Source organism: Kitasatospora sp. NPDC056184, assembly GCF_042268405.1.
Classification (GTDB): Bacteria; Actinomycetota; Actinomycetes; order Streptomycetales; family Streptomycetaceae; genus Kitasatospora.
The window spans coordinates 1,847-55,741 of the sequence record NZ_JBHJUI010000040.1 but is presented as its reverse complement, the minus strand read 5'-3'; the positions used below and the strand labels follow the sequence as shown (position 1 = coordinate 55,741).

The window sequence follows — 53,895 nt, the reverse complement described above, 5'->3', positions numbered from 1 at the left end:
CGCCGGGGGGGGGGCCCCCCCGGGGGCCCCCCCGGGGGGGGGGGGGGGGGGCGCCCGGCCCCCCCCCCCGCGCTCCGCCGAACGGGTGAAAGGAGTGGCCCGAGGGCCGTTCACTCCACGACGAAGTCCGCCATCATCGCCATGTCCTCGTGCTCCAGGTTGTGGCAGTGCAGCATGTACGCCCCCGGGTGGTCGGTGAACCGCACCAGCACCTCCACCGCCTCCGCCGGCCGCAGGTCCACGGTGTCCTTCCAGCCCGCGTCGTACGGTCCCGGGTCGCCGCCGTTGCGCGACAGCACCTGGAAGGCGTTCAGGTGCACGTGGACGGGGTGGTGGACGTCGCTGAAGAACCGCCAGATCTCGGTGCTGCCGAGCGCCGGGCTGGCGAGCGAGCGACCGGGCTGGTAGAGCCGGTTGTTGATGGTCCAGTCGCCGTCGCGGCTGCGGCGGAAGCCGAAGACCCGGGTGGCCGCGGCGTCCTCGGGGTCGAGCCGTTCGAGGGTGCAGAGCCGCTCGGGCACGGCCGAGTCGTCGCGCACCGGGCGCGAGCCGACCTCGAAGAGCATCACCTCCTCCGTCCGCCCGTCGCCGAAGCGGTTCATCAGCCGCACGGCGGTGCCGGCCGGGTAGCGGGAGAAGTCCACCACCAGGTCGAAGCGCTCGGCGGGGGCGATCTCGACCGCGTCGTGCGCGACCGGCGCCTCCAGCAGGCCGCCGTCGCCGCCGATCTGGACGAGCGCGTCGCCGCCGGACGGCTGCGGGTCGAGCTCCAGCCGGTAGAGGCGGGCGTTGGAGGCGTTGAGCAGGCGCAGCCGGTAGCGGGCCCGGTCCACCGCGGCGCGCGGCCACGGGGCGCCGTTGACCAGGACGACGTCCCCGAGGACGCCGTTCATGTACGCGTCGGTGACGCCCGGGACGGCGAGTTCCGGGTCGGTGGCCGGGTAGGCGAGGGAGCCGTCCTCGGCGAAGGCGCGGTCGGCGAGCATCAGCGGGAGGTCGCGCTCGCCGCGCGGCAGCGGCAGGGCGTCCTCCTCGTCGTCGTGGACGAGGTGGAAGCCGCTCAGGCCGCGCCAGACGGCCGGGCCGGTGAAGCCCATCCGGTGGTCGTGGTACCAGAGGGTGGCGGCGCGCTGGTGGCCCGGGTAGGCGTACTCGCGGGTGCCGGTGACCGTCCGGGCGGGGTCGGCGGCGGCCATCCCGGCCATCCCGGCCATCGGGTGGCCGGCGGCGTGGCCGGCGAGGTGGTCGGCGGACGAGCCGACCGGGAGCACCAGGTCCACCGGGTAGCCGTCGCTGTCGGCCGGGGTGTGGCCGCCGTGCAGGTGGACCACGGTGGGCACCGGCAGCTCGTTGCGGTGGGTCACCACCGTGCGGCGGCCCGAGCGGACGGACAGCGTCGGCCCGGGGTAGCTGCCCCCGTACGTCCAGGCCTCGGTCCGCAGTCCCGGCAGGATCTCCAGCCGGGCGACCTTCTGGGTGAGCTCGTAGTAGTCCGCGGTGGCGTCGGAGCGGACCGGGGCCAGCACGGCGGGCACCGGCAGCGGGACCTGGAACGGCTCCGGCAGCGGGACGTCGCTGCTCAGCAGCCGGCCCGGCCGGCCCTCGGCCAGCAGCCGGGCGGCCGCGGGGACGGTGAAGGCCCCGAGGGCGCCCGCGCCGAGCACGGCCGCGCCGGCGCCGAGGAACCGGCGGCGGTTCACGGCGCCACCTCCACCGGTCCGGTGCCGCTGCCGGCCCCCGTGCCGGACGGCCTGGGCAGCCGCCCGGTGCCGTCCTCCGCCGCCCGCGGGACCGCCGACGGCGACCTCAGCGGCAGCCGCCACGCGCCGACCAGGGCGAACAGGTGCGCGCTGACCAGCAGCACGCCCAGCGTGACGTGCACGCCGACCGCCCGCTCGTAGCCCGCCCCGGTCTGCGCCCCGTCGGCGGCCAGCAGCAGCACCGCGGCCGCGAGCGGCCACCGCGGCCCGCGCTCCCCCGCCGGTCCGCCGGCCCGGACGACCAGCGCGGCCGCCAGCAGCTGGACGACCAGCACGCCGCCCAGCGCCATCGCGGCCACCTCGTGCGCCCGCAGCGCCTCGTAGTGGCCGTTCAGGAAGCCCGCGGCCAGCACCGTTCCGGCCAGTACCAGCACGGCCGAGGCGGTCGCGGTGCCGCGCAGCAGGAGCCGCGGCAGGCGGACCGCCGGGGGCGCCGGCGGACCGTCCGACGAACGCGCCGGGGGGAACAGCGGCAGGCGGGGCGTGCGGATCACCGGGGGACTGCTCAACGGTCGGCCTTCTCTCTGCCGGGCGCGCCGCGGCGGCGTGGGCACGCCGGGGTGACGGGCATGCCGGACGCGCTCGGCGCGGGAGGTGTGGGCGGGACAGCCGCCGCGGGCACGCGGCACCGGAACGGGCGCGGCCGCGAGCGCGGCTGATCACCCCTCACTATCGGTGCGGCGGGCGCGCTTTCCGGCGGACGACCCCGATCGCCCGCCTGTTCAGCGCGCCTTTGTCACCCGAACGGGCGGTGCGCCGACCCCGCGCGCACCGCCCGTCCACGCCCCCGGTGTGCTCCGGGAGCCCCGCCTCTGCTGCGCTGCCGCTACTGCTTCCCGCCGCTCGCGGCGACCGGGCCGGACCTCAGCAGGGCCCGGGCCGGCAGGGCCGTCGCGCCCAGGCAGAGCGCCACCGCCGCGGCGACCAGCGGCAGCGCCGTCCCGGCCGGGACGTGCGGCGCGGCGCCGGTGATGCCCCGGGTGATCGGCACCAGGGTGAGCCAGGCGATCACCGAGCCGACGCCCAGGCCGGCCGCGGCCACCAGCAGCGCCTCCCAGCGCATCATGTGGCGCACCTGGCGCCGGGTGGTGCCGGCCAGCCGGAGCAGCGCCACCTCGCGGCGCCGGTCCAGCACCGTCATGGCCAGGGTGTTGGCGGCCGTGACGGCGGCGAACCCGCCCAGCACGCCGGCCATCACCGCGTTCGCCCAGGAGCCCATCTCCTGCGACTTGTCGGCCTGCGCCGCGAAGCCCGCCCGGTCGGTCACCGTCAGCCCGGGGACCCCGAGGCCGGACAGGCCCCGGGCCACCGCGGCCCGGTCGGCGCCGGGCGCGTCCGCGACCAGCACCTGGCTGTCGAACCCAGCGGTGACGTGCTCCGCGACCGCCGCCCGGGGCAGCAGCACCTGGCCGAAGCCGAGCCCGCGCTCGTAGGTGGCGACCACCAGCGCCTTCGCCGCCGTGCCGTCGCCGAGCCAGAAGGGGACGTGCCCGCCGACCTCGACGCCCAGCGTCGAGGCCAGCTCGGTGGAGAGCGCGACGGTGTCCGCGGCGCGGCCCAGTTCGGCCAGCGAACCGCCGCGCACCCCCAGGTCGAGCACCTCGGGCAGCCGGGAGGGGTCGCCGGTGACGCCCAGCGCGGTGGCGGAGAGCAGCTGGTCGCCGTCCCGGTAGACGACGCCGGTGCGCAGCACCCCGACGGCCGCGTCCACGCCGGGCACCTCGGCCGCCTGCTCGACGACGCCGGTCGTACCGGGGGCGGTGACGGGCAGGCCGGGGCCGGTGGAGCCGAGCACGTGGTCGGCGGTGATGCCGGCGCGCACCTGCTCGCCGGTCTCGTGGCGGATGGTGCTCTGCATGAACAGCAGGGTGCCGCAGAAGGCGGTGACCATCGCGATCGGCGTGATCGCGGAGGCCAGCCGGCGGGCGTTGGCGCGGGTGTTGTCGGCGGCCAGCGAGCCGGGCGCACCTCCCGCCCGCAGCGGCAGGCCGAGCAGGGCGGCCGCGCCGCGCGCCACCCACGGGCCGAGCAGGGCGACCGCGACCAGGAAGGACATCACCACGCCGAGCGCGGTGTTGGCGGCGTCGGCGCCGTCCAGCTTCGCGGCGACCCCGGCGAGCACCACGCCGCCGGCCGCGGCGACCACACCCAGCACGGTGCGGACGATGCCGAGCCGGGCCGGTTCGACGGCGGCCGCGCCGAGGGCCTGGACGGCCCGCAGCTTCGAGGGGCGGCGGGCGGCGAAGAAGCCGGCCGTGAGGGCGGCGAGCGTGCACAGCACGACGGCGGCGAGCATCGGCAGCGGGCCGACGGACAGCTCGACGTCCGCCGGGACGGCGCCGCGCTCGACCATCCCGTCGAACCACCAGCGGGCCAGGGCCACGCCGGGCAGGATGCCGAGCGCGGCGGCGAGCGGCGCGACCAGCATCGCCTCGGTGGCGATGGTGCGGCGGATCTGCCGCGGGGTGGCGCCGACGGCGCGCAGCAGGGCGAACTCGCGGGCGCGCTGGCCGGTGGCCAGGGCGACGGTGGAGACGACCACGAACACGGCGGTCATGGTGGCGGTGCCGCCGAAGGAGCCGCCGATCGCGGTCAGCATCACCTTGGCCTCGTTGAGCAGGGGCTGCTCGACGGCACCGCGCCCCTTGCCGCTCAGCACCTCGGCGGCTCCGCCGACGGCCTGCTCCACCTGCGCGGTCAGGGCCTTGCGGTCCACGCCCTCGCGGGGCTGGACGGCGATCGCGTCGACCCGGCCGGGGTGGCCGGAGAGGCGGTCGGCCTGCTGGTCGGCGAACCAGGCGGTGGGGCCGTCCTGCTGGGTGGCGGCGAGGCCGGAGATCCGGTAGCCGCCGCTGCCGCCGGGGGCGGTGAGCGCCACGGTGGCGCCCGGCGCGAGGTGGGCGGCGCGCGCCGTGTCGGCGTCCAGCACGACCTCGCCCGTGCCGGGGGCGCGGCCCTCGACCAGCTTGTCCTGCGGGCCGGCGATGCCGAGCGCCGCGAAGCCGCGGCCGGTGAGCGGGCCCAGCGGGGCCTGCGCCGTGCGGGAGGTGTCCTGCACCGGGAAAGCGGTGTCGGGGCGGGCCGCGGCCACGCCGGGCTGTCCGGCGATCCGGGCCACCAGCGCCGCGTCCACCCGGGCGCGTTCGGAGATCGGCTGCTCGTGGGTCTTCGTGCCGTCGTCGCTCTCCTTGTACTCGATGGTGACGTTCGGGTCGGCGGCCACCACGACCGGCGCCCCGGCGTACCGGACGGACGGCACCGAGGCGGTGATCCCGGTCTGCAGCAGCGTGCCGCAGGCCATGATCACGGCGGCGCCGAACAGCAGGGCCACGAAGGTGCCGACGAAGGACGCGGGCCGGAACCGCACCGAGGCGCGGGCGAGTCCGTTGCTCATGCCGCCGCCCCCATCGGGCGCGCGGTCAGGCGGACCATCCGGTCGGCGACCGCCTGCGGGTCCGGGTGGTACAGCTCGTCGGCGAGCGCGCCGTCGGCCAGGAAGACCACCCGGTCGGCGAACGAGGCGGCCACCGGGTCGTGGGTCACCATGACGACGGTGGCGCCCATGGTGTCCACCGCGCGCCGCAGCAGGCCGAGCACCTCGTGCGCGGTCGTGGTGTCCAGCGCGCCGGTCGGCTCGTCCGCGAACAGCACGTCAGGCGCCGTGACCAGCGCACGGGCGATCGCCACGCGCTGCTGCTGACCGCCCGACAGCTCCCCGGGGCGGCGGCGGTCGTGGTCGCCGAGACCGACCTGGGCGAGCAGTTCCTTCGCCCGGGCGCGGTCCTGGCGCTCCCCGGCGAGGCGCTGCGGGAGCAGCACGTTCTGCAGCACGGTCAGCGAGGGCAGCAGGTTGAAGGACTGGAAGACGAAGCCGATCCGGTGGCGGCGCAGCTTGGTGAGCCGGTCCTCGCTCAGCCGGGTGATCTCCTCGCCGCCCAGGTAGACCTGGCCCTCGGTCGGGCGGTCCAGGCCGGCCGCGCACTGCAGGAAGGTGCTCTTGCCGGAGCCGGACGGCCCCATCACGGCGGTGAAGGTGCCGTGGCCGAGCGCCAGGTCGATGCCGCGCAGGGCGTGCACGGTCTCGCCGCCGCGACCGTAGCTGCGCCGGACGCCGCGCAGCTCGATCGCGGCGTGGGCGGCGGGGCGCCCGGTCGGCTCGGGCTGGGGACGGGAACGGCGGGGTGCCATGGTGGGGCCTTCCTTGATGGATCGTCGCTGGTCGTCGACGTGTTCCAGGCTAGGAAGCCGGGGTGCGGCGGACCATGCAGGCCGCTGGCGGACCCGGGGTGGGGTTATCCCCCGGTCCGGTCTCCGGGTGGCGTCAGGGCGTGCGCGACCGGGCCGCCCGCGCGGCGATCAGACGGGCTCCGGCTCGACGCCTTCGTAGGCGGCGCGCAGGTCGGCGACCACCGGGTGGGCCGGGTCGAGGACGGTGCCGTCGATCGCGGCGAGCGGGCGGACGCCCACGCCCGCGTTGACGGCGACGGCGGCCGTGAAGCGGCCGAGGCCGTCCGCCGCGGTGACGGGCTCGCGCCGCTGCGGGCCGGTGTGGGCGCGGGCGAGCAGGGCGGCGGTGACGCCGGGCAGCGCGGCGGCGTCCGGCCAGACCAGCTCGCGGCCGTCGTACAGCGCGAGGTTCCAGGTGGCGCCCTCGGCGATCCGGCCCGCGTCGTCGAGCAGCAGCGCGTCGTCGTAGCCGTCGAGTTGGGCGAGGCGGCGCTGGTGCAGCAGGCCGAACAGGCCGACGTGCTTCACCTCCGGCAGCTCGCGCCGGTACACGGCGGTGCGCACCCGCAGCGGTCCGGGCGCGGCGGCCGGCGCCGGGCGGGTGGTGACCAGCAGGTGCGGCACGGCGGGGGCGGCGGGGCGCTCCAGGCCGAGCGCCGGGTCGAACACGGTGACCCGGACGATCACCGGCGCGCCGTCGGCCGGCAGCGCCCGGCGGATCCGGGCGCGGACCTCGGCCCGGTCCAGCTCGGCGCCGAACACCGTGCGGCAGTCGCGGACCAGCCGGTCCAGGTGCAGCGCGAGGCCCCGGGTGCGGCCGGACTCGGCGCGCAGGGTGGTGAAGTGCCCGTAGTTGAGCAGGCCCAGGGCCGCCAGCCGGGCCGGGTCGGCGGGGGCGCCGTCGATCTCGATCTCTGCCATGGCGTCGAGTCTCCCAGGCGCCCCCGCCGGTCCTGCGCGGTGAGCACCGGCTCTGCGCGGTGAGCACCGGTCCTGCGCGGTGAGCACCGGTCCTGCACGGTGAGCACCGGTCCTGCACGGTGAGCACCGGTTCTACGCGGTGAGCACCGGCCGGGGCAGCACCCCCGCGGCCCGGCCGTCCACCAGCACCAGCACGCCCGGGTGCGCCGCCCCGAGCGCCGCACGGGCCTCCGCCACCGACTGCCCGACGCCCACCGCGGGCAGCGACGGCCCGAGCAGGGCGCCCAGCGGCGCGTCCGGCCCGGCGGCGCCCACCGCGAGCGCCGCCGCCAGCACCTCGCGGGACACCGAGCCGACCACCTCCGCCGCGCTCACCCCGTACGGGCGCGCCGTCCGCGCCAGGACGGCCGGGGCGACGCCGCTCGGTACGCCGTGCAGCACCCGCACCGCCTCGGCCACCGTCGCTCCGGCGTCCACCGTGACCAGCGGGCCGGCGCCGTCCAGCAGCGGCCGCAGGCCGGCGCGCGGGGCCGGGACGCCGGTGCCCGGCAGGCCGTCGTCCGCGGGGCCGACGTAAGGGAGGCCGTCGTGCGGGAAGCCGTCCTCCAGGAAGCCCCACTGCCGCATCCACACGTCGCTGTGCACCTTGGAGAGGTAGGAGCGGCCCGAGTCCGGCAGCAGCACCACGACCAGGTCCTCCGGTCCCAGCCGGCGTGCCACCCGCAGCGCCGCCGCCACCGCCGTGCCGGACGACGGCCCGGCCAGGATGCCCTCCTCCCGGGCGAGCCGGCGTGCCGTCAGCAGCGACTCGCGGTCCGGGATGCGCTCGAAGGCGTCCGCGACGTCCTTCCGGTAGGCCTGCGGCCAGCGGTCCTCGACGGTGTCGGGGTGGATGAAGTGGCCGATGCTCTCGACGTAGTAGGGGCTGCCGTCCCCGCCCCCGTAGACCGAGCTCTCGGGATCGGCGCCGACCACGGTGACCGCGCCGCCGGAGACCGCCTTCAGGTGGCTGCCGGTGCCGGTGATGGTGCCGCCGGTGCCGACGCCCGCGACGAAGTGGGTCACCCGGCCGCCGGTCTGCTCCCAGATCTCCGGGCCGGTGGTGCGGACGTGGGCGTCGGGATTGGCCTGGTTGTCGTACTGGTCGGCGAGCCAGGCGCCGGGCGTCTCCTCGGCGAGCCGCCGGACGACGTTGAACAGGTGCGCCGGATCCTCCAGCGGCACGGCGGTCGGCGCGAGCACCACCTCGGCGCCGTACGCCCGCAGGATGTCCGACTTCTCCGTCGACGCCCGGTCCGCGACGCCCGCGATCACCCGGTACCCGCGCTGGCGGCCGACGATGGCCAGGCCGATGCCGGTGTTGCCCGAGGTCGCCTCCACGATCGTCCCGCCGGGCGCCAGCAGCCCCTCTCGCTCGGCGGCCAGCACCATCGACAGCGCGGCGCGGTCCTTCACGCTGCCGCCGATGCTGAGGAACTCGGCCTTGGCGTAGACGGGCGCGGCGAGACCGGCGCCGAGCCGGGCGAGGCGGAACAGCGGCGTGCCGCCGATCGCGTCGAGTACGGATTCGTGCACTGCGGGCATGGTGGGCTCCTCAACTCGATGTCCTGCGAACGGTGTCGGCGTGGGCGGTGTCGGCGGGGCGGAGTCGACGCTGGTGTTGCCGACGCGGGTGTTGCCGACGCGTGCGTCCGGCGGAGCCTGCCCAGGGCGGCGGGCCGGTAGGCCGTGTCCTGCGACTCATCCCGGCACCGGGTCGGGGGCGGGCCGGGGCCGGGTCGGGGGCGGGCCGGGGCGGTCTCAGGGCGTCGGCGCGCCGTCCGACGGCCGGGGCACCGCGGTGTCGGGCCCGGTCGGCTCCTCCGAGGGCAGCGCCTCCGCCGACGGCCGGGGCACGGCCGGGACCGCCGGGGGCCGGTAGGGCGTGGCCACCGTCCGGCCCTCGGCGCGGGCCGACCGCTCGAACTCCTCGATCCGGTAGGCCAGGCCCTCCGGTTCGCCGATGTCCGCCCAGCGCCAGGCCTCCGCCCACCACTGCGGGCCGCGCACCAACGGGCGGCCGGCGAGCGCGAGGTGCAGGGCGAGCGTCGAGCGGGCGTAGCCGTGCACCCAGCCGTCGGCCTGCCGGTAGGCGGCGGTCTCGTCCAGCCGCAGCCGGCGGCCCTCGCTCCCGGCGGCGAGCAGCGGCGTCCAGACGAGGCCGGCGGGGTCGGGCGACGGGCGGTCGGCGACCGACAGCACCAGCCGGTCGCCTTCCTCCCGGACGCGGTAGGGCGGGAGTTGGGGCATCCGGGCGAGGCCGATGGCGTGCTTCCAGGAGACCACCCACAGGCCGCGGCGCAGGTAGTAGCGGGGGGCGTGCTGCCAGGTCCAGTGCGCCTCCAGCCGGTAGCCCGGCAGGCCCTCGGCGGTGGCGGCCCGGTAGACCTGGTCGAGGGCGGCGGCCGCCAGACCGCGACCGCGCGCCGAGGGGCGGAGGTAGAGCGAGGAGACGGCCAACTGGCCGGGCCCCCTGGTCCAGTTGTCGACGGCGACGGTCCCGACCGGCTCGGCGGGAGCCGGGCCGCCGGGGACGCCGGTGCTGCCGGCGCCGTCGTCCAGGAGCCAGTAGCGGCGGCGGTACAGCTCGCCGCCCGGCCACTCGCGGCCGCTCTCGCCGAGCCGCTCGCGCAGCCGGCGCTCCTCGGCCGGGCCGATCGACGCCGGGTCGACGCACTCGCCCAACTCCCCCTCGGCACAGGAGGCGAGGTCCCAGAGCGCGAACCCGCGCCCCTCGCCCTCCCCCACCGCCCGCACCCCGGGCGCCGCCGCCAACCGCTCCTGCGCCCGCCCGACCGCCTCATCCCAGGACCTCGCCACGGGGTCCACGATAGCGAGCGATCCACACCGAACGTAATTCAATGGACACCAAACGTGAGATCGGATACGAATTCCCTTGTTCGGAACGCCCGCTGACGAGGAGGAGCCCACGCCCGTGCACACCCACCGTCCCGACGACGCCGCGCTCCGGTCGCGCGGGCCGCCCCGGGTGCCCGCCCGGTGGTAGGGGAAACCCGACCGGAGGACTCGACCTGACCGTCATGACCTCGCCGACCTGCGCCGCTGCAATGAAGTGGTGCCGATTCACCGCATCCGTACCCCGCTTCCCTCCGTTCCCGGCCCCGCCTCCCGGTCCGGCCGTCCGCCTCGCCCCGGCCGTGTCCACCGCGTCCCCCGTCCACCGGGTTCCTCCGGTCCGCCCCGCCCACCCGGCGGGCGGAGGGCGCTGTGGTGCGGCGGGTGGCTGGTCGCGGCCGGGTGGGCGGGGGCGTTCCCGCTCACCTCCGGGCTGGGACCGCACCGGAGTTGGGGGCTGCTCGCGGCCGCCGGGTACCTGGCGGCAGCGGTTGCCGTGCTCGCCCTGCCGCCGCGGTGGGCGCGTGCCGGATCGGTGGCGGTCGCGCTGGTCGGCGCGGTGCTCGCGCCGCTGCTCGTCCTGGTCCTGGCCGGGCAGGGGCAGAGTGAGGTCGCCGTCATCGAACGGTCGGGCGAGCTGTTGCTCCGGCACGGGACGCCGTACCTGGCCGAGCCGCAGACGGTCGCCGAGTACACCCCCTACCTGCCCGGGATGGCACTGTTCGGACTGCCGCGCGCCCTGTTCGGCGCGGACGGGTGGCCGGCCCGGCTGCTCGGCGACGCGCGCCTCTGGTGCACCGCCGTGTTCCTCGGCTGCCTGGCCGCCGCCGTCCGGGCGCACGGACGCGGCGCCGTGACGCTCACCGCTGCGCGCGCGTCCGCGTCCGCGCCGGGCAGGCTCTCGTCCGCGTCCGGCGGGCTCGCGCCCGGCGGCGGTCCGACCGTGCCCGTACGCCCGGTGGCCGGACCCGCGGTGCCCGCACTCACCGCGCCCGTACTCACCGGGCCCGTACTCACCGTGGCCGCGCTCGTCGCCTCGCCGCTGGTCGCGCTGCCGCTCTGCGTCAGCGGGGTCGACCTGCCGCTGACCGGCCTCTGCGTGCTCGCGCTCGCCCTGGCCGGGCGGGCCCGCCCGGTCGCGGCCGGGTCGGCCCTCGCGCTGGCCTGCGCGCTCAAGTGGACGGCCTGGCCCGCGGTCGCGGTCGCCGCCGCCCTGCTCGCCGCCACCGCCGGGCGCCGGGCGGCCCTGCGGGCGGCCGGCACCGCCGCCGTCGGCACGGCCGCGCTCGTCCTGCCGAGCGCGCTGCGCGCACCGGGGCCCTTGGTGGAGCAGGTGTTCGCCTTCCCCACCGGCCGCGGCGGCCTGCCCACCCCGGCGAGCAGCCCGCTGCCCGGCCGGCTACTCGCCGACCTCGCCCCCGGCGGCTGGTACGCGGCACTCGCCCTGCTGCTCCTCGCCGGGCTCGCCGTCGCCCGGTCGCTGGTCCGGCACCCGCCCCGGGACGCCGTCGCCGCCGCCGACCGGCTCGCCGTCGGGCTCGCCCTGGCGTTCCTGCTCGCTCCGGCCGGCCGCTACGGCTACCTCGCCCTGCCCGCCGTCCTGGCCCTCCTCCCGCGCCTGTCCGGCAGCCCCCGGATCCCCCGCGCCTCCCTCGCCCCCCGCCGATCCCGGCGCCCGCGGCCATGGTCCGCCCCGACCGCCGCCCCGCGCCCCCGCACCCCCCAGGTGGTCTCCGCCCCATGACCGGCACGCTCATCGTCACCAACGACTTCCCGCCCCGGCAGGGCGGCATCGAGACCTTCGTCCACGCCATGGCCACCCGGCTGCCCGCCGACGAGGTCGTCGTCTACACCTCGGCCGAACCGGGCGCCGACCGCCATGACGCCGCGCTCCCGTTCCCGGTGGTCCGCGACCGCTCCCGGATGCTGCTCCCCACCCCCCGGACGACCCGACGGGCCGCCGAACTCGCCCGGGCGTACGGCTGCGACCGGGTCTGGTTCGGCGCCGCCGCCCCGCTCGCCGCGATGACCCCCGGACTGCGACGGCTGGCCCCCGGCATCCGGCGGACCGTCGCCACCACGCACGGCCACGAGATCTGGTGGGCCCGCGCCCCCGTCGCCCGGCGCCTGCTGCGGCGGATCGGCGACAGCGTCGACGTCGTCACCTACCTCGGCGCCTACACCCGCGACCGGATCGCCCCCGCGCTCGGCCCCTCCGCCCGACTGGAGCGGCTGGTCCCGGGCGTTGACACCGAACTGTTCCGCCCGCGTCCCCGGGAGAGCACCCTCCGGGCGCCGGTGATCCTCTGCGTGGCGCGACTCGTCCCCCGCAAGGGCCAGGACACCTTGATACGGGCGCTCCCGCTGATCCGTCGCACCGTGCCGGACGCCGTCCTCGTCCTGGTCGGCCAGGGCCCCGACGAACGCCGCCTGCGCGACCTCGCCCGCCGCCTCACCGCCCCCGGCGCGGTCGTCTTCGCCGGCGGCCGCCGCCACGCCGACACCCCGGCCGCCTACGCCGCGGCCGACGTCTTCGCGATGCCCTGCCGCACCCGCCGGGCCGGACTGGAGGCGGAGGGCCTCGGCATCGTCTTCCTGGAAGCCGCCGCCGCAGGCCTGCCGGTCGTCGCCGGCCGCTCCGGCGGCGCCCCGGACGCCGTCCTCGACGGCGTCAACGGCACCGTCGTCGGCGGCCGCGACCCGTCCGCCGTCGCCACCGCGATCACCCGCATCCTCCGGGCCCCCGCCCCGGAGCGCGCCCGCATGGCCACCGCCGGCCGCGACTGGGTGCACACCCGGTGGTCCTGGGACACCACCGCCGACCGCCTGGCCACCCTCCTCGCGGAGAACCCCACCGACAGCCCCACCGAGGGACCCGCCGAGAGCCCCACCCGGCCCCGCAACCGGATCGACCACGCCGACCCGCCGCGCCTCCGCGCCCCCGACCCAGGTCACCGGTGATCCCTCGGTACTTCTCCACCCTCCACCGGCCAGTCGCCCACGACGCGGGTCGCGGGCGGGCGGGTGGTGCGGTCAGCCCCGGCCGGAACCGCCCCGCTCCGGAGGCTCCTCGGCCGAGTCCTCGGGGTCCGGGACCGGGTCCGGGACCGGGTCCGGGACCGGGTCCGGCTTGGGCGGACGGCCGCGCCGGGGGATCCGGGCCGCCCCTCCGGGCATCCGGCCCGCGTCGGCCAGGGCCCGACGGAGCAGGAACTCGATCTGCGCGTTGGTGCTGCGCAGGTCGTCCGCGGCCCACCGGGCGAGCGCGTCGTGAACTGAAGGGTCCAGTCGCAACAGGAGCTTCTTCCGTTCCGTCGCCAAGGCTTCGCCTTACTGGTAGAGGGAGCCCGTGTTCACGACGGGCTGGGTGCCGCGGTCGCCGCAGAGCACCACCAGGAGGTTGCTCACCATGGCGGCCTTGCGCTCCTCGTCCAGGTCCACGACATCGCGTTCGGCGAGCCGGTCCAACGCCTCCTCGACCATGCCGACGGCGCCCTCGACGATCAGCCGGCGTGCCGCGACCACGGCTCCGGCCTGCTGGCGCTGGAGCATCACCTGCGCGACTTCGGGAGCATACGCGAGCCTGGTGATCCGGGACTCCACGACCCGCACCCCGGCCGAGGCGACCCGTGCGGCGATCTCCGCGGAGAGCTGGCGGGCGACCTCCTCCGCGCCGTCACGCAGCGACAGTTGGCCCTCCTGGTGGGCGTCGTACGGGTAGCTGGTGGCGATGTGCCGCACGGCCGTCTCGGTCTGGATGGCGACGAAGTCGGCGTAGTCGTCCACCTCGAACACCGCCATCGCGGTGTCCTCGACCTGCCAGACCACCACGGCGGCCATCTCGATCGGATTGCCGTCCGCGTCGTTGACCTTGGTGGTCTCGGTCTCGTGGTTGCGGATCCGGGTGGATATCCGGTGCCGGTTGGTGAAGGGGTTCAGCCAGGTCAGGCCCGCGGCGCGGACGGTGCCCCGGTAGCGGCCGAGCAGCTGGACCACCCGGGCCTCCCCGGGCGAGACCACCGTCAGACCGAACGTCAGCAGCAGCGAGCCGAGCGCCAGCAGCGACCCGGCGACCAGCAGAGCGACCCCCACCCCCTTGCCGCCACCGGACAGTTGGGTGGCGCCGGCGATGACGGACCCGATTCCGGCGGCCAGGCCGAGCAGGATCCCGCCGAGCATCGGCAGACCGGCCCGCCCGGTGATCGTCCGCTCGGCGATGCCGGGGGTCGGAAGGTCCAGAACGAGGCCGTCCTCGACGGGGAAACGCGATGTGGTCATGGGAGCGACTCCTTCGGCGAGCATCGACTTCCGATGGCAAAGTGATATCACTTTTTCGCTCCGTCCTGCCATTCCCGAAGCGGCGGGCCCATCGAGCCGACCGGTGCGGGGCCTCCGTACTCGCCGATCGGCATCCGCACACCGAGGTCACGGGTGGGGCGATCACCTCCGTGAGGCGCTCGGGCGGAACGGGTCCGGTCCCGGATGCCGGACGGCGGCGGCACGGCGGCACCGGGCGGCCCGCCGCGGGGGCTCCGCCCCGCAACCGGGGCGGGCGCTCTCGACGGCACGGCGGGCCGGACCGGTGGTCAGTTCTCGCCGGAGCGGGCCGAACCGCTCGGCGCGTCACAGCGGTCGGCAGGCGGACGGCGAGGACGGGGCGAGCCGACGGACGGCTCGCTCAGCGGCTCGCGTCAGCGGCTCGCGGCGGTCAGGAGGACGGCGGCGAGGGCGGCGGGCTGGGAGAACATCGGCCAGTGGCCGGTGTCGAGGGTGGTGTGGTGCCAGCCGGCCTCGCGGAGGAGGGCGGCGACGGCGGGCGGGGGTTCGGGGCTGTCGAGGAGGCAGCTGAGGTAGGTCGCGGGGAGGGCGGCGAGGGGGCCGGCCAGGGCGGCGGGTTCGGTGAGGGCGCCGCCCGGGTGCGGGGTGGAACCGGTGACGATCCGGTCGATCTGCTCGCCGGTGAGGCCCTGGCCCGCGTAGTCGGCGGCGGTGAGCGGCGGCCAGAAGCCGCCGTTGGCACCGATCGCCTCCGCGACGGCGCCGCCCCAGGGACCGGCGCCGACGAACGCCTGCCCGTCGACGGGAAGGTTGGCGTCGACCAGGACGAGGTGGGCGAGCCGGTCGCCGATCCGCTCCGCGGCCTGCCCGACCGGGATGCCGGAGTAGCTGTGCCCGACCAGGACCACCTCACGCAGGTCGCGCTCCTCGACGAGGTCGACGACGTCCTGGACATGGGCCTGCTGTCCGGCGGGTTCACCGCGCCGCTCGGCGAGGCCGGAGAGGGTCAGCGGGTGAACGCCGTGCCCGGCGGCGCGCAGGTCGGGAACCACGTCGTCCCAGGCCCACGCACCGAGCCAGGCACCCGCCACGAGTACGAATTCCGTCATGGCGGCACCGTAGCGCCGGGCACCGACACTCCCCCGGGGGAAGTCGCTACTCGCCGCGCAGGTCGGCGAGGTGGGCCAGGACGGCGAGCACCCGGCGGTTGCCCTCGACCGGGTCCAGGTCGAGCTTCATGAAGATGTTCCCGCAGTGCTTCACCACGGACGCCTCGGTGATGCTCAGCCGGGCGCCGACCGTCTGGTTGTTGAGCCCCTCCGCCATCAGCCCCAGCACCTCGCGCTCGCGCGGGGTGAGCCGGGCGATCGGGCGGTCCGCGGACTGCTGCCGGAGCAGCACCCGGACCACGTCCGGGTCGATCACGGTCTCCCCGGCCGCCACCCGCCGCAGCGCGTCCAGGAACTCGGACACCTCGCCGACCCGGTCCTTGAGCAGGTAGCCGAGCCCGGCCCGCTGCGCACCGGCCGCGCCGAGCAGCCGGGTGGCGTACGGGGTGGCCACGTACTGGGACAGGACGAGCACGGGCAGGCCGGGGTGGCGGTCGCGCAGCTGGAGGGCGGCGCGCAGCCCCTCGTCCTGGAAGCCGGGCGGCATCCGGACGTCGGTGACGACGAGGTCCGGCCGGTCGGCGTCCACCGCGGCGGCGAGGGCGTCCGCGTCGCCGACGGCGGCGACCACCTCGTGGCCGCCCAGGGCGAGCAGCTCGACCAGTCCGGCCCGGAGCAGGACGGCGTCCTCGGCGATGACTAGCCGGAGCACGGCACCTCCAGCCGGAGCCTGGTCGGCCCGCCGGTCGGACTCGTCACCATCAGTCGTCCTCTCAGGATCGCCACCCGGTCGGCCAGTCCCTGCAGTCCGGCCCCGGCGGCCGGGTCGGCCCCGCCGCGGCCGTCGTCGGTCACCTCCAGCACCAGCCGGCCGTCCGCGATCCGCCCGTGGACGGTGATCGCGGCGGCGCCGCTGTGCTTGGCGGCGTTGGTGAGCGCCTCGGTGACGGTGAAGTAGGCGGTGGACTCGACCGGGCCGGGCAGCCGGCCGGGCAGGTCGAGGTCGACCTCGACGGGGATCGGGTGGCGCAGCGCGACCTCGGAGACGGCGGCGGCCAGCCCGTGGTCGGTGAGCACCTGGGGGTGGATGCCGCGGACCAGGCCGCGCAGCTGCTCCAGCGCCCGCCGGGCCTCCCCGCGCGCCCGGTCGACCAGGGCGAGCGCCGGGTCGTCGGCGCCCGCGGCACCCGGGTCACCCGCGCCGCCGGCCCCGCGTTCGCGCAGTTCGTGGGCGGCCAGTCCGAGGGTCATGGCGAGGGCGACGAGCTGCTGCTGCGCGCCGTCGTGCAGGTCGCGTTCGATGCGGCGGCGCTCGGCCTCGAAGGCGTCCACCAGCCGGGCCCGGGAGCGGGTCAGCTCGACGACCCGCTCCCTGCCGAGGTCCTCCTCGCGGGGCCCGAGCAGCAGCCGGGCCAGCCGGACGTGGGCGGTGGTGAGCAGCGCCCCGGCGTAGCTGCCGAGCAGGAGCCCGGCCAGGCCGACGGCGGTGGCGGGCAGGGCGTACAGCGGTCCGGGGACGGCGTGGCCGGGGATCAGCATGACCGTCTCGGGGGCCAGCGCCCAGACCACGAGGGGGCTGACGACCAGCGCCGCGGAGAACAGCAGCAGGGCGGTGAGGCCGAGTCCGGCGGCGGTGAGCGGCGGGCCGACCAGCAGGGTGTGGGCGAGTTCGCGCCAGGTCGCGCGTTCGCGCAGCCGGGTCCGAAGCCGGGCGCGGCGGCCGGCCCCGGGCAGGGCGCGGTGCGGATCGGGCACCGGGGACGGTTCGACGAGCCGTAGCCGGCGGCGTTCCAGGGCGCCGACCGGCCGGCCGGAGAGGGCGACGGCCAGGAGCAGCGGCAGGCCGACGCCGACCACCGAGAGCCCGAGGCCGATCAGGGCGAGGGCGGCCAGCAGGACGGCCACCACCAGGCCGAGCAGGGAGCCGCCGGCCAGGTAGGCCCAGCAGCGCAGCGAGTCGCGGGTGAACGGGAAGCGCAGCGGCCGGGCGCGCAACGCGGCCTGGACGGCGACGGCGGGCGCGGCCCGCGGCGCGTCGGCCGCACCGTCGGGGCGAACGTCAGCGGTGCGGACGTCAGCGGTGCCGGCGTCGTCGAGGCGGCCGTCGTCAGTGCGAACGTCGCTGATCCGCACGTCCACGCCCCCGCCCGCTGCCCGCCCCGTGCCCATCGGTCCACCCTAACCGACCGACTGACGCGCCCTCCGGCCCCGGCGGAGGGCGCGCTCCCCGCCGTCGGGGGCGGCGGGCGGCTGCCGGATGAGCGCCACGGCGGCGATCACGGCGAGGCCGCCCGCCAGGGTGTTCCAGCCGACCGGTTCGGCGAGCAGCAGTGCGCCCAGCGCCGTCGACCAGAGCGGGGTCGCATAGGTGACGGCGGCGGCCACGGCCGTCCCGGCGCTGCGGACCAGGTCGAGGTTGAGGACGTAGGCGACGCCGGTACCCACCGCGCCGAGCGCCAGCAGGGCGGCCGCGGCACCGGCCCCGGGCCAGTGCGGGGCACCGGCGGCGAGCGGGGCGGCGACGGCGAGTTCGACGGCGGCGCAGGTGATCTGGGCGGCGGACAGGGCGGCGGCCGAGTGCGGTCGGGTGGAAAGGTGACGGCGCAGGTAGGCGAAGCCGGCGCCGTAGCAGCAGGTCGCGGCCAGGCAGGCGAGACCGCCGCCCACCGATCCGGAGCCGAGCCCGTGCCGGACGCCGAGCACGGTGAGCACCCCGGCGAGGCCGAGGACGAGCCCGCCGATCCGGCGCGGCCCCGGGCGCGGTTCGCCGGGCACCGCGGCCAGCGCGAAGAGCAGCGCGAACAGCGGGGTGGTCGCGTTCATCACCCCGGCGAGCACCGAGCTGACCCGGGTCTCGCCGTAGGAGAAGAGCACGAACGGCACCGCGTTCAGCAGCACCGCGACCACGGCGCAGTGGCCCCAGGTGGCGAGGTCGCGCACGGCCGCCTCCCGCCGGGCGGCGAGGATCGCCCAGAGCGCGGCCGCACCGAGCAGGCAGCGCCAGGCCGCCACCCACACCGGGGGAACGCCCGCGTCGACCGCCACCTTGATCAGGGCGAAGCTCGCGCCCCAGATCGCCGAGAGCACCACGAACCCCGGCCACCACCGCCGTCCCGTACCGGCCATCCGTCCGCCCTCTCGCCCGTGCCACCGCTTCCCGATGGACAGAGGGTGGCGGTTCGGCCGAGCATGAGTCCAACAAGTGGCAGTGCGGAAGGAATGAGGAAGTCTCATGGCCCCCGAGGTGAACCTCGCCCAGCTCAGGGCGCTGGTCGCGGTGGCGGACGCGGGCGGCTTCGGGGCGGCGGCGGTCGACCTGGAGGTGAGCCAGTCGGCGGTCTCGCACGCGGTGGCGGCGCTGGAGCGGGTGCTCGGCGCGCCCGTCCTGCACCGGGGCACCCCGGTCCGGCCGACCCCGCTCGGCGAGCGGATCCTGCCGCACGCCCGGACGGCGGTCGCCTCCGCCGCCGCCGTCCGGACGATCGCCGCCCGCCACTCGGGCGGGCTGACCGGCACCGTCCGGCTGGCCGCGCCGACCACCGTCTGCCAGGGACTGCTGCCGGACCTGCTGCACGGCTGGCGGACCGAACACCCCCGGCTGACGGTCCGGGTGTTCGAGGGCGAGGACGACGAGCTGGGCGTCTGGCTGGAGGCCGGCACGGTGGACGCGGCGGTCCTGGTGGACGCGGACCCGGTGCCGCCGGGGGCGGTCCCGCTCGGCGCGGACTCGATGCACGCGCTGCTCCGGCGCGACCATCCGCTCGCCAGCGAGGAGGCCGTCGACGTGGCCGACCTGGAGGACGACGACTTCCTGCTCTCCGAGGGCGGCTGCGAGCGGCACATCCGGGACGCCTACCGCCGGGCGGGCGTCCGCTTCGCACCGCGGCACCGGATCCGGGACCTCAACACGCTGATCGGCATGGTGCACGCGGGGGTGGGGGTGTCGGTGATGCCCGCGCTGGCCCGGCCGATGCTGCCGCCGGACTGCGTGCTCGTCCCGATCCGCCCGGCCGTCCACCGGACGCTGACCCTCACCGGTCCGGCGGGCCGGCCGTGGACCCCGGCGGTGGCGGGCCTGCTGGCGGGCGTACGGGCTGCCCCCGGGGCGGCCGCCCCACCTGCCGCCCGACCTGCCCGAATGCCGCGCGCACGGCTCCCGTAGATTCGGATCCGACTGACGGAACGTCCGATCGACGGGGGCCTGGGTGGAGTGGCGGCGGAGCCGGGTGGGGATCTGCGCGGTCCGGCCCGCGTCGGCGGTCCGCCGGTTACCATCGCCCCTATGCCCGCGCCCGCACCGCACCGCCCCGAGCCACCCGAGCAGCCGCTCGGCACGGCTCGCCGGGGGTCGCTGAGCTGTGGTAGGCGCGAGGATCAGCCAGCAGCCAGCAGCCAGCAGCCAGCAGCCAGCAGCCAGCAGCCAGCCGGTGGCCGGTGGCCGACGGCGCCGTCCGCCCGGTGGATCCGGTGACGGCGCCCGACGCCCCGCTCGGCGTCCTGTTCGCCGTCCGCTCGGCGGCGGCGCTGCACCGGCTGCTGGACCTGCTGCCCGTCTTCGACGGTGACGCCCGGGTCCGGTGCCGGTTCACCCTCGTCCCCGGCTCCGCCTTCGACGCCGACGCGCTGGCCGCCGTGGCGTCGTCCGGCGCGCGCTGCCTGTCCTGGCCCGAGGCGCTGGCCGGCCGCCACGACCTGATCCTCACCGCCAGTCCCAAGGGCGAGCTGGCCGCGCTGCGCGGGCCCAAGGTCCTGCTGCCGCACGGCGCCGGGTTCAACAAGGCACTCGCCGAGGAGGGCTCGCCGCACCTCCCGTCCGGCCTGGACCCGGCGTTCCTGCTCACCCCCGACCGGCGCCCGCTCGCCGACCTGCACGCCCTCGCCCACCCCGACCAGGTCCACCGGCTCGCGGAGCAGTGCCCGCCCGCCGGGGCGGCGGCCCTGGTGGCGGGCGATCCGACGCTCGACCGCATCCTCGCCTCGCGGAACCGGCGCGAGGCCTTCCGGTCGGCGCTCGGCACCGGGCCGCGCCGGCTGGTCGTGCTCTCCTCCACCTGGGGGCCGGAGTCGCTGCTCGCCCGGCACCCCGGCCTGCCCTCCCGACTCGCCGACCGACTCCCGCACGACGCCTACCAGTTGGCGCTGGTCGTGCACCCCAACGAGTACAGCCGGACCGGGTCCTTCGACCTCGCCCGGCAGCTGCGGCCGGCCCTGGACGCGGGCTTGGTGCTGGCCGGGCCGTACGAGCAGTGGGCGGCGCTGCTGGTGGCCGGTGACACGGTGGTCACCGACCACGGCTCGACCGCCCTCTACGCGGCGGCACTCGACCGTCCCGTGGTGGCGGTCTGCGACGGCGGCACCGAGCTGGTCCCGGGCAGCCCGATGGCCCGCCTGCTCGCCGCCGCACCCCGGCTGGACCCGTCCGGCGACGACGCGGCGGCCGTCCTCGCCGCGCAGCCGTCCGCCCCGGGAACCCGCCGCTTCGCCGAGGCGGCGTTCGCCCTGCCAGGGGAGGCACTGGCGACGCTCGGCCCGGAGCTGTACAAGCTGCTCGGCCTGGTCCCGCTGCCGCGCCCCGCCCAGCCGCGCCCGCTCGCCGCCCCGCCGTCCGCGCCACGGACCCCGGCCGCCTTCGCCGTCCGGGCCCGGACCGAGCCGGCCGAGCCGACCGGGCGGACCGGCGACGGCTCCGTCGTCGTCGACATCGACCGGCTCCCGCCGTGGACGGACCTGCCCTACCACCACCTGGCCGCCGAGTTCGGCCGCGCCGGAATCCGCGAGGCGCAGAGCGCGGCGCTGCTCTACCGCCGGGCGAACAGCGCGCCCACACCGGACACCGCCCACCACCACGAGTACCGGACGGCTGCGGACTGGACCGCCGAGGCACTCGCCGACCACCCCGGCTGCCGAACCGCCGCCGTCGTCCTCTCCCCCACCCGCTGCCTGGTCCGCCGCCCGAACAGCGCGCCGTTCACCGTCCGGATCGACCCCCACCGGACCACCGGCCGCGTGCGCTACACCGACCCCGCTGCCGCCCTCTCCGCCGTCCACACCCTCCTCGGCACCCAGCAGGCGCCTGCCACCACCCTGACCTGCCGGATCGACGGCACGCCCTACCGCCTCCACCTCGACACGGCGACCGAGGCCGACCTCCAGCACCTCCTCTGACGGCAACGGCGCCTCCCGCGGCACCGACCCACAACCGCCCCGGTCCGACGCCCACCATCGCGGCGGCGCGGCAGGCCGGCCCCGCAACGCCTCGGCCGCCGGCCGGCGGCAGCCCGCGCCTCCCCACCGAACCACGCGATCGGTGCGCGACCACTCCCGCCCGGCCCCCGCAGCGTCCCGCCGGCCGACGCCGGGCTGCCGTCACGCGATCGGTGCGCCGCCGCTTCCCTCCGGCCCCCGCAGGGTCTCGGCGGCCGAGCGGTAGGCTTCCGCGGACTCGGCGTCGCCGGTCTCCTCGCCGAGGGCCACCAGTGCCTCCAGCACCCGCAGTTCATCGCCCGCCGAGCGTCGCTCGCGTGCTGCCGCGAGGGCCGCCTCGTAGAGGCGGGCGGCCTCGGCGTGCCGGCCGGCCGCGCGGAGGGCGCTGCCCAGCTCGAAGCCGGTGCGGGCGGTCATCCGGTCCCGGCCGAGGGCGGCGGCCGAGGCGTGGGCCTCGCCCAACAGCTCCACCGCGCGCGGCAGTTCACCCGTCGCGACGGCGGCGCGGCCGAGCAGGTAGGTCTGCAGCATCACGCCGTACGCGTTGCCGATGGCCCGGTGCTCCTCGCGGGCGGCCTCGAAGTCCGGGACGGCCGCCGCCCAGTCGCCGCGTACGGAGGCGAGCTTGCCGCGGAACTCGACGGCGGAGGCGCGGAGTTTGCGCTCCTCGGGCGAGTCGCCGAGCAGCCGGGCGCCGTGCACGGCGAGTCGCAGTTCTTCGGCGGCTTCCTCGTAGCGGCGCTGTTCCCAGAGCGGGCGGGCCAGTTGGCAGCGCATGCGGACGGTGGCGGCGAGGCGTTCGGAGCGGACGGCGGCGGCCACGCCGCGGCCGAAGGCGTCGATGACGTCGGCGTAGTGCCGGTGGTCGAGGAAGTGCGTCCACAGGGCCTCGCAGAGCGCCACCGCCTCCTCGTCGAGCCCGTCCTCGGCGGCGATCCGGACGCAGCCGTAGAGGGCGAGCCGTTCGTCCTCCAGCCAGCGCAGGGCGGTGGCGGTGTCGGGGAACGGGAGGTCCGGCACTTCGGCGGGGGCGGGGGCCCCGGCGGCGGGGGCGGAAACCGTCAGCCGGGGGCCGGCGGCGACCAGGTCGGCCCGGCCGGCCTGGCGCCGGTACCAGCGCACCAGGCGCTGCCGCGCGGAGACGGCGTCCAGGTCCACGTCCACCGAGTCCCGCGCGTCCACCGCCCGTGCCCGGCGCAGGGCGTGGCCGCGCAGCAGGGCGTGCATGCCCAGGCCGTCCGGGCGCCGCTCCAGCAGCCCGGCGGTGTCGAGTTCGTCCAGCGCGTCGGCGGCCTCGTCGGGGTCGGTGCCGAGCAGGGCGGCGGCCGCGTGGTCGCCCACGACGGGGGCGGGGTGGTGCGGCAGCAACCGGTAGAGCCGGGCCGCGACCGGGCCGAGGCTCGCGTACGCCGCGTCCCAGACGGCTTCCACCACGGGCAGCCCCTCCCGGTCGAGTTCGGTGGCCAGGTCCTCGACCAGCCGCCGCAGTTCGCGGCGCCGGTGGCGGCGGACCCAGCGGCCGGCGACGTAGAGCGCGGCGGGCAGGCCGGCGCAGCGGCGGGCGAGTTCGGCGGCGGCGTCGGGGTCGGCGGCGAACCGGGGGTCCGCGACGATCCGGCGCAGCAGGTTGACGGCGTCCTCGGGGGCGAGCGGGCCGAGCGGCAGGTCGACCAGGCGGACGCCGTCGAGGTCGTGGAGCGGGCCGTGGCTGGCGACGATGACGATGCTCGCGCCGGAGGAGGGCAGCAGCGGGCGCAGTTCGGCGCCGCTGCGGGCGTTGTCGACCACGAGGACCAGGCGCCGCCCCTGGGTGGCGGTCCAGTACTGGCGGGCGCGGCCGCGCAGTTCCTGCTCGGGCCGGGTCTGCGGGTCGAGGGCGCGCAGCAGGTCGCCGAGGGCGTCGGCGGTCTCCACGGCGCCGTCGCGGCGCAGGTCGTCGAGGTCGACGTGGAGGGCGCCGTCCGGGCAGTGGTCGAGCAGTGCGCGGGCGAGTTCGAAGCCGAGCGCGGTCTTGCCGATCCCGCCCATCCCGCTGAGCGCGACGACCAGTGGCCCGCCGCCGTCCCCCGTCCCCTCGGCGACGGCGGCCAGCACTCTGGCGCGTTCGTCGGCGCGGTCCTCGAAGTGCGAGAGCGCCGGCGGCAGCTGGTACGGGACGGCGGCAGCCCGCAGGGCCGCCTCGTGCACGTGCAGTTCCCCGACGGACCCGGCCTGCACGATGGCGCCGGCCCGCACCTGCCCGTCCACCCTGTTCCACGTCTCTTCGGCCACCCGCCAACTCTAAGGCGTGTCCACCGGGCGCCGGTGGATTCCCACACGGAGCACCGGCCGGGGCGGTTGACGACCCCTCATGACAGGTCTATACCAGTGAGGGCCCTGCGCGGTCCGACCCGTCGCGGGGTGCCCCCGGCCCGGCGCGCCGCCCCCACAACCGGCGCGGGTGGGCCGTACTCCGCCGTTTCCTGGAGAGGTCGATCCCGATGGAACGCGCACGTCTCCCCCACGCACAACCGCCGACACCGCCGCAATCGCCGCCGTCCCGGCAGATGCCCCGCCGGCGGGCCGCCGCCGCGGTGGCCGCGGCGCTCGGGCTGGTCGCCGGCGGGCTCGTCGCGGTCGCCGCCGCGAACGCGACGACCACCACGGCCGCCACGAGCGCCCTCACCGACGGCATCGGCAGCAACTGGTACGCCTCCGCGCCGTACCTGATGCCCGAGGACAACAGCCCGCCGGACGTCTCCACGGTGATGGACGCCACCGGCCAGAAGGCCTTCCAGCTCGCGTTCATCCTGGACAAGGGCGGCTGCGTCCCGGCCTGGGGCGGGACGTCCCCGATCGACACCGACACCACCATGCCGGCCGTCATCCAGACCGTCCGCGCCAAGGGCGGCGACGTCTCGGTCTCCATCGGCGGCTACGGCGGCACCAAGCTCGGCCAGACCTGCGGCACGCCGGAGGCGACCGCGGCGGGGTACCAGAAGGTCGTCGACAAGTACCGGTTGAAGGCGATCGACTTCGACCTGGAGGAGCCGGAGTACGAGAACACGGCCGCGATCCGCAACGAGATCGGCGCGGCCCGCATCCTCCAGCGCAGCAACCCGGGCCTGTACATCTCGATCACCACGGCCGGCACCGCCGCGGGCACCGGGTGGTTCGGCCAGCAGATGCTCAACGAGGCCAAGGCGCAGGGCTTCACGCCCGACAACTACTCGATCATGCCGTTCGACGGCGGCTTCAACGGCGCGGCGGCGCAGACCTCCGCGCTGGTGAACTTCAACCAGATCCTGCGCAGCACCTTCGGCTGGTCGGAGGCGGAGGCCTACGCCCACGAGGGCGTGTCGCTGATGAACGGCCGCACCGACGTCGCCGAGTACTTCCGGCAGGCGGACTTCCAGGCGGTGCTGGACTTCGCCCTGGCGCACAAGCTGGCCCGCTACACCTACTGGTCGGTCAACCGGGACCGGCAGTGCCCTGGCACCGTCGACCCGGGGCTGTCCGGCTCCTGCTCCAGCGTGGTGCAGAACGACTGGGACTTCACCAGGTTCACGGCCCGGTTCGCCGGGGCCACGCCGCCCACCACCCCGCCGACGACCCCGCCCAGCACGCCGCCGAGCACGCCGCCGACGAGCCCGGGCACCTGCGTGGACCCGCCGTGGAACGCGGGCACGGTGTACGTCGGCGGCGCCAAGGTGTCGTACCAGGGCCACAAGTACCACGCCAAGTGGTGGACCCTGAACGAGAATCCGACCGCGAGCGGCCCGTGGGGCGTGTGGGCGGACGACGGTCCCTGCTGAGCCGCGGCCGAACCGCCGCGCCCGCGACGCCCACCGCGCCCACAGCGCCCACCGCGTGACGAAGCGGCGCGGCCCGTCGACGGTGATCTCGCCCGTGCGCGTGATCGCCCTCAACCCACCGGCGCCCCCGCCGTGTTCCCGTACGAACGGGAACACGGCGGGAACACGGCGGCAGCACGGCGGGAACACGGCCGACCCGCCCGGCCGTCAGTCCGTGAGGCGCTCGCGCAGCTCGGCGAGGATCCCCGCCGCCTCCTCCAGCCCGTGCGCCCGGCACCGCTCGGCGGCGACGGCGAGCCGGCCGCGGGCCGCCTCCACGCGGCCGAGGTCGGTGCCCTCGATCAGCGCGGCCAGCCGGACGGCCTCGGCGCGCGGGGTCTCGGCCTGCTCGCCGCCCGCCTCGTAGGCGGTGATCGCCCGTTCGGCCTCGGCCAGCGCCTCCTCGAACTCGCCCGCCACCGCGCGGACCCGGGCCCGCTCGTAGTGGACGGCGGCGCGCGGGTACCACGTCTCCGCCCCCGGCTCCTCGCGCTCCAGCCGCTCGCGCACGGCGTCCGCCTCGGCCAGCCGGGCGAGCGCCGACTCGACGCCGTCCGGGCCCTCCTTCTGCGCGGTGAGCCGGGCGAACTGCCGCAGCATCGCGGACACCGGGCCGGGCTGCGGCCACTGCTCGTGGGCGGCCAGCGCCCGGGCCCGGGCGGCGTGCGCGGCCTCCCAGCGGTCGGCGTGGACCAGCGCCACGGTCGCCTCCGCCGCGACCATGGTGCGCAGGTGGAGGTCCTCGGTCCAGCCCTCCAGGACGGCGGCCAGCCGCAGGTACTCCTCGGCGGCGTCGCGGTCCTCGTCCAGGGAGAACAGGCCGCGGGCGAGGTCGAGCCGGGCCTGGGCGACCAGCCGCTCGCCGAGACCGGCGGTGGCCGCGTCGGCCAGCACGGACTCCAGGACGGCCACCGCGTCCGCGGTCCGGTCCGCCTCGGTCAGCAGGTCGGCGAGCTGCAGCCTGGTCCGGGCCGCCTCCTCGGCGGCCTCCGGCCCCTTGCGGTCGAACCGGGAGGCGGCCTCCGAGAGCGCCCGGATCGCGCCGCCGGTGTCCCCGACGTGGGCGCTGGCGTGCCCGACCATCAGGTAGGTGGCGGCGAACGGGTACGAGTCGTCGGCCCAGCGGCCGGCCGCCGCCAGGGCACGGTGCAGCACCTCGACGGCCTCGGCCTGCTCACCCGTCTGCAGCAGCGCCTGCCCCAGCAGGCCGTAGGCCCGCGGGGTGTGCCAGGGCTGCCCGGCCCGCTCCAACTCGGCGATGGTGATCCGCAGTTCCTCCGCCGCCTCGACGGTCCGGCCCTGCCGGGCGGCGGCGTCGGCGGTGTACTGGCGGGCCACCGCCAGCCGCCGGACGGAGCCGCGGGCGGCGGCCGCCTCGCGGTAGGCGGTGACGGCGGCGGCGAAGCGCGCGGCCCGCTCGGCGGGCGGCTGCTCCGGCGGCTCGGGCAGAGCGCGGACCAGCTCCTGGTGGGCGGCGTAGGCGCGGCACTGGAGGACGATCAGGTAGTCGTCGTCGGTGATGCCCGGCTCGCCGCCGGACGCCGCGGCGTCGGACAGCTCCTCGGCGCGGGCCAGCGCGGCGTCCAGGGCCGCCCAGTCGACGGCCGGCGCGGGGACTTCCACCGGCTCGCCGGCCTCGTCCACCTCCTCGTCCTCCCGGACGAGTTCGGCGATCAGCGCCCTGGTCCGGGCCGCCAGCGCCGGGCCGACCAGGCCCTCCCGCCGGTACAGCCCGCCGGCGGCCAGCAGCTCGGCGGCGCCCTGCTCCCAGTCCCCGCGTTCGAGCGCCGCGTGCGCCCGCCGCTCGGCGAGCTCGGCCAGCAGCCGGCCGAGCGGCCCGGCGTCCGCGCCCAGCAGCGCTTCGAGGTCGCCCTCGGCGGTGGCGGTCACCCGCTCGTCGATCCGGGTCCAGAGCCGGTCCCCGTCCGGGTGGCCGACCAGCTGCAGCTCACGGGCGCGCAGCAGCAGGGCGGTGAAGTCCTCCGGCTCCGGCTCGACCTCCCGGGCCGGCACCGCCGGGACGACCGGCACGGCGGCCAGCTCCGGCGCGGCCGCGGCCCGCACGCCGAGGGCGAGCGGCTCGGCCAGCAGCGGCCGGCGGGCCAGCCGGTCGCGGCGGCGGCCGCTCACCGTGCCGGTGCCGTTGCGGGCGTCGAAGCGGGCGGCGAGCGCGTCCGCCTCGGTGCGCAGGTGGGCGAGCAGGGTGTCGGCGGTCCAGCTCGCACCGGGCGGGCCGCCGACGGTGAGGCCGCCGTGCCCGGCCCGGGCGAGGCCGGCGATCAGCACCTCGACGCCGGTGAGGAAGGCGAGCCGGCTGACCGGGTCGCCGGTGACGCCGAACAGGTCGCGGTTCTCGGCCAGGATCTCCAGGCCGCGGGGCTCGTTGCCGGACAGCGCGCAGAACTCGATGTGCAGGCCGACCGAGCGGGCCAGCCCGCTCTTGCCGCGGGCGAAGCGGTAGCCGACCAGGTGGCTGGAGCGGGCCTCGTCCAGCCGGCCCTGGCGCAGCAGCGGCAGCAGCGCCTCGGCGTGGCTGACGTAGGGCTCCTCGGCGCAGGTGGCCTCGCCGCCGAGCACCGGCCGCCAGACGTCCAGCGCGGTCGCGTCGTCGCCCCGGCGCAGGTGGTGGACGGCGCGGGCGCGGATCTCGCAGGCGTGGCAGTCGCTCAGCTCGGTGCGCGGCCGGCCGGCCCACAGCTCGTAGGCGTCCTGGGCGTCCTCGCCGAGGTGCGCGGCGAGGTGGAAGCGCTGGGCGTAGTACGGCTGGAGGCCGTGCCCGGCGGCGCGGTAGCGGCCGCGCATCTCCTCGTGCCAGCGGCGGATCGCGGTGAGCGGCACGTCGGGGGTGCCGAGCAGCGAGGTGGCGACCCACTTGAAGCGCCAGAACACCTGCTGGCGGGCCCAGTCGCCGAAGGACTCCGGGTCGGCGTCCCAGAGCTTGAGGACGCGGGCGAAGACGACCGGGGCCTTGCTCCGCTCGCCGTCGTACTCGTAGGCCTCCATCAGTTCGAGCAGGGCCATGGCGCGGACCGCGGTGTCGTCGAACTGATCGGCGGCGTCGACGAGTTCCTCGGCGGTGACGGTCCGCTGCCGCCCGTAGGGGCGGTCGTCGTTCTCGCGCAGCGCGGTCATCACCGCGTCGATGCTGTTCAGCATCACGCCCCCTTCCGCGGGTCCAGCGGGCCGGTGCCGCCGTTGTCACCCGCGCCGCCACTGCCGCCGGCGCCGCCGGACGCGGCCTCGTGGCCGAGCATCGCGTGGTCGAGCAGGCTGATGAACGAGCGGTTGAGCAGCGCGCTCTCGCTGGAGGTGAGCGGCCGGCGGGTGAGCAGCACGGCCTGCCCGTAGAGCGTCTCGACGGCGGTGACGGCGAGTTCGCGGTCGCCGATCGAGGCCGCCCGCCGCACCAGCGGGTTGAGGTGGTTGAGGACGAGCTGGGCGCGGGGCACCTCGGCGCGCAGCGAGCCGAGGATGTCGGCCCACAGGCCGTCGGCCTCGTCGGCGAGTTGGGCGCGGGTGCGCTCGTGCCGGGCCTCCCGGTTGTCGAGCAGCAGGGCGGGCGCGCTGGTCGGGTGGAAGCTGCGCAGGGCGACGTCGCAGTCGAAGCGGCCGACCACCTCGCGGGCGGTGGCGAGGAACGCCGAGGCGGCGAGTTCGGCGGCCGGGTCGACGGTGTCGAGGTGCGCGGTGACGGTGCTCGGGTCGAGGTCGGCGACGGAGGTGCCGGGCCGGATCTCGGGCAGCCGGTGCACGAGGTCGCGGTCGTAGGTGTAGCCGCCGTTGACGACGCCGAGGCCGGCGGCGCCGGCGATCGGGGCGACCTGGCGGAACTCCTCGACGGTGCGGGTGACCAGCACCACCGGATGGGAGCGGGCGAACTCGTCCAGGGTGACGTTGCCGTCGGTGGTCTCGAACGGCAGCCAGGGCAGCAGCATCCGCAGCAACTCGTCGTCGTAGCGGGCGAGTTCCTTGACAGCCAGGTGGTGGACCGAGATGAACCGGTGGAGCAGCGCCGGGTCGCTGGCGGACAGGCCGGTGAGCCAGTCCCGGATCCGGGCGCCGAGCGCGTCGCGGACGGCGGCGAGCGTCTCGTCGGCGTACAGGCCCTCGCGGCTGGCGGTGGGCCGCAGGCCGTCGGTGTCGACCACGCAGCGGACGAAGAAGGCCCAGTCGGGCAGCAGTTCGTCGGCGTGGTCGGAGAGCAGCATGCCCTTGAGGTGCACCCGGTGGCCGGCCCGGCGGGAGGGCGGGACGGCGTCCGGCAGCACGTAGGCGACGCCGCGCAGGCCGACCAGCGGCAGGTCCAGCTCGATGGTGTCGAGCGGGGTGAAGTCGAAGGCCGAGCGGCAGTAGGCGGCCAGCGCCTCGCGGCGGGCCAGCGGGGAGCCGTGCTGCGCGGCCCACGGCGGGGTGTGGTTGACCCGGGTCGCGTCGCCGCGGCCGTCGATCACGGTGACCTCGTGGCGCAGCAGGCTGCCGAAGTCCCGGGCGAGGGTCAGCACCCGGTCGGCGCGGGTCCACTCGGCGGCGTCGGAGCGCGGCGTGAGCCGCACGGTGGTGCCGGGCTCGGGCTTGGCGTCGGCGGGCAGGGTGCGGATGGTGTAGCGGCCGTCGGAGCTGCCGCGCCACTCGATGACGGGGGCGTCGGGGGTGGCGGCGGAGCGGGTGACGACGGTGATCTCGTCGGCCACCACGAAGCAGGCGAGCAGGCCGATGCCGAACTGGCCGATGAAGTCGCCGCGGGCGCGGGCCAGCCCGTCGCCGTCGAGGTGGCCGTCGGCGGTCCGCTTGGAGCTGCGGCCGATGGTGGCCAGGAAGGTGTGGACGTCCTGCTCGGTGAGGCCGACGCCGGTGTCGGTGACGGTGAGGTCGCGGTCGGCGCGGACCGTGATGGCGGCGGGCGCGGCCGGGTCGAGGGCCTGCCGGGCGGAGATCGCGTCGACCGCGTTCTGCAGGAGTTCGCGCAGGTAGACGCGCGGGCTGGAGTAGAGGTGGTGGGAGAGCAGGTCGACCAGGCCGCGCAGGTCGACCTGGAAGGTGTGCGCGCTCGTCGGGTTCTCGGATGGGGACACCGGTGGCTCTTTCGATCGCAAGGGGTGTGTCGGGCTTCGGCGGCCGCGGGGCGGGACGGCCCGGGCGGCCGGTCTGCCGGTTCGGCAGGCGTCGTGCGGCGGTCGCGCTCGGCTCAGCGCGGGGCGCAGCGGTCGCGGTGGGCCTGGAAGTTCTCGGCTGCGTCGCCGCCCAGGTAGGACCAGGGCCGTTCGGTGACGCCGTCGCCGAGGACGGTGAACACCGCGTGGGCGAGCTCGCGCTCGTCGGCGAGCGAGAGGACCATCGCGAAGGTGTTGTGGGTGGTCCGCCAGTCCCGCTGGGGCCGGTAGGCCGGGTGCAGCACGGAGCGCAGGGCCGCCTCGCGCAGCGAGGAGCGCACGGCGGGGCCGGTCAGGTAGGCGTGGTCCTCGCCGTCGGGCAGGTCGAGCCAGTGCTCCAGGTGGGCGAGGGCGACCAGTTCGCCGAGCGGGCTGCCCTCGGGGGCGGCGGACGTCGCCGTGCGGGCGAAGGCGTGCATCTCCTCGTGGGAGCCGCCCCACTTGGCGCAGAGCTGCTGGAGCCGCTGCTGGTGGGAGGCCAGGTGCCCGGGGTCGCGGCGCAGCGCAGCCTCGAAGCGGGTGGTGCCGACGGTGCGGCCGAGCGAGGCGCCGCGCGCGGCGACCTGCAGGAAGTACCAGGGGGCGAGCCGGCCTGGCTCGCGCTCGGCCGCCTCCAGCAGCTGCTCCTCGGCGGTCTCCAGCCGCTCGCCGAACAGCCGCCACTGCTCCTCGGTGACGTGCTTGGCGCGGGCGCCGGTGCGGGCCTCCCAGGCCCAGGCGATGTGCCGGGCGCCGGAGAGCAGCAGTGCGAGGGTGTCCTCGGGCCGTTCGGCGACGGCCTCGGCGAGCCACCGCTCGGTGCCCTCGATGTCGGAGATCCGGTTCAGCAGCCAGGTCAGCTCGGCCTGGTCGGGGACGGCGGCGAGGGCGGGGCCGAGTGCGGCCCAGTCGCCGGCCCCGGCGAGGGCGCGCAGCCGGCGCAGCTCCTCGTCGCCGTGCGAGGGGTCGAGCACCGGGGGCAGGGCGCGCGGAGCCTTCCGCCCGGTCAGACGGCGGAACAAGGACATGGTGCGGCCCCCCTGAGACCTCGTCGACCGGCACGGTCGTCGGCATCGTTCGTATGGCCTCGCAGTGGCCAATCGGATGATGCCCTGCATATCACGTGCCACCGACGTCCCGTTGACCAGCCCGGTTCCAGGAGCCCCCCGCCGGGGGTCGCGGCCGGTCCCCGCCCGGGGCCGCGACGCGGCGGACCCGGCCCCGCCGCCGTGCGGCCGGGCCGGGTCCTCGCCGTGCGGCGACGCCGGGTCAGACCCGGTCGGCGGCGATCAGCAGGTACTGGAAGGAGCCGTCCTTGTAGGAGTTGATGAACGCCTCCTCGATGCCGGTCACCAGCGACGGCACGGTGGCCCGCAGCTCCCAGTACGGGAGGGTGGCGGCGGTCAGGTCGACGACGGCGTTCGGGACGAGGCGGTTGTCGGCCATCGCGCGCAGGTACTCGCGGCGGGAGTGGATGTTGCACTCGAAGTGGGCGTTGATCTGCGAGACCCACTTCGACGGCTGGCCGTAGATCGGGTTCCAGCAGCCGGTGATGGTCACGTACCGGCCGCCGACCGACAGGATCCGGGAGTGCTCGGCGAACAGGTCCTGCAGGTCGACGTACATGCTGGACTCGTTGTTCCAGGAGGCCCGGACGGAGCCGGTGCCGAACGGCGTGGAGAGCATGTTGCAGACCTGGGCGTGCACCGAGTCGTCGATGCCGAGCTCCTTGGCCCGCCGGTTGCCGAACTCGGCCTGCTTGGCCGACAGGGTCACGCCCTCGACCTTGCAGCCGAAGCGCTGGTGGGCCATCACCATCGATCCGCCGCGCCCGCAGCCGGCGTCGACCAGGGTGTGCTCGGGGCGGATGTCGCCGAGGCTGTCGAGCAGGACGTCGGTCTGCGCGGACTCCAGCCGGTGCAGCTCCGCGACGAGCTTCTTGTCGCGCTCGCTGTCGTCCGGGGAGCCGAGGGCCGCCTGGTCGACCTCGCCGATGCCGTAGTGGTGGTGGTAGAGGCCGTCCACATCGCCGAGGCGCAGGTTCACGGGCCGGGCCTCATGGTCCCAGTAGCGGGCGATGTCGCCCTGGTAGGGAGTGGCCGGCCCGGGGACGGCGGTGCGATTCACGGGGGTGGTGTCGGTGACGGACACGGTTCAGCTCCTTGGTTACCAGAAATCGGGCAGGCTGTAGCGGTAGGTGTTGGTCTGGTGCCAGTAGTGGTTGCCGTCGACCCACGCGGCGACCCCGCGCAGGAAGCGCACCACCGCCGGGACGGGCGTGGCGGCGGCCAGCGCGGCCGCCTCCGCCTCGAAGGCGTGCATCAGTTCGTTGTGGACCTCGACGGCCTTCAGGTAGCCCTCGCGGTCGTCGACGCCCTCGCGCTCGGAGATCACCACCGGCAGGTTGAGGTGGCGGCCCGGGCTCGCCAGCTCCTTGGTGTACGAGTACAGGTCGTTGACGATCGTGGTGGCGTTGGAGGCCAGCGCGATGACCCGCTGCATCGCCGGGCGGGCGTGCAGGTCGGCGGGGAGTTCGTAGCCGCCGACGGTGTCCGTGATGGTCGGGCAGGGGCGGAAGTTGTTGAACTGCCGCATCGACAGGTACTCCCACACCTCCGGGACGTGGTCCTCCTGGTCCCAGGCGGCCTCGGCGAGGTAGCCGAGGTGCAGGCGCGCCATGTCGTGCCGGAACCGGTCCGCCTGGGAGGCGGTGGCGGCCCGGGTGAAGTGCTCCATCGCCGAGCGGTAGGCCCGCCGGGGCGCGTCCGAGCCCAGCGACTCCTGCCAACCACCGTGGTACTCCGCGGTGGTGTGCACGGGGTCGAGGGCGGTGTGGGCGAGCAGCAGCCGGCTGCCGAGGCCGACCGGCGAGCCGCCGAGGTCCTCGCAGTAGCAGTCGTCGACGGCGTTCTCGGCGACCATCAGCCGGGTGGCGAGCATGACGTGGTCGACGCTCGGGGCGTCCGGGTGGCAGGCGACCATGTAGCGGCTCACCGAGAAGCCGTCGAACTGGTCCTCCCAGTCCGGCGGGTAGAGCTCGATCTCCTCGGCCCACAGCTTGATCCGGTGGTTCACCTCCGCCACCCGCCCGGCATCCGGCTCGGCCACCGGGTGGAAGTAGAGGCCGGGGACCGGGTCCCCGGACTTCGGCTTCCCCGAGGGCGGTTCGGACGCCTCCGCGGCGACCTGACGGGGCGCCAGGTTCAGCCCTGCCGTGCCGATCCCGCTCGGCCCGCGGAGGAGCTGCTCCAGGGCCGTCCCGCTCATGACCGCACCGCCGCGCGCCGGGCGGGGTGCGGGTGCTGCTGCGACGCCTGCGGTGTCTCGCTGCTCGTGGCCACGGGCATGGGAGAACCTTCCTCTGTGAAGGGGGACACGCCATGACGGGTCGTCGGCCGTCGCCTCCGCCCCGGAAAGAGGGGTTCTCCGCTCGTTGCGGCGGCCCCGTCTCGCTTGCTGACCAACCGTAGGCGGGGCGGAACGATCTGGGCCGCTTCCCATGATCCTGTGCACTCGAAAGGGTGAACGTTCACATCAGTCGCGTTTGAAACGGCGCATCCCATGATCGGCTCGGACCGGCACCAACGGCGGGGCGGCCCCGCCGTCGTTCCGGCGGGGCCGCCCGGGCCCTTCCACGTGCTCCGACCTGCCGCATCGGGCCGCACACGGCTACATCCAGCTGGCCGCCCAGTGGTGCACGGCGTACGCGCCGGGGAACTCCTCGCCCGCCCGGTGCGGCTCGGTGAAGTGGTACGGGTAGAACAGGTCGCTGGAGAAGACGGTGACCGGCGGCCGCCCGGCCTGCTCCGACTGGCGTTCGAACACCGCCGTGGCCAGCCCCGGGCCGGTCTTCAGCGCCGCGTTGGCATCGGCGAACTCCTTCATCCTGAGAGGCAGTTCCTGGACGCAGGCGGCCATGAACGGGTGGCCGGGGACGGCCCCCATGATGCCCGTCGAGATGTGGACGCCGTCCTCGCTGGCGGCGAAGGCCTCCTGGTCCGCCAGGAGCCCGTCCAGCGGCCGCAGGCACTCGAAGTCGGTGTCGATGTAGATGCCGCCGCAGCGCAGCAGGATCTCGAACCGCGCCACGTCGGACTTCTCCGACCAGCTCTCCAGCTCCAGGAAGGCGTCGCCGTGGGTGAGGAAGCCGGAGCGGGAGGGGTCGAGCTCCTCCTCGGTCCACAGGCGGTACTCCCAGTCGGGGTGGCGCTCCTGCCAGCCGCGGGAGTAGGCACGGAACCTCTCCGGCATCGGCCCGCCCAGCCATACCTGGTGGAAGATCCGGGGTATCAGCACGCCATGGTCCTTTCCGAGTGGGTCGTCCGCTGGTGGAACGGCTTGTGGTGGGGCTCGCGGTGGGGCACGCGGTGCGCGCGCAGCGGCGGGTGCCGGCCGCCCCTCACGTCCCCGAGCTGGAGTACCGGGCGGACTGCGCCCGCCAGAACACGTGCGCGAGCCAGAGCAGCAGCGGCCCGGCGCCCGGCGCGGCGTAGGCCACCCCGAGGGGGACGTGCAGGTCGTCGGCCCGGCCGAGCAGGGCCGCCGCCGGCAGGTAGGCCACGAACGCGACGGGCACCAGGAAGGTGAGCACGAAGCGGGCCGGGGAGGGGAAGACCTTGAGCGGGTAGCCGCCGAAGCTGTTCATCACGCCGTCGACCAGCACCCGCAGCGAGCGGTTGGACAGCGTGCGGAAGCACAGCGCGCTGATCCCGAGCTGGAAGGCGCCCTCGACCATCGCGCCGCCCACCAGGGCCAGCACGAGGAAGAGCAGGCCGGCCGGCGAGTGCGGGACGCCGAGCCGCCAGGCCGCGCCGGTGAGGATGACGAGCCCGGTCGCCAGATCGCCGAACACCGGCAGGTGGATCCCGCGGGCCAGCAGCTGCGGCAGGACACCGGTGGGGCGCACCAGGTAGCGGTCGAACTCGCCGGTCTGGATGGTGACGTCGAGGAAGTAGAGCTGGTTGCCCGGGACCACCCAGAGGCCGTGCGAGGTCAGGCGCATGCCGTACAGCAGGCAGATCTCCGCCATGGACCAGCCGCCGACCGCGCCGAAGCGGGAGGCGACGACCCAGATGAAGGCGAGCCCGATCCCCTGGAAGGCGGCGCCGCCCGCGAAGCCGAACAACAGGTTCCCGCGGTACTGGAGCTGGGACTTCACGGCCGCGCGCATGAGCAGCCCGTACGCGTACAGGCGCGGGACCGGCCGGGCGGCGGGTCCGGCCCCGGGGTCGGCGGAGACGGTCACGGTCAGCCCCCCTGCACGACGACGCGGCGCAGCGCCCTGGACCAGACGAGCCTCAGCAGCAGCCACAGGGCCACCGCCCAGCCGCACTGGACGGCCAGGGCCTGCAGGACGGCGCGGACGCCGTCGATCTGGCCGAGGTAGAGCGCGGTGGGGACGTAGACCATGGTCTGGAAGGGCAGCAGGCGGGTCACGTCGGCGAGCCAGTCGGGCATGAACCATAGCGGGACCAGCGCGCCGGAGAAGAAGTGCGCCGTCATCAGGTAGACGGAGTAGAAGCCGTCGAGCTCCAGGGTCCAGAACGAGATCATGCTGACGATCACGCCCAGCAGGAGGGCGCTGGTGTAGGCGGGTACCAGGCTGGCGGCGTAGGCGAGCAGCGCCGGAGCGGAGGCGGGGGCCTGCGCGCCGCCGGCCAGCACCGAGAACACCAGCGCGCAGCCGGCGAACGGGAGCACGGCGAGCGTGGCGCCGGCCCTGGCGGCGATCAGCTGGGCGGTGAAGCGCACCGGCCGGACCAGGTCCAGGGCGACGGCGCCCTCCCGGATGCGGAGCTGGATCGTCGCCAGCGACCGGGCGTCGGAGTTGGCGAGCCAGGCCTGCACCGAGGCGAGGGAGACGTAGGCGAGCTGGGTGGCGAGGGTGATCTCGCGGCCCGCGCCGGCGCCGGCGCTGCCCGATTCGGGGTAGACCGCGGTCCACACCAGCCGGAGCAGGTAGATCTGCAGCAGCAGGCCCACCATGCCGAACAGGAAGTCGGTGCGGTAGACCCGCTGGGTGCGGGCCTGGACGCGGGCCAGGGCGGCGTACGCGGCCAGCCGCCGGCCCGGTCCCAGCCGGGCCGCCTCCGGCCGGGCCGTTCCCCACCGGGCCGCGGGCGCCGTCACCCGGCCTCGCTCTCGGAGTAGATCCGGTGGATGACGCCTTCGAGGTCCGGCTCGATGATCGACAGGTCGGTGACGCTGTGCCGGGCCAGGACGGCGGCGACGATCTCCGGGGTCCGGGTGTCCTCGGGAGCGAAGCGGAGCGAGACGCTCCGGGGCCCGGCGCCACCGCCCGGCTCGCACGCGACGCCGGGCAGGTCGACGCCCTGCCACGGGCAGCCGTCGGCGAGCTGGACGACCAGCTGCCGGTGCGGCGCGTACCGCGACTTGAGCTTCTCGACGTCGCCGTCGTAGAGGACCCGGCCGCTGTCGATGAGCACGATGCGGCTGCAGAGCCGCTCGACGTCGTCGAGGTCGTGGGTGGTCAGCACGACGGTGGTGCCCTGCCCGCGGTTCTGGGCGGCGATGAACTCGCGCATCCGCTCCCTGGCCACCACGTCCAGTCCGACGGTGGGCTCGTCCAGGAAGAGGACGCGCGGCTCGGACAGCATGGCGGCGGCCAGGTCGCCGCGCATCCGCTGCCCCAGGGAGAGCTGGCGCACCGGCGTGTCCAGGAACGCGCCCAGCATCAGCACCTCGGTGAAGTGGGCGATGCTGCTCCGGTACCGGGCGCGCTCGACCCCGTAGAGCCGGCCCATCGTCTCCAGGGAGTCCCGGAGCGGGAGGTCCCACCACAGCTGGCTGCGCTGGCCGAAGACGACGCCGATGTTGCGGGCGTTGCGCTCGCGCTCGCGCCAGGGCACGACCCCGGCGACCTCCACGTGCCCCGCGGTGGGCCGCAGGATCCCGGCCAGCATCTTGACGGTGGTCGACTTGCCGGCTCCGTTGGGCCCCAGGTACCCGACCAGTTCGCCCTCGCCGACGGCGAAGTCGATCCCGTCGACGGCGCGCTTGCTCACGTACTGGCGGGTGAACAGGGTCCGCAGCCCGCCGAGCGGCCCGTCGATCCGGCGGGGCCTGCGGAACTCCTTGACCAGGCCGGCGACCTCGATCAGCGACACACGACAACCTTCTCCTCGACACAACCCGGCCCGGGCTCCCGCAAGTTGACCGAAGACCCGGTGGAGGTCCCACCGTGCGGCATGGTTGATTGTCCATCTACAAAACGCGGTCGCGGCCCAGGTGGGCGGCGGACAATCCGGTTTGGCCGCGGACACGGCAGGGGGCAGGGAGTGGGGAGCGCCGGACGCCCGCAGGGGCGGCTCAAGGGGGAGACCGAACAGGCCGACGCCCTGGCCCGGTTCGTGCGGGAGGTGACCACCGGACTCACCGTCCGCGAACTCGCCCAGCGGTACCCGGCCGGCAAGACCAGTTGGAGCGAGTACCGCTCCGCGGAGAAGGACATCCCCTGGCACCTGCTCCGCCGGCTGGTCCACGACCGCCTGGAGGACCCGCGGGCCCGGGCGGCGCTGCTGGCGCGCGCCGGCCGGCTCCACGAACAGGCCGCCCGGGCCGCCCGGGGTCCGGGCTCACCCGCGGCGGGGCGATCGGCCGCCCAGCAGGCACTGGACCGGGCCCGGCAGGCGCAGCGGCTGGCCGAGGCGGGCGCGGCGGAGTCGGCGGAGCTGGTCCGCGTCCTGGTGGCGATCGTGGGTGAGCTGCGGGGCGAGCTGGGCGCCGTTCCCGGGGGCGCCGCGGCCCCCGGAGCACCGGGGCCGGACGGCGCGGGCGCGGAGGAGCTGCGGCGGGCCCGGCTGCGGGAGGCGACGCGCTGCCTCGCCGAGGTGCGGCGGATCAGGCAGCCGGAGCCCGGGGCGCCCGCCGACCGCCCCGCCCCCGCCGCTGCCGCTGCCGCTGCCGCTGCCCGACCCTGCCGGACGGCCGGCAGGGTCGGGACGGGCGGGAGAGTCGGGACGGCCGGCAGGGTCGGGACGGGCACGGCGGCCGCCCTGGCCGGGCTGCTGCTGGTGGCCGGGGTGCTGGTGGGCCTGAACCTGCGCCCGGCGCCCGCCCCCCACCGCTGCCTCGCCGTCTCCCGGGCCGGCGACCCCCCGGGGGCCGTCCTGCTGCCGTACCCGTGCGAGGAGCACCCGGTCCGGGGCCGGCCGGTCCAGGATCAGCCGGTCACCAGGTGACCGGCAGGGCGTGCAGGCCGTAGACCTCGTTGTTCACGCGGTAGGGCACCTCGTCGGCGGGGCACGCGAGCGCGAGGCCGGGCAGCCGCCGCAGCAGCGCGGGCAGCGCGATCCGCAGCTCGGCGCGGGCCAGCGGCGCGCCGAGGCAGTGGTGCGGGCCGTGCCCGAACGCCACGTGCGACACGGGCTTGCGCCCGATGTCGAGGCGGTCCATCCCGGCGCCGAGCACCGGGTCGCGGTTGGCCACCGGCAGTTGGCAGACCACCTGGTCACCGGCCCTGATCGGCACGCCGCCGAGCACGGTGTCGCGCCGCGCGGTCCGGGCCAGCGCGGTGCTGGACACGGACAGGTACCGCAGCAGCTCCTCGACGGCGGTGTCGATCACCGGATCGGCCCCGGTGGCGCCGCGCAACCGGTCGACCTGCTCCGGGTGCGCCAGCAGGGCGAGCACGCCCAGGCCGATCGTGTTGGACACCGTGACGTGGCCGGCCAGCAGCAACAGCTCGCAGACACCGACCAGTTCGGCGTCCGACACCGCGTCGCCGTGCTCCCGGACGAGCATGCCGATCATCCCGTCGTCCGGGCTGCGCCGCTTCTCCGCCACCAGGGAGGCCGTGTACGCGCGCGACTCCCGGCCGGCCGCGAGCCGCTCCTCCATCGGCAGCCCGAGATCCAGCGTGGTCCGCGACCAGCGGTGGAACTCCCCCTGATCGGGATCGGGGACGCCGAGCAGCGCGCAGATCACCCCGAGCGGCAGCGGCAGGGCGAAGTCCGCCATCAGGTCCGCCGCGGCACCGCGCGCCTCCATCGCGTCGATCAGCTCGCCGACCCGGGAACGGATCACCGGCTCCAGCGCGCGGATCCGCTTCCCGGTGAACTCCGGCGTCAGGACGTGGCGCAGCCGGGTGTGCTCCGGCGGGTCCATGTTGAGGAGCTCGTTCGGCAGGACCGGCGCGCGCTCCGCGTCGTACATCGCGAAGGTCTCCTGGTCGGCCAGCACCCGCCGGACATCGGCGTGCCGGGTGACGAGCCAGTACTCACCGACCCGGTGCAGCCAGAAGTCCCGCACCCGCCGCACCGGGTCCCCCCGCTGGGCCTCCCCCAGCGCCGCGCCCGGGTCGAGCCCGTCGCGACGGTAGAAGATCGAGATCGGCGGTGCTTCCTGCTCACTCATCGGCCCTCCCATGACCACCCGGTACCGCCCTCCCGATACCCGGGCGCCCGCCCCGCTGCGCACTCCGGCCCCGATCCCGTGCAGCGCACGGGGGCGCGTCGCCCCCGCCCGCACGCCCTCCCCCGCGCCGGAGCCGCCCCCTCACCGAAGATCCGTCCGACCCTGGGTTCGAACCACCGCGGCCCGGGCCACCGCCCGGGCGTCGGCAATGTCTCAACTCGGCCACCACGCAGCGGAAGCACCGTGTCGCCGCGCCCCGGTGCCGCACCATGGGTGCCGGCGGTGCCGCTCCAGCCAGGGGGGTTGGCCAGGGGCACCGAGCAGAGCGGAGAACGCCTTGACGCACAGACATGTCGCATCCGCACGGCCGGGGTGCGACGGCAGGGGGATCGAACGTCCGGGAACGGGCAGGCGCTCGGGGGAAGCCCTCAGGGACGCGGTGGTGATCCGGTGAGCGCCTGGCCCCGGTGGTCGCAGCAGGGCGAAGCGGTCGCGCTCGCCAAGTACGTGCGCCCCGACGACGTCGCCGCCCTCGTCCGGCTCCCCGGACCGGCGGGCGGCAGCCGCATCGCCCAGGCCCGGGCCGTGTACGAGGCCCTGGCCGCCGCGGAGATCACCTACGCGTACGAGGCCCCCGGCGACGACCCCGCCCGGCAGGTGATCCGGGAGCCCGCCGAGATCCTCTGGAGCCCCCGGCACGCCACCTGTCTGGACCTCGCCCTCACCCTCGCCGCGGCCTGTCTGCACGCCGGGCTGCACCCCTACGTGCTCCTCGTCGACTCCCCCGAACCCGGAGGCCCCGCCCACGCGTTGCTCGCCGTCCGGGTCGACGACCCGGACGGCGACGACCCGGACGAGCCCGCGCCGCCGGACGCCGACGTGTGGCACGAAGCGCCCGCCGACTGGGACGACCTCGTGCAGTCCGACGTGGCGGGGCCGGCCCGCCCGCTCATCGTGCTCGACCCCGTGGGCGTGGCCCGGGCCCTGCCCACCTCACCGATCACGGGCACCGACGCCTCCTTCGACGCGGCCGTCCGCGCCGGAAGCCGGTACGCCGAGGGCTGGTCCTGGCGGCTCGCGGTCGACATCGGCCGGCTCTGGCGCTCCCGGGACACCCACACCCCGGCCGTCCCGCCCGCCCACGACCCGCTGCAGCCGCCGTACCTCCCGCTCGTCCCGGAGGTCCACCGGCCGCTGCAGATGCTGTGGCCGGAGTACCAGGTGGTGCCGTTCCAGGCCCGCGACGAACTGACCGTGCTCCTCGACTGGTGCCTCGCGGTCGCCGACGGCCCGTACACCGGGATCGCCGTCCTCCACGGCGTCGGCGGCGCGGGCAAGACCCGGCTGGCCCGGGAGGTCGCCCACCGGCTCGCCCGCGACCACGGCTGGTACGCGGGCTACCTCCGCACCGAGTCGTCCGGTCCGGACTGGCTGGGCGTGGTCACCTCGCCCACGCTCGTCGTCCTCGACTACGCCGACGCCCGCGGGCCGGAGGCCCGGAGGCTGTTCGGCGTCCTGCGGCGGCGGGCCGAACGCGGCGCGGCACCGGCCGTGGTGCTGATGACCGCCCGCTCCACCGACGGGCAGTGGCTGTCGGACCTCCGCAGGGCCTGGAACAAGGACGGTCTGCTGTGCCGCGAACGGGACGTGCACCTGCCGGCCGAGCACCCCGACGGCGGCACCCTGGCCCGCCGGGCCTTCGACGCCTTCCGGAGCAGCGGCGACGCGATCGGCCTGGACCGGGCCGCCGACGCCGCCCCGCGTGACTGGACCACCCTGGACCGGCTGCTGCTCGCCTTCCTCGCCGCCCGCACGCCGGACCGGGAGCGGCTGCCGACCACGCGGGCCGAGCTCTACGACGAGATCCTGGAGCACGAGCACTCCTACTGGAAGCAGGTCCACGCGGCGGGCGCCCCCGTCGACGGCGTCGACGTCAGGGTCCTGAACCGCGCGACCACCTGCCTCACCCTCCGCACCCCGGTCGACCCGGAGGAGGCGTTCGAGGCCCTGTGCACGGTCAGGGAGCTCGCGCGCGACGCGCAGTGGGCCGAGCGGGTCCGCGTCACCCTCACCACCTGCCTGAGCCCGGCGCCCGGTGAACCGCTCGCCCTGCGCCCCGACCCGATCGCCGACCACCTGGTGCTGCGCACCCTGCGGCAGGACGCGGGCCTGCTCCCGGCGGTGCTCACCGGTCTCGACGACGACCGCGCCACCAACGCGCTCCGGCAGCTGAACCGCGCGGCCTGGACCGACCGGGACGCCGCGGCGGACATGATGACCCGGTGGGCCGCCGCCGGCGCCGGCGGGCCGCACTGGCGGCCGGTGCTGGCCGTGGCCTCGGAGCAGGGCGGCGCCGCACTGGACGCCCTCGACCGGCTCGTCGACACGGCACCGGAGGCCGAATGGCTCGACGAACTCGCCGAGGGCATCCCCTTCGGCGCCACCGGACTCCCCCGCCTCGGGCTGAAGGCGGAGCAGCGGCGATTCGCCCGGCTCCACGCGGAGTCGGCCGCCGACCCGGCGCGGTCGGCCCGTCTCCTGGACCGGTTGGGCCACCGCCACGCCAACCTCGGGAACGTGGGGGAAGCCCTGCGCGCGACGACCGGGGCCGTCGACCTCCACCGCCGACTCGCCGGCGCGGACCCCCTCGTCCACCTCCCCGGGCTCGCCAACGCCCTCGGCACCCTCGCCAACCTCCGGAGCCGGGCCGGGGACCGGGCCGGCGCGCTCGCCTCCGCCCGCGAGGCGGCCTCCCACTACCGCCGCCTCGCCCAGGTCCTCCCCGCGGTCTTCCGGCCCGATCTGGCGAGCGCGCTGAACGGCCTCTCCGCCGAGCAGAACCACACGGGGGACCGGGCCGGCGCGCTCGCCTCCGCCGCCGAGGCCGTCGACCTCCTCCGCGAACTCGCGAGGACCGACCGCGCCGCGTTCCTCCACCACCTCGCCATGGCGGTCAACAACCTCGGCGTGCACCAGCTCGCCACGGGCGACCGGGCCGGCTTTCTGGAGTCCGTCACCGAGGCCGTCGCGCACTTCCGGGAGCTCACCGCGGCCGACCCGACCGCGTACCGCCACGAGCTGGCCAGCGCGCTGAGCAACCTCTCGGTCCAGCAGGCGGGTGCCGGGGACCGGAGCGACGCCCTGCGGTCCATCACCGAGGCCGTGGCCCTCCACCGCCGGCTGGCCGACCTCAACCCGGGTGTCTTCCGGTCCGACCTCGCCGACTCCCTGGTCAACCTCTCCAGCCACAAGGAGGACGCGGGGGACGTACCCGGTGCGCTGGCGGCGGCCGCCGAGGCCGTCGCCCACTACCGCGCCCTCGCGGTCGACACCCCCGCCGCGGTCCTCCCCAGGCTCGCCAAGGGGCTGAACAACCTCGCCATCATGCAGGCCGCCTCGGGGCAGCCGGGCGAGGCCTTCGGCACCATCACCGAGGCCGTCGCCCACTTCCGGGCCCTGGCCGCCGACGAGCCCGCCGCCTACCTCCACGACCTCGCCAACGGCCTGATCAACCTCGCCGGCCAGCAGGCGGACCTGAAGCGGACCGCCGAGGCGCTCGACTCCCTCACCGAGGCCGTCGGCCACTACCGCCGCCTCGCCCGGACCGCCCGCGCCGCCCACCTCCCCGATCTCGCGACCGCCCTCCACAACCTGTCGATCAGCCAGGCCGCCGCCGGAGCGAACGCGCAGGCGCTCGACTCGGTCACCGAGGCCGTCGGCATCCGCCGCGAGCTCGCCGAGAACGAGGACGGCTTCTATCCCGCCCTCGCCACGAGCCTGCTGGGCCTCGCCGATCGGCGCGCCGCCGTCGGCGACCCGGACGGCGCGCTGGAGGCCGCCCGGGAGGGAGTCCTCGTCCGCCGCGCCCTCGCCCAGGTCGACCCCGCCGGGTACACGTCCGCGCTCGCCGCCGCCCTGTACGACTGCTCCGAGCAGCAGTCCCGGGCGGGCGACGCGGACGGGGCGCTGGAGTCCGTGTCCGAAGCGCTCACCATCCGTATGAGCCTCGCCGAGAGCGACCCGGCCCCCCACCAGGCCGACCTGGCCAGGACGTTCCACGCGATCTCCGACCTGCTGGCGGAGACCGGCAACCGGATCGCCGCACGCAACGCCGCCGCGGAGGCCGTCAGGATCCGCCGCGGCCTCGCGGAGACCGACCCCGGAACGCACCTCCCGCCCCTCGCGGCGGCGCTCAACAACCTCGCCAACAGGGAGCTGGAGCAGGAGGACCACGCCGCCGCGCTGGAGGCCGCCGCCGAGGCTGTCGAGCTCCTCCGCGGCCTCGCCGGAACCGACCCCGACGATCACCTGTTCGGCCTGGCCACCGCCCTGCACACGCTCTCCTGGCCGCGGCTGGACGCCGGGGACCAGGACGGCGCGCTGGCCGCGATCACCGAGGCCGCCGGGCACTTCCGCCGACTGGCCGAAACCGACCCCGGCCGCCACCTCGACCGGCTCGCCACCACGCTCGGCACCCTCGCCACCGTCCAGTCCCAGACGGGGAATCCGACCGGCGCGCTGGAGACCATGGGCGAGGCCGTGGAGCTCACGCGCCACCTGTTCGGGCTCGCCCCCGGGACGTACCTCCCCGGGCTCGCCTCGGCCCTGAACAACCTCGCCGCCCGGCAGTCGGCGGCGGGCGACCGGAGCGGGGCGCTCGCGTCCGCCGGTGAGGCGGTCGCCCACTACACCGTCCTCGCCCGGGCCGATCCCGCGGTCCACCTCGACGGCCTCGGCAAGGCGCTCAAGAACTTCTCCAAGCAGCAGACCGAGGACGGCCCGTTCCACACGGCGTGGTCGTCGGCCGCTGCGGCGCTGAGCGGCGACCCCCTGGCGCAGGCGGAACTGAACGCCTGGTACGCCCACGGCACCGCCCTGCGCGGGGACCGCGAGCGGGCCGTGGCACTCCTGCGCTCCGCCGCGGCCGGCGCCGAGTCCGAGGACCTCGAACTCCGCTCCCGCGCACGGAAACTGGTCCGGCAGGTGGCCGTGGACCTGGAGATCCGCGACGAGACCCTGCCCGGCTGGGCGACCGCCCCCTTCGCCCCGGACACCGCGGGGCTGATCAGCGCCTGGGCGACCCGCTCCGGCTGGCCCGACGAGGAGGAGTTCCTGCGCGCCCACGCGGGCAGGCTGACGGGGCCCGAGGGCCGCGAGCAGCTGCGACTGTTCGCGGAGCTCTCCCCCCTGGAGGGCCTGCTGACCGACCTCGTCGAGACGCTCGACACGATCGACGCCCACGGCCTCACGGACGTGATCGACGCGGGTCGCCGGCACCACGAGGCGGTCACCCTCCTGCAGTCCTGGCTGGACACGCCCGACTGGTCCGCCGACCAGGCCTTCCACGCCTCCCATTGGGACCAGCTGCACGACCCCTACGTCAGCTCGGTCCTCGCCTCCGGGGAGGACCCGGACAGCCAGCAGCACTTCGCCGTCCTCCGCCTGGCCGGGAGAGTGCCCCTCGACACGGTGTACGAGGTCGTCACCGACGCGGAGGCCGCCCGGGACCAGGCCCTGCAGGCGCTCGAAGCCTCGGACATCGACGCCCTGGACGCCATCATCGGCTGCAACCGCGGCGTGGCGGAGACCCCCTCCGGCCCGCAGTTCCTCCTCGTGATCCTCATCGCGTCCGACGACGCCGACCTCGCCCGCCGGCTCGCACCGGTCATCGTCAAGGGCTCGACCCCGCTCCAGTGCGAGGCCTTCGCCATCCACCTGCGCAACCTCGCCCGCCGCCTGCCCGACCTGGCCCCCCTCGCCGAGGAACTGGCCGGGGTGATCCACCCGCCCGCCGACCGCACCTGACGGCCCCGCCGAAAGACCCCCGGTCTCAGCGGTGCTCGGGGTTCTCGAAGTCGAAGCGGCAGCCGGCGTCCCACTCGGAGCGCTGGTTGCCGTACGCCGGGATGCCGCCCGCGTCCTTGAGCATCCGGGCGAGGTGCAGCAGGTTCCAGGTCAGGAAGGTGGCGTTGCGGTTGGTGAAGTCGTTCTCCGGCCCGCCCGACCCCGCGTCCAGGTACGAGGGCCCCGGGCCGGCCTCCCCCACCCATCCCGCGTCCGCCTGCGGCGGGACGGTGTAGCCGAGGTGCTGGAGGCTGTAGAGCACGTTCATCGCGCAGTGCTTGGCGCCGTCCTCGTTCCCGGTGATCAGACAGCCACCGACCCGGCCGTAGTAGGCGTACTGCCCGCGCTCGTTGAGGACCGAGGAGCAGGAGTAGAGCCGCTCGATCACCCGCTTCATCACCGAGGAGTTGTCACCGAGCCAGATCGGCCCGGCCAGGAGCAGGATGTCGGCCGCCATCACCTGGCTGTAGAGCACCGGCCACTCGTCCGTCTCCCAGCCGTGCTCGGTCATGTCCGGCCAGACCCCGGTGGCGATGTCGTGGTCCACCGCGCGGACCACCTCGACCCGCACGCCCTGGCGCTCCATGATCCCGGTGCTCACCTCGATCAGCCCCTGGGTGTGGCTCCGCTCGGGCGACCGCTTGAGCGTGCAGTTGATCACCACGGCGCTCAGGTCGGCGTACCGGGCGGGGGGCGAGGAGGACATCGGCGGCCTTTCGCAGCACGGCTGGTCACCCACCAGTGCACCCCGCCCCCGCGCGACCCGCGCGCCGGACTCCGCCGGTCGTGGGTCAGGGCGTGTCCCCGTCCGGCTGCTCCACCGGCGGCAGCACGGGCGTCACCAGCATCTCCCCCGCCAGCGCGGTGCTCGCGGTGACGGCGGCGAGCGTCGCGTCGTACATCGGCCGGATGTTGCGCTGGTGCCAGAGCGTCTGGGTGGTCGCCCAGGCGGCGTCCCGGGCCCGGGCGATCGAGAAGCTGGCGACGATGTGCTTCAGCGGCTCGGCCTCCTCGGTGGCGACCTTGACGATCTGCGCCTCGAACGACGCCCGCACCTCCGCCTCCACCTGCGCGAGCAGCTCGTTCACCTTGAGGTAGTCGGCGTGCACCGGCGGCGTGTCGGGCGTGGTCCGCCGCTCGATGCAGGTCCCGACGACGGCGAGCGCGAGGTCGTGGTTGATGTGCGCGTTCATCCCCGCGAACGCGAACTGGACCGGCCACACCTTCCGGCGGCCGCGCGCGTCGAACAGCGGCTTCCACGCCTCGTTCACCGCCCGCCCCGCCTCGCCGGCCTCGACCGCGTCGAAGTACAGGTTCGCGAACACCACGTCGAGCCGCTCGATGAACACCTGGTCCTGGAAGTACCCGGCCGTGAGCCGCTCCCCCACCAGCTCCGTGACCCGCAGGTACATCCGGTTGAAGCAGGCGACCCCGTCCCGCGGGTCCAGCCGCGCCTTGATCGCCCGCATCCGCGCGATGACCTCGTCGACACTCTGCGCGGGCCTGGCGGGTGACTGCGTCATGGGGTGTTCCCTTCCCTCGGCGTGCTCCGGCTGCCACCTATACACACCGCCGCCGCCCCGGTCCGCCGAACCGGGGATCGGCCCGCGATCCATCACCCGATCCGGTGAGCGCGCGCCGTGCGCCCGTGGGCGGGGGCGCCCCGGCTCAGAAGGGCACGAGGTCGCCCGCTCGGCCGACTTCGCCGAGGCCCACCCCGTGCCCTTCCCGGCCGACACGGCGTCCTGACCGGTCCGCGCTCCTCCCCCCGGAGGGGAGCGGTTGGCTCCACGGGGGGAGACGGTCACGACCTCGGGCGGAGGCCCCGGCCTCAGGCGGCGAGCAGGCTGGAGGCAGCCGGAAGACGTCCGGCCGCCATCGGGAGGGACCGAGATGACCGCCACCGCCACCGGCACCGCCGTACCGAACCGCCCCGCCGCACGCCGCGCCGCACGACGGCTCGGCGGCCGCGCGGCCGCCGTCGCCCTGGCCGGCGCGGGGCTGCTGGCGGCACTGACGCCCACCGCCTCGGCGGCCGCCGACCCGGCCGCCGACCCGGTGGCGCTGCACCGGGCGCTGCGGGCCGTGGTCGGGGAGGGCGGCTCGTCCGCGGTGCTCGCCGAGGTCCGGCAGGACGGCCGCACCGCCTGGCGGGGGACGGCCGGGGTGGCCGATCTGGCGACCGGCGCACCGGTGCCGGACGGCGCCCGGTTCCGGATCGGCAGCGTCACCAAGACCTTCGCCGCCACGGTCGTGCTCCAACTCGTCGGCGAGCGCCGGATCGGCCTGGACGACCCGATCGACCGCCACCTGCCCGGCCTCGTGCCGAACGGCGCCGCGATCACGGTGCGCCAACTGCTGAACCACACCAGCGGGATCCACAACTTCACCGACGACCCGCGGTTCGACACCCAGGGCGAGGAGGCCCTGGACCGCTGGCTGGCGGTCGGCCGCTGGACGACCTACCGGCCGCTGGACCTCGTGCGGATCGCCACCGCGCACCCGCCGTACGACGCCCCCGGCGCCGGCTGGCACTACTCCAACACCAACTACGTCCTGCTCGGGATGATCACCGAGCGCGTCACGGGGCGCACCTGGGACGAGGAGATCGAGCGCCGGATCATCCGGCCGCTCGGCCTGCACGACACCTCGATGCCGCTCACCTCGCCGGACGTCCCCGGGCCGCACGCGCACGGCTACGTCGAGCGGCCCGGCGGCCCGGCGGACGTCACCCTCCTGAACCCGTCGGCGTTCGGCCCGGCCGGCGCGGGCATCTCGTCCACCCGGGACCTGGCCCGCTTCAACGCCGCGCTGCTCGGCGGCCGGCTGCTGCGTCCGGCGGAACTCACCGCCATGAAGCAGCAGGTCGACACCGGTCACGGCGCCACCTACGGCCTCGGGCTGAGCCGCTACCCCACCGCGTGCGGCGAGTTCTGGGGCCTCACCGGCGGCATCCCCGGGTACGGCACACTGGTGACGGGCGACGCCAGGTCGTCGTGTCGGTGAACCCGTACCACCTGACCGAGGCCACCGGCGTCACCTTCCAGGCCCTGGTCGACACCGCGACCTGCGGGGCGGGCGGCGGCCGGTGTTTCCCGACGGGTCGGCGGCTACGGCTTCGTGGCGACGGAGACGTAGTCGACCCGCATCGGGTGGCCGGGTTCGGTGGCCGGGGTGACGGCGCCGCCGAAGGCGGTCGGCAGGTTGCCGCCGACGGCGACGTTGAGGATCAGGAACAGGCCGTGGTTGACGGCCCGGTCCCAGGTCGCGCGGTCCATCTGCGAGGCCCGCACCCGGTGGTGCTCCCGGCCGTCGAGGTACCAGCGGACCTCCTCGGCGCCCGGCCTCAGGTCGACCTCGACCGCGTAGCGGTGGACGCCGGTGCGGCACTCGGCGCCGCAGGGCCGGTCGCCGGAGGTCAGGCCGCGGGGCTCCTGGCAGGGGCCGCCGTCGAGGACGCCGCAGTGCATCGTGCCGAACACCGCGTCCCGGCCGTTGACCTGCTCCATGACGTCCAGCTCGCCGATGGCCGGCCAGCCGGTGTAGCCGTTGCGCAGCTCGCCGCCGAGGGTCCAGAAGGCGGGCCAGTACCCGGAGGCGGCCGGGCCGGTGACGTCGGGCAGGGCGATCCCGGCCTCGATCCGCAGCACGCCGCCGGGCGGCGGGGCGAAGTCGGCGCGACGGGACTCGATCCGCCCCGACGACCACTGCCCGTTCGCGTCCCGGGTGGGCACGATCTCCAGCGCGCCCCGGCCGTCGAGCCGGACGTTCGCCGTCGAGTCGGTCATGGTCTCGACCTCGCCCGTCCCCCACTGCGCCGCCGGGCAGCCCGGGTAGCAGGTGCCCAGGTCGTACTGCCAGTCGGCCTCCGACGGGCGGCTGCCGGCCGGGCCGTCGAAGTCGTCGCGCAGCAGCTGCGTCCAGCCGTCCGCCGTGAGCGGCGGCGGCGCACCGGGCACGGCGGGCGCGGCGGCCGGGGCCGCCGAGGCGGCCTTGGACGGCAGGGCGCCGGAGTCGGTCAACAGCCGTTCCAGGCGCGGTGTGAGGACGACGGTGGCGACGTTGGTGAGGTGCGCGTCGTCGCGGTAGAGCAGGATGCGCTCCAGTACCGCCGGGCAACTGCGGCCGCTGCCGGGGCAGATGACGTCGTTCACCGACACGGCGCGCACACCCGGCGTCCGGCCGGCCGCGATTTCGTCGGCGAGCGGGTCCGCCCACAGCGCCTTGTCGCGCGGGAACTCGCAGGCCGCCGGGTCGTCGGTGTGGCCCGACACACAGGCCGGCACGTCCGTTCCGGGGATCGGGGTGTCGCGCACGTAGACGATCGGGACACCGAGCTCGCGCAGCGGGGTGAGGGTCTTCTCCCAGCCCTGGAGCAGCAGTTCACGGTCGTCGGTGTACCGGTTGAGGGCGGAGACGACGATCAGCCGGGGCTTGGGGCCCTCCTTCAGCCGGGTCAGCGCGTTCGCCCGCCAGGTGTCGCACTCGCGGTAGGTGCGACCCAACTGCGGGTTGACCACCGTGAGTTCCGGAAGCGGGCAACCCTGCTTGACCAACTCCTCCAGCTCCCAGCGCCGTTCGGCGGCGATCGCGAGCAGCGCCGAGAACCACTGGCCGGCGTGCGAGTCGCCGAGCAGCACGATCCGGTCCGGGCTGCCGACGACGCCGAAGCGGCAGTCGGGGCTGGTGGTCGCGGTCGGGGCGACCTCGCACTCGCCGTCCGGCGGGAAGTCCTTGCGGGCCTGGACGGCGTCCGGCACCACCGCCGGACCCGTCGCCGCCGCCGCGGTGCGCACCAGCAGCGAGGTGCCGTCCGCCGCCCCGGGCGGCAGACCCCGCAGGTCGACCGGCGCCGCCGGCCCGAGCAGCCGCAGCGTGCCGGAGCCGACCACCAGCGCCAGCACCACCGGGATGACCACCGAGGCGAGGCCCAACGACAGCCCTCGGCGCGGGAGTTCGGAGACGGTACGGCTGTGCCGCAGCGGCCGCTCGACCCACCGCATCACGGCGGCGGCGGGCAGGGCGGCGGCGGCGGTGAGCGCCACCTTCACCGGCCAGTCCAGCGGGCCGAACTTCGCGCCGACGAGGACGAGCACCGGCCAGTGCCACAGGTACAGGTTGTACGAGAGCCGGCCGATCGCCCGCGGCACGCGCAGGCCGAGCACCCGGTCCACCCCGAAGCCGGAGAGGTCGGAGCGGCCGGAGCTACCGGCGGCCGCGTCCCGTCCGGGCGTGCCCGCCAGGATGACGGCGGCCGTGCCGAGGGTGGGGACGAGCGCCGCCCAGCCCGGGTACGGGGTCGCGGTGTCGTACGCCAGGACGCACCCCGTGATCGCCGCCGCCCCGCCCCAGCCGACCAGCACGCGCAGCACGCGCGGTCCGCGCAGCAGGTGCCAGGGCAGCAGGGCGAGCAGCGCGCCGACCCCGAACTGCCAGACCCGGGAGGGCGTCCCGAGGTAGGCGAGCGAGACGGAGTCGTGCGTCCAGCGCAGCGAGAGCGCGAAGGAGCCGACGGTCAGCACGGCGGCGAGCGCGGCCGCGACCGGCCGCACCGTCCGCCCGCGCCCGTCCGCCCGCCCGCGCCGCAGCACCCGCAGCACCAGGTAGGCGGTGAGCGCCAGCAGCGGACCCCAGACCAGGTAGAACTGCTCCTCGACGGCCAGCGACCAGAAGTGCAGCAGCGGGCTCTCGTCCCGCCCGGCCGCCAGGTAGTCGGTCTGCTGGGCGACGAAGCGCCAGTTGCCGACCGAGAACGCCGCCGCGAGCACGTCGTACTCCAGGTCGGCGCGCCGCAGCGGCACGGTCAGCCAGGCGCCGACCAGCGCCACCGCGCCGAGCACGATCGCCGCCGAGGGCAGCAGTCGGCGGGCCCGGCGGGAGAAGAACTCGCCGAGCCGGATCCGGCCGGTGGTGGTGGCCTCGCGCAACAGCAGGCCGGTGATCAGGTAGCCGGAGATGACGAGGAAGACGTCCACGCCGACGAACCCGCCGGCCAGGCCGGGGACGGCGGCGTGGAACGCGAGGACGGCGAGCACGGCGACCGCGCGCAGGCCCTCGATGTCGGGGCGGAAGCCGGCCGCGCGGGGCGCCGGGCCCGGGGCATCGGAACCCCGGGAGGCGGCGCGGCCGAACAGGCCGGTCGAGCGGGACGGACCGGTGGCCGTCCGTTGGACGGGGATGGTGAAGGCGTCCGGTCGCAGCTCCGGGACGGCCGGGTCGGCGGCCGGGGACGGAGGCGGTACCGGCGACGGTATCGGTGACGGTGTCGGTGACGACGACATGGGTGGCGACGACCTTTCAACCCAGCCAGGGCAGCATCGGGCGGGCCCAGCCGGAGGCGAGAAGAGCGGTGAGCACGAGCGTGGCGGTGGCGGCCAGCCCCTCGGGCCAGCGGCGGGGCAGCATGCCGGGCCGGGGCGCCTTCGACCCGGCGGCGGCGCCCTCGGCGCGGGAGCCGCGGACCTCGCCGAGGAGGTCGCGGATCAGCGGCAGGCCGATCTGCGCCTGCACCGCGAGGTAGAGCCCGAGGCCCCAGTTGGGCGCCCAGCCGTACGCGGCGACGGCCAGGCCGAGGCCGAGGGCGCCGACGCCGAGCGAGGCGCAGAGCCAGGCCAGCGAGAGCAGCACCACCTTGCGGGCCATCCCGCCGGACCGGGCTTTGCCGCGCGCGGCGGGGGCGGCCCCGCCTGCGGCACCGCCCGCACCGGCCGCACCGGTCGGCACCCAGGCGGCGCTGCGTCCGCGCAGCGTGTGCCAGAACGCGACACCGGCGGCGACGCTCATCAGCACATTGGAGCGGACCACCTCGATCCGCCAGCGGGTCCGGCTGACCCGGGGCAGCAGCACGTGCCAGAGCCAGAGCGGCGCGAGCATCGGCAGGACGTGCCAGGGCCGGATCTGGTCCGGGTAGAAGAACATCATCACCAGCGGCGGCAGCGGCGCGACGAAGACGTTCACGGCGGCGGTCAGGTAGCCGACGATGCCCTCGTAGAAGCAGAGCCGCATCCGCCAGGGCGCGCCGATCCGCTTGAGCTCGGGCGAGCCGAGCAGGTGCAGGTTGCCCATCGCCCAGCGGTACTGCTGGTTGACGTACGAGGCGAGGTTGTCCGGCGAGGTGCCCTTGGCGACCAGCACCGGGACGTACAGCGTGCGGTAGCCCTTGGCGTACAGGCCGAGGCCGGTGAAGAGGTCCTCGCTGTGGTCGAGCCGGGCGAAGCCGCCGGCCTCGTCGATCGCGGTGCGCCGGTAGACGGCGTTGCTGCCGCAGCAGATGGCGGCGTCGCTGGCGTCACGGGAGGGCTGGATCCAGCGGAAGAACCACTCCTGCGCGGCACCGGCGGCGCGCTCGATCCAGGTCATCGACTCGTCGGTGTCGAAGCACTGCGGGCTCTGCACGATGCCGATCCGCGGGTCCGCGAAGTACGGCACCAGGTGGCGCAGGAAGTCCGGCCGGGGCGCGAAGTCGGCGTCGAGGATGGCGATCAGCTCGGCGCTACTCAGGGTCAGCGCGTGGTTGAGGTTCCCGGCCTTCTTGAGGTGCCCCCGGTCGGGCCGCACGACGTACCGGTACCCGTGCGCGGCCGCCAGGTCGGCGACCTCGGGCCGGTCCGCGTCGTCGAGCACCCAGACCGTCAGCGCACCGGGCCAGTCCACCGCGGCGACCGCCCGGTAGGCGTTCTCCAGGACGTCCAGCGGCTCCCCGCAGGTCGGCAGGTACAGATCGACGGTCGGCAGTTCCTCCGGCGCCCACGCGTGCACCAGCACCTCGTGGGACTGCCGGGTGAGCCGCCGCTGGCGCAGGCTGTTGACGGACGACAGCGCCAGCGCGACGACATTGAGCCCGAGAACGGCGAGGAACACCCAGAGCGCCGGCGTCCGCAGCGCGAAGGTCAGCATCGTCCCGGCCGTGAACACGAACGCCGCCGAACTGGCGACGAGCACCCACCTCCGTTGCGGCCCGAAGTACCAGTAGAGCTCCTGATCGTCCGGCGGTTGCGGAAGATGCGCAGGAGAATCGGAAGAGGAAGAAGACAAAGCGGAAACAGAAGATACCTGTTGAACAGTCATATGGCCCCCACAGCCGTGTTTCTGACAGCTCCACTGGCCACAGTACCGCATTGGTATAGACCACTAATCCACGCATCCGGGCCCTGGACGCCACCTCCGCGCCACCTCCCCCGCCCTCGCGAAGCAGCAGGTCACGCGGACGTGAACGTTCCTCCAACAACCTCCCGCCGGACGGACGCGGAAACGCCTGTGGGGGGGGGAACCCGGTGACGGTGTGGCCCCACCCGCGGGGGTGGTTTGCCCGGGTAAAACC

35 protein-coding genes and 1 pseudogene are annotated in these 53,895 nt (G+C 75.8%); 8 read left to right on the top strand and 28 right to left on the bottom strand.

What is annotated here, in order from left to right; all coding sequences use genetic code 11:
* Positions 1-110: 110 nt before the first annotated feature.
* From ACFC0B_RS38995 to ACFC0B_RS38965, 7 genes are all read right to left on the bottom strand, one after another.
* Positions 111-1,700, bottom strand: a complete 1,590-nt coding sequence (locus tag ACFC0B_RS38995) for a multicopper oxidase family protein (RefSeq protein WP_376097675.1) — start codon at positions 1,698-1,700, stop codon at positions 111-113.
* On the bottom strand, positions 1,697-2,269 hold the full coding sequence (locus ACFC0B_RS38990) for a hypothetical protein (protein ID WP_376097672.1): 573 nt from the start codon (positions 2,267-2,269) through the stop codon (positions 1,697-1,699). Before ACFC0B_RS38990 ends, ACFC0B_RS38995 begins: the two co-directional genes overlap by 4 nt.
* Before the next feature lie 317 nt (positions 2,270-2,586).
* Positions 2,587-5,154, bottom strand: a complete 2,568-nt coding sequence (locus ACFC0B_RS38985) for an FtsX-like permease family protein (RefSeq protein ID WP_376097669.1) — start codon at positions 5,152-5,154, stop codon at positions 2,587-2,589.
* Positions 5,151-5,948, bottom strand: coding sequence for an ABC transporter ATP-binding protein (locus ACFC0B_RS38980; protein WP_376097666.1), 798 nt, complete (start codon positions 5,946-5,948; stop codon positions 5,151-5,153). Before ACFC0B_RS38980 ends, ACFC0B_RS38985 begins: the two co-directional genes overlap by 4 nt.
* Before the next feature lie 168 nt (positions 5,949-6,116).
* Positions 6,117-6,908, bottom strand: coding sequence for an aminotransferase class IV (locus ACFC0B_RS38975; RefSeq protein WP_376097663.1), 792 nt, complete (start codon positions 6,906-6,908; stop codon positions 6,117-6,119).
* Between the two features lie 132 nt (positions 6,909-7,040).
* A complete protein-coding gene (locus ACFC0B_RS38970; protein ID WP_376097660.1) occupies positions 7,041-8,492 on the bottom strand; it encodes a PLP-dependent cysteine synthase family protein in 1,452 nt (483 codons plus the stop codon).
* A 216-nt stretch (positions 8,493-8,708) separates the two neighbouring features.
* On the bottom strand, positions 8,709-9,767 hold the full coding sequence (locus tag ACFC0B_RS38965; protein WP_376097657.1) for a GNAT family N-acetyltransferase: 1,059 nt from the start codon (positions 9,765-9,767) through the stop codon (positions 8,709-8,711).
* Between the two features lie 532 nt (positions 9,768-10,299).
* Here ACFC0B_RS38965 and ACFC0B_RS38960 point away from each other — a divergent pair.
* Positions 10,300-11,547: a hypothetical protein gene (locus ACFC0B_RS38960; RefSeq protein WP_376097654.1), complete on the top strand. Its 1,248-nt coding sequence runs from the start codon at positions 10,300-10,302 to the stop codon at positions 11,545-11,547.
* On the top strand, positions 11,544-12,764 hold the full coding sequence (locus tag ACFC0B_RS38955) for a glycosyltransferase family 4 protein (protein ID WP_376097651.1): 1,221 nt from the start codon (positions 11,544-11,546) through the stop codon (positions 12,762-12,764). The genes ACFC0B_RS38960 and ACFC0B_RS38955 overlap by 4 nt, the downstream gene beginning before the upstream one ends.
* Positions 12,765-12,836: 72 nt before the next feature.
* On the opposite strand, the gene ACFC0B_RS38950 is transcribed toward ACFC0B_RS38955, so the two are convergent.
* From ACFC0B_RS38950 to ACFC0B_RS38925, 6 genes are all read right to left on the bottom strand, one after another.
* Positions 12,837-13,124: a hypothetical protein gene (locus tag ACFC0B_RS38950; RefSeq protein ID WP_376097648.1), complete on the bottom strand. Its 288-nt coding sequence runs from the start codon at positions 13,122-13,124 to the stop codon at positions 12,837-12,839.
* Positions 13,125-13,133: 9 nt separating this feature from the next.
* Positions 13,134-14,081 carry an SPFH domain-containing protein gene (locus ACFC0B_RS38945; protein ID WP_376097645.1) on the bottom strand — a complete coding sequence of 316 codons (948 nt, stop codon included), beginning with the start codon at positions 14,079-14,081 and terminating at the stop codon, positions 13,134-13,136.
* A 413-nt stretch (positions 14,082-14,494) separates the two neighbouring features.
* Positions 14,495-15,190 carry an alpha/beta fold hydrolase gene (locus ACFC0B_RS38940; protein WP_376097642.1) on the bottom strand — a complete coding sequence of 232 codons (696 nt, stop codon included), beginning with the start codon at positions 15,188-15,190 and terminating at the stop codon, positions 14,495-14,497.
* A gap of 46 nt (positions 15,191-15,236) precedes the next feature.
* A complete protein-coding gene (locus ACFC0B_RS38935; RefSeq protein WP_376097639.1) occupies positions 15,237-15,902 on the bottom strand; it encodes a response regulator in 666 nt (221 codons plus the stop codon).
* Positions 15,890-17,359 (bottom strand): sensor histidine kinase, encoded by a 1,470-nt coding sequence (locus tag ACFC0B_RS38930; RefSeq protein ID WP_376097636.1) that lies wholly within the window; start codon positions 17,357-17,359, stop codon positions 15,890-15,892. Before ACFC0B_RS38930 ends, ACFC0B_RS38935 begins: the two co-directional genes overlap by 13 nt.
* Before the next feature lie 9 nt (positions 17,360-17,368).
* Positions 17,369-18,316 carry a DMT family transporter gene (locus ACFC0B_RS38925; protein ID WP_376097633.1) on the bottom strand — a complete coding sequence of 316 codons (948 nt, stop codon included), beginning with the start codon at positions 18,314-18,316 and terminating at the stop codon, positions 17,369-17,371.
* 106 nt (positions 18,317-18,422) lie between these two features.
* On the opposite strand from ACFC0B_RS38925, the gene ACFC0B_RS38920 reads away from it, so the two are divergent.
* Both ACFC0B_RS38920 and ACFC0B_RS38915 read left to right on the top strand, forming a co-directional pair.
* Positions 18,423-19,352 carry a LysR family transcriptional regulator gene (locus ACFC0B_RS38920; RefSeq protein ID WP_376097630.1) on the top strand — a complete coding sequence of 310 codons (930 nt, stop codon included), beginning with the start codon at positions 18,423-18,425 and terminating at the stop codon, positions 19,350-19,352.
* Between the two features lie 272 nt (positions 19,353-19,624).
* Complete coding sequence (locus ACFC0B_RS38915; RefSeq protein WP_376097627.1) at positions 19,625-21,355, top strand: translation initiation factor 2; 1,731 nt, start codon at positions 19,625-19,627, stop codon at positions 21,353-21,355.
* Between the two features lie 201 nt (positions 21,356-21,556).
* On the opposite strand, the gene ACFC0B_RS38910 is transcribed toward ACFC0B_RS38915, so the two are convergent.
* Positions 21,557-23,665 carry an NB-ARC domain-containing protein gene (locus tag ACFC0B_RS38910; protein WP_376097624.1) on the bottom strand — a complete coding sequence of 703 codons (2,109 nt, stop codon included), beginning with the start codon at positions 23,663-23,665 and terminating at the stop codon, positions 21,557-21,559.
* A gap of 275 nt (positions 23,666-23,940) precedes the next feature.
* Here ACFC0B_RS38910 and ACFC0B_RS38905 point away from each other — a divergent pair, with 275 nt between their 5' ends.
* Positions 23,941-25,188 carry a chitinase gene (locus ACFC0B_RS38905; protein WP_376097622.1) on the top strand — a complete coding sequence of 416 codons (1,248 nt, stop codon included), beginning with the start codon at positions 23,941-23,943 and terminating at the stop codon, positions 25,186-25,188.
* Positions 25,189-25,395: 207 nt separating this feature from the next.
* Here the strand turns inward: ACFC0B_RS38905 and ACFC0B_RS38900 are convergent, their stop codons facing one another.
* From ACFC0B_RS38900 to ACFC0B_RS38860, 9 genes and pseudogenes are all read right to left on the bottom strand, one after another.
* Positions 25,396-28,383: a hypothetical protein gene (locus ACFC0B_RS38900; protein ID WP_376097619.1), complete on the bottom strand. Its 2,988-nt coding sequence runs from the start codon at positions 28,381-28,383 to the stop codon at positions 25,396-25,398.
* Positions 28,383-30,299: an HSP90 family protein gene (locus ACFC0B_RS38895; protein WP_376097616.1), complete on the bottom strand. Its 1,917-nt coding sequence runs from the start codon at positions 30,297-30,299 to the stop codon at positions 28,383-28,385. Before ACFC0B_RS38895 ends, ACFC0B_RS38900 begins: the two co-directional genes overlap by 1 nt.
* Before the next feature lie 113 nt (positions 30,300-30,412).
* On the bottom strand, positions 30,413-31,384 hold the full coding sequence (locus tag ACFC0B_RS38890; protein WP_376097613.1) for a hypothetical protein: 972 nt from the start codon (positions 31,382-31,384) through the stop codon (positions 30,413-30,415).
* A 241-nt stretch (positions 31,385-31,625) separates the two neighbouring features.
* Positions 31,626-32,507 (bottom strand): geranyl diphosphate 2-C-methyltransferase, encoded by an 882-nt coding sequence (locus tag ACFC0B_RS38885; RefSeq protein ID WP_376097610.1) that lies wholly within the window; start codon positions 32,505-32,507, stop codon positions 31,626-31,628.
* A 15-nt stretch (positions 32,508-32,522) separates the two neighbouring features.
* A pseudogene (locus tag ACFC0B_RS38880) lies at positions 32,523-33,590 on the bottom strand (family 2 encapsulin nanocompartment cargo protein terpene cyclase); the annotation flags it as partial.
* A gap of 435 nt (positions 33,591-34,025) precedes the next feature.
* A complete protein-coding gene (locus ACFC0B_RS38875) occupies positions 34,026-34,652 on the bottom strand; it encodes a glycosyltransferase (protein WP_376097607.1) in 627 nt (208 codons plus the stop codon).
* A gap of 103 nt (positions 34,653-34,755) precedes the next feature.
* Positions 34,756-35,601, bottom strand: coding sequence for an ABC transporter permease (locus ACFC0B_RS38870; RefSeq protein ID WP_376097604.1), 846 nt, complete (start codon positions 35,599-35,601; stop codon positions 34,756-34,758).
* A 2-nt stretch (positions 35,602-35,603) separates the two neighbouring features.
* The gene (locus ACFC0B_RS38865; RefSeq protein ID WP_376097601.1) at positions 35,604-36,485 is read right to left on the bottom strand and encodes an ABC transporter permease; all 882 of its coding nucleotides are present in this window, start codon (positions 36,483-36,485) and stop codon (positions 35,604-35,606) included.
* Positions 36,482-37,483 carry an ATP-binding cassette domain-containing protein gene (locus tag ACFC0B_RS38860; protein ID WP_376097598.1) on the bottom strand — a complete coding sequence of 334 codons (1,002 nt, stop codon included), beginning with the start codon at positions 37,481-37,483 and terminating at the stop codon, positions 36,482-36,484. Before ACFC0B_RS38860 ends, ACFC0B_RS38865 begins: the two co-directional genes overlap by 4 nt.
* A 171-nt stretch (positions 37,484-37,654) precedes the next feature.
* On the opposite strand from ACFC0B_RS38860, the gene ACFC0B_RS38855 reads away from it, so the two are divergent.
* On the top strand, positions 37,655-38,557 hold the full coding sequence (locus tag ACFC0B_RS38855) for a hypothetical protein (RefSeq protein ID WP_376097595.1): 903 nt from the start codon (positions 37,655-37,657) through the stop codon (positions 38,555-38,557).
* Here ACFC0B_RS38855 and ACFC0B_RS38850 read toward each other — a convergent pair.
* Positions 38,547-39,731 (bottom strand): cytochrome P450, encoded by a 1,185-nt coding sequence (locus ACFC0B_RS38850; RefSeq protein ID WP_376097592.1) that lies wholly within the window; start codon positions 39,729-39,731, stop codon positions 38,547-38,549. The genes ACFC0B_RS38855 and ACFC0B_RS38850 overlap by 11 nt on opposite strands.
* 450 nt (positions 39,732-40,181) lie before the next feature.
* Here ACFC0B_RS38850 and ACFC0B_RS38845 point away from each other — a divergent pair, with 450 nt between their 5' ends.
* Entirely contained in the window at positions 40,182-45,536 is a 5,355-nt protein-coding gene (locus ACFC0B_RS38845) for a hypothetical protein (RefSeq protein ID WP_376097589.1), read from the top strand.
* Between the two features lie 25 nt (positions 45,537-45,561).
* Here ACFC0B_RS38845 and ACFC0B_RS38840 read toward each other — a convergent pair whose 3' ends face one another.
* Positions 45,562-46,281, bottom strand: a complete 720-nt coding sequence (locus ACFC0B_RS38840; RefSeq protein ID WP_376097586.1) for a flavodoxin family protein — start codon at positions 46,279-46,281, stop codon at positions 45,562-45,564.
* Positions 46,282-46,366: 85 nt separating this feature from the next.
* The gene (locus tag ACFC0B_RS38835; RefSeq protein ID WP_376097583.1) at positions 46,367-47,098 is read right to left on the bottom strand and encodes a DUF5995 family protein; all 732 of its coding nucleotides are present in this window, start codon (positions 47,096-47,098) and stop codon (positions 46,367-46,369) included.
* Between the two features lie 370 nt (positions 47,099-47,468).
* Here ACFC0B_RS38835 and ACFC0B_RS38830 point away from each other — a divergent pair, with 370 nt between their 5' ends.
* Entirely contained in the window at positions 47,469-48,581 is a 1,113-nt protein-coding gene (locus ACFC0B_RS38830; RefSeq protein WP_376097580.1) for a serine hydrolase domain-containing protein, read from the top strand.
* A 104-nt stretch (positions 48,582-48,685) separates the two neighbouring features.
* Here the strand turns inward: ACFC0B_RS38830 and ACFC0B_RS38825 are convergent, their stop codons facing one another.
* Together ACFC0B_RS38825 and ACFC0B_RS38820 are read right to left on the bottom strand one after the other, a co-directional pair.
* Positions 48,686-51,856 (bottom strand): acyltransferase family protein, encoded by a 3,171-nt coding sequence (locus tag ACFC0B_RS38825; protein ID WP_376097577.1) that lies wholly within the window; start codon positions 51,854-51,856, stop codon positions 48,686-48,688.
* Positions 51,857-51,872: 16 nt separating this feature from the next.
* Complete coding sequence (locus ACFC0B_RS38820; protein ID WP_376097677.1) at positions 51,873-53,471, bottom strand: glycosyltransferase family 2 protein; 1,599 nt, start codon at positions 53,469-53,471, stop codon at positions 51,873-51,875.
* Between the last annotated feature and the right edge of the window lie 424 nt (positions 53,472-53,895).

Coding starts and splice junctions, on each gene's coding strand:
- ACFC0B_RS38955 (WP_376097651.1), top strand. CDS start 11,544: ATGACCGGCACGCTCATCGTCACCAACGACTTCCCGCCCCGGCAGGGC.
- ACFC0B_RS38945 (WP_376097645.1), bottom strand. CDS start 14,081: ATGACCACATCGCGTTTCCCCGTCGAGGACGGCCTCGTTCTGGACCTT.
- ACFC0B_RS38835 (WP_376097583.1), bottom strand. CDS start 47,098: ATGACGCAGTCACCCGCCAGGCCCGCGCAGAGTGTCGACGAGGTCATC.
- ACFC0B_RS38840 (WP_376097586.1), bottom strand. CDS start 46,281: ATGTCCTCCTCGCCCCCCGCCCGGTACGCCGACCTGAGCGCCGTGGTG.
- ACFC0B_RS38985 (WP_376097669.1), bottom strand. CDS start 5,154: ATGAGCAACGGACTCGCCCGCGCCTCGGTGCGGTTCCGGCCCGCGTCC.
- ACFC0B_RS38900 (WP_376097619.1), bottom strand. CDS start 28,383: ATGCTGAACAGCATCGACGCGGTGATGACCGCGCTGCGCGAGAACGAC.
- ACFC0B_RS38930 (WP_376097636.1), bottom strand. CDS start 17,359: ATGGGCACGGGGCGGGCAGCGGGCGGGGGCGTGGACGTGCGGATCAGC.
- ACFC0B_RS38970 (WP_376097660.1), bottom strand. CDS start 8,492: ATGCCCGCAGTGCACGAATCCGTACTCGACGCGATCGGCGGCACGCCG.
- ACFC0B_RS38905 (WP_376097622.1), top strand. CDS start 23,941: ATGCCCCGCCGGCGGGCCGCCGCCGCGGTGGCCGCGGCGCTCGGGCTG.
- ACFC0B_RS38980 (WP_376097666.1), bottom strand. CDS start 5,948: ATGGCACCCCGCCGTTCCCGTCCCCAGCCCGAGCCGACCGGGCGCCCC.
- ACFC0B_RS38825 (WP_376097577.1), bottom strand. CDS start 51,856: ATGTCGTCGTCACCGACACCGTCACCGATACCGTCGCCGGTACCGCCT.
- ACFC0B_RS38830 (WP_376097580.1), top strand. CDS start 47,469: ATGACCGCCACCGCCACCGGCACCGCCGTACCGAACCGCCCCGCCGCA.
- ACFC0B_RS38925 (WP_376097633.1), bottom strand. CDS start 18,316: ATGGCCGGTACGGGACGGCGGTGGTGGCCGGGGTTCGTGGTGCTCTCG.
- ACFC0B_RS38975 (WP_376097663.1), bottom strand. CDS start 6,908: ATGGCAGAGATCGAGATCGACGGCGCCCCCGCCGACCCGGCCCGGCTG.
- ACFC0B_RS38850 (WP_376097592.1), bottom strand. CDS start 39,731: ATGAGTGAGCAGGAAGCACCGCCGATCTCGATCTTCTACCGTCGCGAC.
- ACFC0B_RS38920 (WP_376097630.1), top strand. CDS start 18,423: ATGGCCCCCGAGGTGAACCTCGCCCAGCTCAGGGCGCTGGTCGCGGTG.
- ACFC0B_RS38820 (WP_376097677.1), bottom strand. CDS start 53,471: ATGCTGACCTTCGCGCTGCGGACGCCGGCGCTCTGGGTGTTCCTCGCC.
- ACFC0B_RS38940 (WP_376097642.1), bottom strand. CDS start 15,190: ATGACGGAATTCGTACTCGTGGCGGGTGCCTGGCTCGGTGCGTGGGCC.
- ACFC0B_RS38890 (WP_376097613.1), bottom strand. CDS start 31,384: ATGTCCTTGTTCCGCCGTCTGACCGGGCGGAAGGCTCCGCGCGCCCTG.